Source organism: Bacillus sp. ISL-78, from assembly GCF_018613455.1.
Taxonomy (GTDB): domain Bacteria; phylum Bacillota; class Bacilli; order Bacillales; family DSM-1321; genus Peribacillus; species Peribacillus frigoritolerans.
In genome coordinates this window covers 173015-230685 of sequence record NZ_JAGGQC010000003.1, presented here as the reverse complement: position 1 = coordinate 230685, position 57671 = coordinate 173015, and the positions used below count along the sequence as shown (strand labels likewise).

Annotated in this window: 59 protein-coding genes, 1 tRNA gene and 2 pseudogenes (1 of these 62 cut by a window edge); 38 read left to right on the top strand and 24 right to left on the bottom strand. The window is 39.9% G+C overall.

The genetic code is table 11. From position 1 onward, the window contains the following. Positions 1-113: 113 nt before the first annotated feature. Positions 114-1100 carry a tryptophan--tRNA ligase gene (trpS, locus tag J7I96_RS03585; RefSeq protein WP_214769207.1) on the bottom strand — a complete coding sequence of 329 codons (987 nt, stop codon included), beginning with the start codon at positions 1098-1100 and terminating at the stop codon, positions 114-116. A 566-nt stretch (positions 1101-1666) separates the two neighbouring features. On the opposite strand from trpS, the gene J7I96_RS03580 reads away from it, so the two are divergent. After that, on the top strand, positions 1667-2812 hold the full coding sequence (locus J7I96_RS03580) for a putative glycoside hydrolase (protein WP_251025156.1): 1146 nt from the start codon (positions 1667-1669) through the stop codon (positions 2810-2812). Positions 2813-2863: 51 nt separating this feature from the next. Here J7I96_RS03580 and J7I96_RS03575 read toward each other — a convergent pair whose 3' ends face one another. After that, the gene (locus J7I96_RS03575) at positions 2864-3052 is read right to left on the bottom strand and encodes a hypothetical protein (RefSeq protein WP_034314508.1); all 189 of its coding nucleotides are present in this window, start codon (positions 3050-3052) and stop codon (positions 2864-2866) included. Positions 3053-3148: 96 nt separating this feature from the next. Here J7I96_RS03575 and J7I96_RS03570 point away from each other — a divergent pair, with 96 nt between their 5' ends. The 6 genes from J7I96_RS03570 (at position 3149) to pepF (ending at position 10975) form a co-directional block, all read left to right on the top strand. Beyond that, positions 3149-3730, top strand: coding sequence for a GNAT family N-acetyltransferase (locus J7I96_RS03570; protein WP_063577057.1), 582 nt, complete (start codon positions 3149-3151; stop codon positions 3728-3730). A 797-nt stretch (positions 3731-4527) separates the two neighbouring features. After that, positions 4528-4923 (top strand): transcriptional regulator SpxA, encoded by a 396-nt coding sequence (spxA, locus tag J7I96_RS03565; protein WP_034314502.1) that lies wholly within the window; start codon positions 4528-4530, stop codon positions 4921-4923. 493 nt (positions 4924-5416) lie between these two features. Continuing rightward, positions 5417-6085 (top strand): adaptor protein MecA, encoded by a 669-nt coding sequence (gene mecA / locus J7I96_RS03560; RefSeq protein ID WP_214925590.1) that lies wholly within the window; start codon positions 5417-5419, stop codon positions 6083-6085. Positions 6086-6175: 90 nt separating this feature from the next. After that, positions 6176-7684, top strand: a complete 1509-nt coding sequence (gene cls / locus J7I96_RS03555; RefSeq protein WP_311315250.1) for a cardiolipin synthase — start codon at positions 6176-6178, stop codon at positions 7682-7684. Positions 7685-7781: 97 nt separating this feature from the next. Next, complete coding sequence (locus tag J7I96_RS03550) at positions 7782-8990, top strand: competence protein CoiA (RefSeq protein ID WP_214769199.1); 1209 nt, start codon at positions 7782-7784, stop codon at positions 8988-8990. Positions 8991-9157: 167 nt separating this feature from the next. After that, complete coding sequence (pepF, locus tag J7I96_RS03545; RefSeq protein ID WP_214769197.1) at positions 9158-10975, top strand: oligoendopeptidase F; 1818 nt, start codon at positions 9158-9160, stop codon at positions 10973-10975. Positions 10976-11902: 927 nt separating this feature from the next. Here the strand turns inward: pepF and J7I96_RS03540 are convergent. The 4 genes from J7I96_RS03540 to J7I96_RS03525 all read right to left on the bottom strand — a co-directional run bounded on the left by J7I96_RS03540 (position 11903) and on the right by J7I96_RS03525 (position 14699). Then, a complete protein-coding gene (locus J7I96_RS03540; protein WP_214769183.1) occupies positions 11903-12796 on the bottom strand; it encodes a ClpXP adapter SpxH family protein in 894 nt (297 codons plus the stop codon). Then, complete coding sequence (locus J7I96_RS03535; protein WP_053534150.1) at positions 12793-13197, bottom strand: globin domain-containing protein; 405 nt, start codon at positions 13195-13197, stop codon at positions 12793-12795. Before J7I96_RS03535 ends, J7I96_RS03540 begins: the two co-directional genes overlap by 4 nt. A 232-nt stretch (positions 13198-13429) precedes the next feature. After that, positions 13430-14098 (bottom strand): lytic transglycosylase domain-containing protein, encoded by a 669-nt coding sequence (locus tag J7I96_RS03530; protein WP_311380706.1) that lies wholly within the window; start codon positions 14096-14098, stop codon positions 13430-13432. 22 nt (positions 14099-14120) lie between these two features. Beyond that, positions 14121-14699 carry a CYTH domain-containing protein gene (locus tag J7I96_RS03525; RefSeq protein WP_214769180.1) on the bottom strand — a complete coding sequence of 193 codons (579 nt, stop codon included), beginning with the start codon at positions 14697-14699 and terminating at the stop codon, positions 14121-14123. A gap of 319 nt (positions 14700-15018) precedes the next feature. Between J7I96_RS03525 and yjbM the strand changes: the two genes are divergently transcribed. Genes yjbM through J7I96_RS03510 form a run of 3 tightly spaced genes read left to right on the top strand, consistent with a single transcriptional unit; the run spans position 15019 to position 17415 of the window. Further along, positions 15019-15639 carry a GTP diphosphokinase gene (gene yjbM, locus J7I96_RS03520; protein WP_095390113.1) on the top strand — a complete coding sequence of 207 codons (621 nt, stop codon included), beginning with the start codon at positions 15019-15021 and terminating at the stop codon, positions 15637-15639. Between the two features lie 49 nt (positions 15640-15688). After that, entirely contained in the window at positions 15689-16483 is a 795-nt protein-coding gene (locus tag J7I96_RS03515) for an NAD kinase (protein ID WP_053534153.1), read from the top strand. Positions 16484-16500: 17 nt separating this feature from the next. Continuing rightward, entirely contained in the window at positions 16501-17415 is a 915-nt protein-coding gene (locus J7I96_RS03510; protein WP_214769177.1) for an RluA family pseudouridine synthase, read from the top strand. 91 nt (positions 17416-17506) lie between these two features. Here the strand turns inward: J7I96_RS03510 and prpE are convergent, their stop codons facing one another. Further along, positions 17507-18250 carry a bis(5'-nucleosyl)-tetraphosphatase PrpE gene (gene prpE / locus J7I96_RS03505; RefSeq protein ID WP_214769174.1) on the bottom strand — a complete coding sequence of 248 codons (744 nt, stop codon included), beginning with the start codon at positions 18248-18250 and terminating at the stop codon, positions 17507-17509. A gap of 122 nt (positions 18251-18372) precedes the next feature. Between prpE and mgtE the strand changes: the two genes are divergently transcribed. After that, positions 18373-19749, top strand: coding sequence for a magnesium transporter (gene mgtE / locus J7I96_RS03500; RefSeq protein ID WP_214770132.1), 1377 nt, complete (start codon positions 18373-18375; stop codon positions 19747-19749). Positions 19750-19882: 133 nt separating this feature from the next. Further along, positions 19883-20656: an enoyl-ACP reductase FabI gene (gene fabI, locus J7I96_RS03495; protein ID WP_214769171.1), complete on the top strand. Its 774-nt coding sequence runs from the start codon at positions 19883-19885 to the stop codon at positions 20654-20656. A 35-nt stretch (positions 20657-20691) separates the two neighbouring features. Here fabI and J7I96_RS03490 read toward each other — a convergent pair whose 3' ends face one another. The 3 genes and pseudogenes from J7I96_RS03490 to J7I96_RS03480 form a co-directional block, all read right to left on the bottom strand. Next, complete coding sequence (locus J7I96_RS03490) at positions 20692-21876, bottom strand: Ger(x)C family spore germination protein (protein ID WP_214769168.1); 1185 nt, start codon at positions 21874-21876, stop codon at positions 20692-20694. Beyond that, positions 21873-23395, bottom strand: a pseudogene (locus tag J7I96_RS03485) (spore germination protein). Before J7I96_RS03485 ends, J7I96_RS03490 begins: the two are co-directional and overlap by 4 nt. Next, positions 23352-24488: a GerAB/ArcD/ProY family transporter gene (locus J7I96_RS03480; RefSeq protein ID WP_214769164.1), complete on the bottom strand. Its 1137-nt coding sequence runs from the start codon at positions 24486-24488 to the stop codon at positions 23352-23354. The pseudogene J7I96_RS03485 and the gene J7I96_RS03480 overlap by 44 nt, the downstream one beginning before the upstream one ends. Positions 24489-24709: 221 nt before the next feature. Between J7I96_RS03480 and J7I96_RS03475 the strand changes: the two genes are divergently transcribed. From J7I96_RS03475 to spoVIF, 9 genes are all read left to right on the top strand, one after another. Then, on the top strand, positions 24710-25024 hold the full coding sequence (locus tag J7I96_RS03475; RefSeq protein ID WP_214769161.1) for a hypothetical protein: 315 nt from the start codon (positions 24710-24712) through the stop codon (positions 25022-25024). Between the two features lie 11 nt (positions 25025-25035). Next, positions 25036-25608 carry a spore coat CotO family protein gene (locus J7I96_RS03470; protein ID WP_214769158.1) on the top strand — a complete coding sequence of 191 codons (573 nt, stop codon included), beginning with the start codon at positions 25036-25038 and terminating at the stop codon, positions 25606-25608. Positions 25609-25622: 14 nt separating this feature from the next. Then, positions 25623-25988 (top strand): DUF1360 domain-containing protein, encoded by a 366-nt coding sequence (locus tag J7I96_RS03465; protein WP_034314467.1) that lies wholly within the window; start codon positions 25623-25625, stop codon positions 25986-25988. A 293-nt stretch (positions 25989-26281) separates the two neighbouring features. After that, positions 26282-26779: a YhcN/YlaJ family sporulation lipoprotein gene (locus tag J7I96_RS03460; protein WP_057278901.1), complete on the top strand. Its 498-nt coding sequence runs from the start codon at positions 26282-26284 to the stop codon at positions 26777-26779. Between the two features lie 16 nt (positions 26780-26795). Then, a complete protein-coding gene (gene spoVAC, locus J7I96_RS03455) occupies positions 26796-27266 on the top strand; it encodes a stage V sporulation protein AC (RefSeq protein WP_214769155.1) in 471 nt (156 codons plus the stop codon). A gap of 3 nt (positions 27267-27269) precedes the next feature. Next, complete coding sequence (gene spoVAD / locus J7I96_RS03450; protein ID WP_214925593.1) at positions 27270-28295, top strand: stage V sporulation protein AD; 1026 nt, start codon at positions 27270-27272, stop codon at positions 28293-28295. A gap of 16 nt (positions 28296-28311) precedes the next feature. Beyond that, positions 28312-28668 (top strand): stage V sporulation protein AE, encoded by a 357-nt coding sequence (gene spoVAE / locus J7I96_RS03445; RefSeq protein ID WP_063577046.1) that lies wholly within the window; start codon positions 28312-28314, stop codon positions 28666-28668. 103 nt (positions 28669-28771) lie between these two features. Beyond that, entirely contained in the window at positions 28772-28921 is a 150-nt protein-coding gene (locus J7I96_RS03440) for a YjcZ family sporulation protein (protein WP_082609450.1), read from the top strand. A gap of 112 nt (positions 28922-29033) precedes the next feature. Further along, positions 29034-29288, top strand: a complete 255-nt coding sequence (gene spoVIF, locus J7I96_RS03435; protein WP_034314458.1) for a sporulation-specific transcription regulator SpoVIF — start codon at positions 29034-29036, stop codon at positions 29286-29288. A 120-nt stretch (positions 29289-29408) separates the two neighbouring features. On the opposite strand, the gene J7I96_RS03430 is transcribed toward spoVIF, so the two are convergent. After that, positions 29409-31682, bottom strand: coding sequence for an ATP-dependent helicase (locus tag J7I96_RS03430; RefSeq protein ID WP_214925596.1), 2274 nt, complete (start codon positions 31680-31682; stop codon positions 29409-29411). A 151-nt stretch (positions 31683-31833) separates the two neighbouring features. Here J7I96_RS03430 and J7I96_RS03425 point away from each other — a divergent pair, with 151 nt between their 5' ends. After that, complete coding sequence (locus J7I96_RS03425; RefSeq protein WP_214925599.1) at positions 31834-32115, top strand: hypothetical protein; 282 nt, start codon at positions 31834-31836, stop codon at positions 32113-32115. 54 nt (positions 32116-32169) lie between these two features. Here J7I96_RS03425 and J7I96_RS03420 read toward each other — a convergent pair whose 3' ends face one another. From J7I96_RS03420 to J7I96_RS03400, 5 genes are all read right to left on the bottom strand, one after another. Next, entirely contained in the window at positions 32170-32658 is a 489-nt protein-coding gene (locus tag J7I96_RS03420) for a spore coat protein (protein ID WP_063577043.1), read from the bottom strand. A 233-nt stretch (positions 32659-32891) separates the two neighbouring features. Then, a complete protein-coding gene (locus J7I96_RS03415; protein ID WP_048686585.1) occupies positions 32892-33155 on the bottom strand; it encodes a hypothetical protein in 264 nt (87 codons plus the stop codon). 159 nt (positions 33156-33314) lie between these two features. Beyond that, positions 33315-33776: a GNAT family N-acetyltransferase gene (locus tag J7I96_RS03410; protein WP_251029085.1), complete on the bottom strand. Its 462-nt coding sequence runs from the start codon at positions 33774-33776 to the stop codon at positions 33315-33317. Beyond that, positions 33748-34263, bottom strand: a complete 516-nt coding sequence (locus tag J7I96_RS03405) for a YjcG family protein (protein ID WP_048686587.1) — start codon at positions 34261-34263, stop codon at positions 33748-33750. Before J7I96_RS03405 ends, J7I96_RS03410 begins: the two co-directional genes overlap by 29 nt. A gap of 89 nt (positions 34264-34352) precedes the next feature. Then, positions 34353-35075 carry an alpha/beta hydrolase gene (locus J7I96_RS03400; RefSeq protein WP_214769146.1) on the bottom strand — a complete coding sequence of 241 codons (723 nt, stop codon included), beginning with the start codon at positions 35073-35075 and terminating at the stop codon, positions 34353-34355. A gap of 190 nt (positions 35076-35265) precedes the next feature. Between J7I96_RS03400 and J7I96_RS03395 the strand changes: the two genes are divergently transcribed. Beyond that, positions 35266-35823, top strand: coding sequence for a phosphatidylglycerophosphatase A family protein (locus J7I96_RS03395; protein ID WP_034314446.1), 558 nt, complete (start codon positions 35266-35268; stop codon positions 35821-35823). A 17-nt stretch (positions 35824-35840) separates the two neighbouring features. Here J7I96_RS03395 and J7I96_RS03390 read toward each other — a convergent pair whose 3' ends face one another. Beyond that, a complete protein-coding gene (locus tag J7I96_RS03390) occupies positions 35841-36062 on the bottom strand; it encodes a hypothetical protein (protein WP_034314444.1) in 222 nt (73 codons plus the stop codon). A gap of 592 nt (positions 36063-36654) precedes the next feature. Here J7I96_RS03390 and J7I96_RS03385 point away from each other — a divergent pair. The 4 genes from J7I96_RS03385 to J7I96_RS03370 all read left to right on the top strand — a co-directional run bounded on the left by J7I96_RS03385 (position 36655) and on the right by J7I96_RS03370 (position 39344). Continuing rightward, positions 36655-37038, top strand: a complete 384-nt coding sequence (locus tag J7I96_RS03385) for a hypothetical protein (RefSeq protein WP_214925600.1) — start codon at positions 36655-36657, stop codon at positions 37036-37038. Next, on the top strand, positions 37035-37667 hold the full coding sequence (locus J7I96_RS03380; RefSeq protein ID WP_214925602.1) for a hypothetical protein: 633 nt from the start codon (positions 37035-37037) through the stop codon (positions 37665-37667). The genes J7I96_RS03385 and J7I96_RS03380 overlap by 4 nt, the downstream gene beginning before the upstream one ends. A gap of 273 nt (positions 37668-37940) precedes the next feature. After that, positions 37941-38012: transfer RNA gene (locus J7I96_RS03375), tRNA-Val, on the top strand. A gap of 504 nt (positions 38013-38516) precedes the next feature. Then, positions 38517-39344, top strand: coding sequence for a hypothetical protein (locus J7I96_RS03370; protein ID WP_214925605.1), 828 nt, complete (start codon positions 38517-38519; stop codon positions 39342-39344). 122 nt (positions 39345-39466) lie between these two features. Here J7I96_RS03370 and J7I96_RS28330 read toward each other — a convergent pair whose 3' ends face one another. Together J7I96_RS28330 and J7I96_RS03365 are read right to left on the bottom strand one after the other, a co-directional pair. After that, positions 39467-39598 carry a hypothetical protein gene (locus J7I96_RS28330; RefSeq protein WP_285292090.1) on the bottom strand — a complete coding sequence of 44 codons (132 nt, stop codon included), beginning with the start codon at positions 39596-39598 and terminating at the stop codon, positions 39467-39469. Positions 39599-39906: 308 nt separating this feature from the next. Continuing rightward, positions 39907-41043, bottom strand: a complete 1137-nt coding sequence (locus J7I96_RS03365; protein WP_214926437.1) for a site-2 protease family protein — start codon at positions 41041-41043, stop codon at positions 39907-39909. An 824-nt stretch (positions 41044-41867) separates the two neighbouring features. On the opposite strand from J7I96_RS03365, the gene truA reads away from it, so the two are divergent. Both truA and J7I96_RS03355 read left to right on the top strand, forming a co-directional pair. Beyond that, positions 41868-42605, top strand: coding sequence for a tRNA pseudouridine(38-40) synthase TruA (truA, locus tag J7I96_RS03360; protein WP_214926448.1), 738 nt, complete (start codon positions 41868-41870; stop codon positions 42603-42605). Positions 42606-42715: 110 nt separating this feature from the next. Continuing rightward, positions 42716-43240, top strand: a complete 525-nt coding sequence (locus J7I96_RS03355) for a type 1 glutamine amidotransferase domain-containing protein (protein ID WP_214926450.1) — start codon at positions 42716-42718, stop codon at positions 43238-43240. A 106-nt stretch (positions 43241-43346) separates the two neighbouring features. Here J7I96_RS03355 and J7I96_RS03350 read toward each other — a convergent pair whose 3' ends face one another. Then, positions 43347-44027 (bottom strand): DUF421 domain-containing protein, encoded by a 681-nt coding sequence (locus J7I96_RS03350; RefSeq protein WP_214769115.1) that lies wholly within the window; start codon positions 44025-44027, stop codon positions 43347-43349. Between the two features lie 346 nt (positions 44028-44373). Here J7I96_RS03350 and J7I96_RS03345 point away from each other — a divergent pair, with 346 nt between their 5' ends. From J7I96_RS03345 to J7I96_RS03330, 4 genes are all read left to right on the top strand, one after another. Further along, entirely contained in the window at positions 44374-46476 is a 2103-nt protein-coding gene (locus J7I96_RS03345) for a YhgE/Pip domain-containing protein (RefSeq protein ID WP_214922851.1), read from the top strand. A 287-nt stretch (positions 46477-46763) separates the two neighbouring features. Then, positions 46764-47606, top strand: a complete 843-nt coding sequence (locus J7I96_RS03340) for an ABC transporter ATP-binding protein (protein ID WP_214769109.1) — start codon at positions 46764-46766, stop codon at positions 47604-47606. Next, positions 47539-48291 (top strand): ABC transporter permease, encoded by a 753-nt coding sequence (locus J7I96_RS03335; protein WP_214922852.1) that lies wholly within the window; start codon positions 47539-47541, stop codon positions 48289-48291. The genes J7I96_RS03340 and J7I96_RS03335 overlap by 68 nt, the downstream gene beginning before the upstream one ends. Positions 48292-48332: 41 nt before the next feature. Further along, positions 48333-49349: an aliphatic sulfonate ABC transporter substrate-binding protein gene (locus J7I96_RS03330; protein ID WP_214769103.1), complete on the top strand. Its 1017-nt coding sequence runs from the start codon at positions 48333-48335 to the stop codon at positions 49347-49349. A gap of 125 nt (positions 49350-49474) precedes the next feature. Here J7I96_RS03330 and J7I96_RS03325 read toward each other — a convergent pair whose 3' ends face one another. Next, positions 49475-50413, bottom strand: a complete 939-nt coding sequence (locus tag J7I96_RS03325; protein ID WP_214922853.1) for a DHH family phosphoesterase — start codon at positions 50411-50413, stop codon at positions 49475-49477. A 454-nt stretch (positions 50414-50867) separates the two neighbouring features. Here J7I96_RS03325 and J7I96_RS03320 point away from each other — a divergent pair, with 454 nt between their 5' ends. Genes J7I96_RS03320 through J7I96_RS03310 form a run of 3 tightly spaced genes read left to right on the top strand, consistent with a single transcriptional unit; the run spans position 50868 to position 53615 of the window. Beyond that, positions 50868-52055 carry a CaiB/BaiF CoA transferase family protein gene (locus tag J7I96_RS03320; RefSeq protein WP_214922854.1) on the top strand — a complete coding sequence of 396 codons (1188 nt, stop codon included), beginning with the start codon at positions 50868-50870 and terminating at the stop codon, positions 52053-52055. A 14-nt stretch (positions 52056-52069) separates the two neighbouring features. Then, on the top strand, positions 52070-53275 hold the full coding sequence (locus J7I96_RS03315; RefSeq protein WP_054400504.1) for an acyl-CoA dehydrogenase family protein: 1206 nt from the start codon (positions 52070-52072) through the stop codon (positions 53273-53275). Positions 53276-53303: 28 nt separating this feature from the next. Beyond that, on the top strand, positions 53304-53615 hold the full coding sequence (locus tag J7I96_RS03310; protein WP_214769084.1) for a DUF3870 domain-containing protein: 312 nt from the start codon (positions 53304-53306) through the stop codon (positions 53613-53615). A gap of 257 nt (positions 53616-53872) precedes the next feature. On the opposite strand, the gene J7I96_RS03305 is transcribed toward J7I96_RS03310, so the two are convergent. Continuing rightward, positions 53873-54295, bottom strand: a complete 423-nt coding sequence (locus J7I96_RS03305) for a hypothetical protein (protein ID WP_214922855.1) — start codon at positions 54293-54295, stop codon at positions 53873-53875. A gap of 22 nt (positions 54296-54317) precedes the next feature. Further along, positions 54318-54371 (bottom strand): annotated as a pseudogene (locus J7I96_RS28735) (hypothetical protein); the annotation flags it as partial. A 154-nt stretch (positions 54372-54525) separates the two neighbouring features. Here J7I96_RS28735 and J7I96_RS03300 point away from each other — a divergent pair. Beyond that, on the top strand, positions 54526-55617 hold the full coding sequence (locus tag J7I96_RS03300) for a CotH kinase family protein (RefSeq protein WP_214769080.1): 1092 nt from the start codon (positions 54526-54528) through the stop codon (positions 55615-55617). A gap of 132 nt (positions 55618-55749) precedes the next feature. Then, positions 55750-56721, top strand: a complete 972-nt coding sequence (locus J7I96_RS03295; RefSeq protein ID WP_214769067.1) for a TRM11 family SAM-dependent methyltransferase — start codon at positions 55750-55752, stop codon at positions 56719-56721. 152 nt (positions 56722-56873) lie between these two features. On the opposite strand, the gene J7I96_RS03290 is transcribed toward J7I96_RS03295, so the two are convergent. Beyond that, positions 56874-57671, bottom strand: the 3' portion of a protein-coding gene (locus J7I96_RS03290) for a M14 family metallopeptidase (protein ID WP_311315175.1). The gene runs 399 nt beyond the window's last position; 798 of the gene's 1197 nt are visible here — the last part of the coding sequence; its start codon lies beyond the right edge, outside the window; it ends in the stop codon at positions 56874-56876.

Genomic DNA, 57671 nt, shown 5'->3' with positions numbered 1-57671 from the left:
GATAAGGAATCACGAGAGGTCAACTTCTCCAAACAAACAAAAGGTTTCGGAATGATATCATTCCGAAACCTTTTGTTTACACACTGAGACAATCCGTTGAGAATCGTCTTCTTTTATCTCTTTCTGCCAAGTCCCATGCCATTATACATTTTTCTGATCATTTTATTGGCTTCAATATTCGCCTTTTCTGCACCGCGGTCCAGAATTTCATCCAATTCAGGTGAATCGATCAATGCATTATAGCGTTCTTGGATTGGTAGGATTTCTCCAAGAACCACCTCAGCCAAATCACTTTTAAAGTCACCATAGCCTTTGCCCTCATACATCTCTTCAATTTCTGAATAGGATTTTCCACTGAAAATGGAGTATATGGACATCAGGTTGGAAACACCTGCTTTGTTTTCCTTATCGTAACGGACAATTCCTTCCGAATCGGTAACTGCGCTCTTGATGTTTTTTTCGATTTGCTTCGGATCATCCAATAAGGCAATCGTCGCCTTTTTATTAGGATCGGATTTGCTCATTTTCTTGGTTGGTTCCTGAAGGGACATGATACGGGCCCCTTCTGTAGGGAGGCTGATTTCCGGGATTTTAAATATGTCATTATGCTTTCTATTGAATCGTTCAGCCAAATCGCGTGTCAATTCAAGATGCTGTCTTTGGTCTTCCCCGACAGGGACCACATCTGTACTATAAAGGAGAATATCGGCAGCCATTAACGGCGGGTAAGTGAGCAGTGCTGCGGATACCCCTTCTTTGCCAGCGGATTTGTCCTTGAATTGTGTCATTCTCTCAAGTTCCCCAATATAGGATATACTCTGTAAAATCCAGCCTGCCTGTGCATGCGCTGGTACTTCTGATTGGATGAAGATGGTATTCTTTTCAGGATCCAGGCCAATGGCCAGATATAAAGCGGCCAATGTTTTAATGTTTTTCCTTAACTTGATGCGGTCTTGTGGAACTGTAATTGCATGTTGGTCAACAATACAAAAGAAACATTCATATTCATTTTGTAAGTTAACGAATTGTTTCATGGCTCCGATGTAATTTCCTAAAGTAACGGAACCGGATGGCTGAATGCCGGAGAAAATCCTTTTCAACTGCTAGTCACTCCTCTAAATACGTTTATTGATAAATGGATATTCGCTCTTCATTATTGTAAGGATAAATAGAAAATGAATCCACATTCTTTGAAAGAAATGTGCATGTTCCTGTGGGGAAACGCTCATTTGAATCTTGTGGAGGGCCGTTTTGTCCTGTATCGATGCCATTTTGAGAATACGAAATGTCCACTATACTGTATTTTAGCATTTATTCATATTAAATGTATAATCGAAACGGAAATCAAGCCAATAGAAAGGATTTTCGGTTTCTTTTTTTTGACATGGAAGAAATGAAGTCTTCAAGGAAAATCAAACCGTTTCACATATATCACAATGAGCAGGCCATTTTAGGGAAGGATACTCACAAGGGAGTACAGGATTGTGAACGTATTCTTAAGCTGAACTTTGTAAAGCTTTTTAAAAAATTATTTATCATATATAGGAGTAAAGTTAATCGTTTGTGGTATTAAAGAAAGGGGTTTATTATATTTGTTGAATATTGATGACTGATGGCGAATGAGGTGGAGAAAATGAAACCAATGTGTAAATGGTTGATGACAGGTATGTGCATATTCCTGATTCAACAGCCAGTTCATGCGCAAGGCATGAACGAAACCAGGCAGGTAGCATTAGAAAATAAAGAATTGCCTGCGAACGTACCGCGTTTTGTTTTTGATTCGGGGTTGAAATTCGACTATCCGGATGCTGTACGCGGAATATATGTGACAGGGCCTGCAGCGGGTGGCAATAAATTGAATGAACTTATTAAATATGTAGATGAAACCGATTTGAATGCGATGGTCATTGACATTAAGGATGACAAGGGGAACGTAACGTATAAAACGGAAGATCCTGACTCTCCATATGCTGGGATTGGTAAAGACTACATAAAAAACCCAAGGGCAATGCTGAAAAAATTTGAAGATAAACAGATTTATCCGATTGCAAGGGTTGTCGTCTTTAAAGACTCCCTTTTGGCCAAAGAGAAACCTGAATTGTCTTTTTTAGATGGTGAAAAGGTATGGAAGAATGGTCGAGGGGAAGCCTTCGTTAACCCATTCTTAAAAGAGGTGTGGGATTATAATGTCGGTATTGCCATTGAAGCGGCAAAGATGGGTTTTAAAGAAATTCAATTTGACTATGTCCGTTTTCCCGAAGGATTCGAAAATAAAGAAGACGATTTGAAATATGATGTGGGTGAATATGATGAAGCGAAAATGAGTCATACAGCCAAAAGGGTTCAGGCAGTGACGGATTTCGTAAGTTATGCGAGGAAGCAACTGAAGCCATACGATGTCGAAGTGTCAGTGGATATTTTTGGATATGCGGCTACATTGCCTGAAGCTCCTGGAATTGGGCAAAACTTCACAAAAATCTCTGAGAATGTTGATGTAATTTCCTCGATGATCTATCCGAGTCACTGGACATCTTATTTCGGTATCGAAAAGCCTGATTTGGAGCCCTATAATCTCGTTAAGGAATATGCGAAATTGGAGAATGGGAAGCTGAAGGAATTAAAAACACCACCTACTTCAAGACCTTGGCTGCAAGATTTTACTGCCTCATATTTAGGCGATGGAAATTACCAAAGGTATGGTAAGGAAGAAGTGGAAGCCCAAATAAAAGCATTGAATGATAATGGCATTGATGAATACTTATTGTGGAATGCAGCAAATCGATATACCAAGGGAGTAGACTATACCCCATGAAAAAAAGGATGACCAGGGAAGTTCCTTCCGGTCATCCAAATTCTCTCTGAATTACCGCTTTTTATTCCCGCCAACTTGACTCCACCCTGACTGAATTCGTTTCGATTGATCGAAAATATGAGAGTGACGTTTCCCGCCAAACCATTTTTCGCCGATGCCATTCGTTACAACGCCATTCACAGCCGTAATGCCAATAACGCAAGCGGCTACTAAAAAAAAGTCCAAAAAGTAGCTGATCATCAAAACCCTCCTAATATTTTCAAGCTATTCAAGTTCCATTGTAGAGGATAAGAAAAAATCTGGAAAGTATAAACTAGCAAATGAGGAGATTAAATTATGAATTGGTATGAAAAGCTAAACCAGTATTTCCCTATTGAAGAAATGAAGTCAAAAGAACACATAGAAGTTCTTTTAGAAGATAAGCAGGAAATATATAAAAAGGATGAAGGTCCCGACCATGTTTTATTATATGTGGAAGGGGACGAGTTTATATTCGTTGATTACCTTTTTGTATCAAAGAAATCAAGGGGACAGGGACTTGGAAGGAAATTAATTCAAAAGTTGCAAAAAAAGCAGAAAACGATCTTGCTGGAAGTAGAACCAGTACAGGAAAATGATGATGATACATTTAAAAGGCTGAAATTTTATAAAAGGGAAGGATTCAAGCACGCCTCTTCGATTTCCTACAGCAGAAAATCGCTTGCCACCAAGGAGAATACTCCTATGGAAATCTTATATTGGCCGGCAAATCCATCTGTTGATGAAGAAGATGTATTTGATTTCATGAAAGAGATTTATTCTGAAATCCATACTTACAAAGATGATGATCTTTATGGGAAATCTTATCAAGATGTAGATGATGTACTTAGCTTAAATGCTGGTCAGGAAGCAGATATTTTTAAAGAGATGGAAGTTTGAGTTAAAAGGGCCGGTTGTTAACCGGCCCTTTTTAGTTTGTCGAAATCATGTTTTTTAAAAGGATAATTTGGTTAATATTCAATAAAGTCATTTTGGATGTAAGTTCCAATATATTGAGAAAATTTCCATACTCCTGCAAAAATGCTTGCTAGCCGAGACCCCACAGACTCTTGCTTTGAGGAGGCTTGGCAGACAGGTCGGAGGAAAGGGAGCGGATTTCTGGCATCAACTGGATCGTTTTTGAGATTGTAGATTAACTGTCTTTTCTTATTGTGCATATTCTGCAGGGAAATGAATATCTATAACTTCTTGGATGGTAGATTACTCCCTTATTGCGGACTCTTTCGAATCACCTTTTTCACTTTTGGAAATATATGTGCTAAAAGAATGGTTTTTCTTGTAAAAGGAGGAATTTGCTTTTTATTAAAGAAAATATATTAACAGGATCTTGTTTATTAACAGGGATTGGGGGTAAATAAAAGTAACGAGATAATTAAATAATCATGAGGGCCGAATTGAGAGTTAAATGAGAATGGCAGGTATGTTTTTTCAATTAGAAAATGTGGTCTTAATGTATTACATAAAAAAATGAAATAGCTATAGTACAGCCTGAACAGGAAGTTTTAAAGGATTTTTTCAAATATCAAAAAGGGTATTCATTTTAAAAAAATTAGTGTATAATAAGGAACATGAAATACTTATTTAAAATTATTTCAAATTAGAGTGGTACTTATGAATACAATAGTAGATTTCCCCTCATAGATCACCGATTCTATATTTAGGGAGTGTGAGTAAGCATGGTAACATTATATACATCACCTAGTTGTACTTCATGCAGAAAAGCAAAAGCATGGTTAGAGGAACATGAGATTGGATATAAAGAAAGAAACATTTTCTCAGAACCGTTAACGATTGATGAGATTAAAGAAATTCTTCGAATGACAGAAGATGGAACCGATGAAATCATTTCAACACGGTCAAAAACTTTCCAAAAGTTAAACGTAAATTTAGAGAGCCTGCCTCTTCAAGAATTATATAAATTGATCAAGGAGAATCCTGGACTGTTGAGACGTCCAATTATCCTTGACGAGAAACGGCTTCAAGTTGGTTATAATGAAGATGAGATAAGACGATTTTTACCACGTAAAGTTCGTACATTCCAATTACGGGAAGCACAACGTATGGTCAACTAATAAGGTCTTTCAAGCTCTGCCAGGAAATGTGCAGGGCTTTTTCTTTATACATATCCGATTTTCCGCTGATTTTTTTATTAAATGACGGGAAACATAACAGGATTCATAGACGACAGCGGTCGTTTCTTAGCTGCAACAGGTCCCTTAACCGGTCATCATTTAAAGGGAAAATAAGAATGCAGCTCATACATGCCATGTATATAATATGACATTGACGGCAGTAAGAGTAAAATTTATTAAAGCATTATGATAGTTGCATGCGGATGTATTTTTTTATAGAATGAATGGAATATTAGGCAAACAATTGTTTTTTAGATAAGTAATGTTTTTTATTTCCCTTCTTCAAGGTTTTGTCATAAAATGATGTAAAATAGTCTGTTTTAATGGCTATCATGATTTACAGTATTCACTTACGGGTAAAGAGCTTTTAAGAGCAATTTTCGCTTGGGGGTTATTATCCCTTCAAAATGAGAAAGGAAGGGAGAGGGGAATCATGGAAATCGAACGCATTAATGACGATACAGTAAAATTTTATATTTCCTATATAGATATTGAGGAAAGAGGCTTTGATCGCGAAGAAATTTGGTACAGCCGCGAGCGAAGTGAGGAACTTTTTTGGGAAATGATGGATGAAGTGCATCAGGAAGAAGAATTCATGATTGAAGGACCTTTATGGATTCAAGTTCAAGCCCTTGAAAAAGGCTTGGAAGTTTTGGTCACAAAAGCCCAGCTTGCCAAAGATGGTCAGAAACTCGAGCTGCCTCTTTCAGATGATAAGATAAGGGATTTGAATGTATCAGACAAGATGGATACGCTTCTTGATCAACATTTTCATGGTAAAGATGAAGAAAGCGGTATGACATTCGAAGATGGTATGATTGAATTCATCACGACTTTCGAGGATTTTGAAGATGTCATATCATTGAGCAAACGTCATGGCTTGGATGATTGGACGACTAAACTTTATGTTTATCAGAATAAATATTATCTTTATATCGAATTTTCCGAAGCGGAGATTGATGAGGAAGAAATCGATAATGTTCTAAGTCTTTTATTGGAATATAGCCAGGAGTCGCCTATAACGGTGCATATGCTTGAAGAGTACGGAAAGATAGTTATCGAAAATGATGTATTCACAACGGTCGATAAATATTTCGCATAGACTGTTGAGGCCGATTTCAGTAGAAATCGGCCTTTTCGTCTAAGGGGGTTATTTTAGTGTTCCTGTGTTTGTTAATTGGAGGGAGTCTAGGTGAAGAATATAGTTGGCATCGGTCTGCTTATTCTCATGTTGGTCAGTACTTGGCATTTTCTGTTAAATGGCGTTGATGGCGGGCTGATTTTTTATTCTAGTCTTATTTTGACCCTTTTCTTGGTGATAATTGGATTCAATATTTTCCTCGAAAATCGAGATCCCATCCAGACCATAACATGGCTTGTTATTTTTTGCGCTTTCCCATTCTTCGGTTTCATTTTTTACTTTTTGTTTGGCCGTAATTTTCGGAAAGATAGGATATTTCGCAAGAAGTACTTTTTGGATAAACAGAATTTCGTGAAAATGAGCGGCGAAGCGGGATATAATGAACGAATTATGGAAATGGGCGAGCACCCTCAGCAGTTAATCACTCTTGCAAATAGGCTGGGGAATAGCCCTGTATCATTTACGACCGAAACGAGGGTTTTACGAAATGGTGAGGAGACATTCTCCAATATCATCGAAGAATTAAAAAAAGCAAGACATCATATTCATTTAGAATATTATATTGTTAGGGATGACCGTATTGGCGGATTGCTAAAAGACATCTTGATACAAAAAGTAAAAGAAGGGGTAAAGGTCCGTTTTCTCTATGATGCGGTTGGTTCCTGGAAGTTAGCTCGATCCTATATCGATGAATTGAAGAATGCAGGAGCCGAAATGGTGGCCTTTGGTCCGCTGCATCTCCCTTTATTAAATAATAAATTCAACTTTCGCAACCATCGTAAAATAATTGTGATAGATGGCTCTGTCGGTTTCATCGGCGGCCTCAATATAGGGGATGAATATTTGGGACAAGGCCAGAAATTCGGTTCTTGGCGGGATACGCATCTCATCATAAAGGGGGAAGCGGTCAGGACGTTACAGCTCATATTTCTGCAGGATTGGTATTATAGCACCAACAATAGTTTTTTAAGCGATGAATACCTCATGACCGGAATGCCGACCCATCAAGGACATGGCGGAGTTCAATTGATTGGCGGCGGGCCGGATAGTGAATGGACGATCATTAAAAGCATTTTTTTTAAGATGATCACTTCAGCAGAAAAGTCCGTCTGGATTGCCTCCCCGTATTTTGTTCCTGATGACAATATCTTACAAGCATTGAAGGTGGCTGCTTTAAGTGGTTTGGATGTCAGGCTTCTCGTCCCGAAGAACCCCGATAAACGTATCGTATTTCATGCTTCGAGAACTTATTTTCCCGAATTGCTTGCTTCTGGAGTTCGTATATTTCAATATAATGAAGGCTTCATGCATAGTAAAATCATCATTGTGGATGACCAACTGGCATCAATTGGGACAACCAATATCGATATGAGAAGCTTTCACCTTAATTTCGAAGTCAATGCATTTCTTTACCGGACGGAAAGTGCTCAGCAGCTGGTGAATGATTACATGGAAGATATAAAAGTATCCAAGGAAGTGGAGATTGATGAGTTTTCCAAACGGAATTTCGGTTTGAAATTATTGGAGTCCACTTGCCGATTGCTTTCACCCCTTCTTTAGATTGTAACTCTCTTTTATGCCGATCAGGCATTTTTTTTTGCACATTAAAAGGAATCCTAAGCGAATGAGGCGAATGTAGTGAATGAGGAGGAGATGTATGCTAACTGCGATAAATAAAGATGGGACTTGGATTACCCTCCCTGAAAAGATACCGGCAAACGAGATTGATGAATGGAGAAAATTGGCGGATTATTATTGTCCATGCTGCAAGATGGAATTGACCATCAAAGCGGGAAGCGTAAGGGTTCCGCATTTCGCCCATAAAAATAGTTCTTCATGCCGTGCTTCTTCAGAACCGGAATCCGCCTATCATATAATGGGAAAAAGAAGATTGTTTCAGTGGTTTTTATCACATGGTTATCAAGTGGATCTAGAAGCCTACCTTCCCGAAATTAAGAAAAGGGCTGATATTTTAGTGCGGATCGGAGGTAATCGCTATGCGATAGAATTTCAATGCTCAGTTATCCCCGAGGTGGAATTCATGGAAAGGTCGAGAGCCTATCAAAGCATAGGCATCAAGCCAATCTGGATCCTCGCTGCAAAAAGCATAAAAAGGAAAAGCTTTTATGAATTCAGTATATCCCGCTTCCAATGGCTCTTCGTCACCGGCAGCTTCCATCATCCGTTTCTTTGGATGTATTGCCCGGAAACTGATCATTTATCAGTATTGAAGAACCTCACTCCTTTTACCCCCAGAACCGTCTTTGCCGAATTGACAACAGCTACTCTAAAGCTCCTTCCCCCTAATCGGGCAGTGCCCCAAAACTGCTTTCATTTCCCTTTTCTGCCTGTATGGAGATATAAACGTAATGGCTGGTCCCTCCACCGAGTTAAAACAGCACGCAGATGCGATCCTTTTTTCGAAGCGCTATATTTACATCATATTTCACCTGCGACACTTCCAATTGAAGTGGGTGTTCCCGTCAGAGGGATGCTGTTGATCGAAACTGCCTCGATCGAATGGCAGGCATGGTTATACATGGATGTGTTTCAAGAGAAAACAACAGGGGAAAAGATTTATATGGCTGATATTATCCGCATTTTTAGAAAGCGTTCAAAAAAAGGGGAAATAAAGTTCAGACCGTTGCCATTGCTTCATGGAAAAACCATCGAGTATCCTATAGATCAATATATCATGCTTTTGGAACAATTGGGTTATCTATCAAGGCTGGAAGAAGGGGTTTTTAAAGTTGAAAAGGAATTTATCATTCCTTTCACCAGTGATCAAGCTCAAATTTTGGAAAAAGATTTCTATGATAAGCATAAATTGATGATGGAAAAGGGGAATATCCAGTATAATCAGTGATAACATCTCAATTTATCTTGAATTCAGATGAAATGGCAGGATTATTTTTGTGAATGGAGAAATAGTAATAAGAACTGGGAATTAAACAGAATGAAGCATTGCAGTGTTCAATCCGGTTTAATGAGTTAGCCCGAGGGCAAGTTTCTATAGAATGGGGAGGAATTTTTATGGCACAGGAAACAAAAACGAATACATTACCTTCAAGAAGTGAAATAGCTCCTGAAGATACGTGGAGACTGGAAGATATCTTCGCAACCGAGGAAGATTGGGAAGCTGCCTTCAAAGCGGTAAAGGAAGACCTCAAGAAAGCGGAGGCACATAAAGGGACGTTGGGGGAAAGTGCAGAAAAGTTATTTGCGGCACTCCAACTTCAAGATGAGGTTTTCGAGAAGCTAGGGAAAGTTTATTCTTATTCACATATGCGCAATGATCAAGATACTACCAATCCATTTTATCAAGGGATGGAGGATCGGGCAAAAGCTTTATACGCACAGGCAGCGGCTGCGTTTTCATATATGGTTCCTGAACTATTGAGTATTGACGAAAGTAAAGTGGAAGGATTTTTGGAAGAAAAAGAAGAATTGAAATTATATAAACATTCTTTAGAGGAAATTAATCTTCAGAGACCCCATATCCTATCAGCAGAGCAGGAAGAACTATTGGCGCAGGCATCAGAGGTACTCGATGCATCGGGCAATACTTTCGGTATGCTTAACAATGCCGATCTGAAATTCCCGACCATCAAGGATGAAGAGGGAAATGAAGTGGAAATTACTCACGGAAGGTATATCAGATTTCTTGAAAGTGAAGATCGCCGTGTACGTGAGGAGGCATTTAAAGGGGTATATAGCAAGTACGGGGAGTTCCGTAATACATTTGCTTCAACCCTGTCAGGTGAGGTGAAAAACCACAACTTCAATGCCACGGTTCGAAAATATGATTCAGCACGCCACGCGGCGTTAAGTAATAATAACATTCCGGAGACCGTATACGATAATCTCGTTAAAACGGTCAACGACAACTTGCCATTACTGCACCGTTATCTTGATTTACGTAAAAAAGTACTGGAATTAGATGAACTTCATATGTATGATCTATTCACTCCTCTTGTTAAAGAAGTGAAGATGGAAGTGACATATGACGAGGCCAAAGATTATGTCCTTAAAGGTCTTGCTCCGCTAGGGGAGGACTATTTGAACGTTTTGAAAGAGGGATTTGAAAACCGTTGGGTCGATGTGCACGAGAACAAAGGGAAACGAAGCGGTGCCTATTCTTCGGGTACATACGGGACGAACCCTTATATTCTAATGAACTGGCAAAATAACGTCAACAACTTATTCACGCTCGTTCATGAGTTTGGGCATTCGGTCCATAGCTACTATACACGTAAACATCAGCCATATCCATACGGGAATTATTCGATATTTGTAGCGGAAGTTGCATCGACTTGTAATGAAAACCTGTTGAATGATTATTTACTGAATTCAATCGAAGATGAAAAGAAACGCATCTATTTACTGAACCATTACCTGGAGGGTTTCCGTGGCACATTGTTCCGCCAAACGATGTTTGCAGAGTTTGAACATACAATTCATTTAAAAGCTCAAAATGGGGAAGCGTTGACGGCAGATATGCTTACTAAGGAATATTATGAGCTGAACAAGAAATACTTTGGCGAGAACGTGACCATTGATGAAGAAATCGGTTTGGAATGGGCTCGTATTCCACACTTCTACTATAATTATTATGTTTATCAATATGCAACCGGAATCAGTGCAGCAACTGCATTGAGCAAGCAAATCCTTGAAGAAGGAGAGCCTGCTGTCAAAAGGTATCTGGAGTTCTTGAAATCAGGAAGTTCCGATTATCCGATTGAAGTACTCAAAAAGGCCGGCGTCGATATGACAAAAGCCGAGCCTGTACAAGAAGCCATGAATGTATTCGAAGAAAAATTAAATGAGTTGGAAGAACTTTTGAATAAATAGGATGTGGAAAGGACCCGAACTCTTCGGGTCCTTTTCATCTTTATCTGGATGTCCGTCACAATCCTTTAAAACGATTTCTCTGATTTAAGCTATGAAGAATTATGAACAAAACAAAAAATAAAATAGGGGAGGTAAAATACAGAGGAATGAGGTCCATGATACCGAGTAGCTGGACAAATAGCGACCCTATCAAGAGTATGAGTAGAATAAAGCCTTTCAATTTGGTCACCTCCAACCTGGCAGCAGTAAAAACTCATCTGCTCATTATTAGATAGTATGTTTTAGAATAAGCAGTATTCTAAGAATATGACAATAATGTGAAGTTGCGCACAAAGTTCTTGCAAATAAGGTGTGTAATCTGCTATAGTACAGATATAGAAGTTATCACATCCCAAACATATACCCCTTTGTTTGTTCGTCGTGAAATTTCTCCCATCCCCTTAATCGTATAAATAGGTGAAAACCCCGGCAAATTTCGCGATTTGCTGGGGTTTTTCATTTTTATGAAATATAATGGTACCGGTAATAATAAAAGTTGAACGTAAGCTGAATTAATAAAAAGAAATGTTTAGATATTTATTGTGACACGATTCACAAACAAACGCATTCCCATACTATATCAGATATCAAAACACGTATGGCCTAAAAATTAAGACCGTCTCTTATTTAGCTATATATACCAGAAGGGATAATAAAAGAAGGGAAATTATATTGTGAACAAATTGTGAAAAGTTACACATACAGTTGAAACATAAATGGGTTATCTGTTATATTATATATTGTGAAGTGAATCACAAACAAACTTATACCCCTTTGTTTGATCGTGAAAATTTCTCCCATCCCCTTATTTCTTATAATAAAAAACCATGCAATCTTTTGATTTGCATGGTTTTTCCTTTTTAATATATAACAAAGAAGCAGTCAAATTCATGACTGCTTCTTTGTGTATCTCCAAAACGTTCCGTATTTAGCAGGAATTTTCTCTGCCAACTGTTTTAAAACAAGCTTTTTCATTTCCAACTCGACTGTATTCTTACTCATATTATAAACCGTTTCAATCTCCTTTGTGGCCACTAGTTTGAAACAGCTTAGAAATTCTTCGAGAGAGGGAGGGGTTGCGGGGGCTGGAAGACCATTCAGCATATCTTCTAAAATTTGAACATATACCTCGTAAGAATAGACACCTGAAACCTTAATTCCCTCTTCTTCAATATTTTGATTGAAAAAGACAAGGGAAGGTATTTCAGTCACTTCCATTTCGCCTGTGATTTTCATATCACATTGAAAGCCTTTGGCTGCACTGGAAGAATTGATGTCATAAAGGAATTCCTCCACATCTAATCCAACTATTTTTGCACATTCGGTCAAGACTTCGATATTGGATATATCCTTTTTACCTATGAATACATATTCTTGAAGCTGCCTTAAAAAGCGAATGGCCAATTTACGGCCCTGCAATTCTGCTGCCTTTATTGCGATGGAAGCTGTATATGGAGAAGAGATTGGGTTTTCAGACCAAAGGCTCCCGTCACAGGACATTCCCGAGCGGCTGGCTGTCTTTTCCCAAACTTGAGCAATGTTTTCAAAATTTTTATTTTTCCCCATATTAAGAGAATCGATTTTACCGCTTAAAACATGGCGTAAACTGAACAATTGGCCATATTCTATCTGTAATTTCCTAATAATTGGTTCTAAGCCCCAGCATTCGGGACAAAGCGGATCAACAAAAACATAAATTTCAATTGGCTTTTTTCCTATATCATAGCAATGCTGCGTCTTGATCCAATCGGAAATATTGAAAACTGGTTTTTGTGCGCTCAACTGTCTTCTCCTTTCCCGTCAGTTCCGGATGTATTGATCATATGCTGTGCCGTCAAATAGAGGCGGTGATAGAAAAACTCTCTAATCTCACCTTCAAGGCCAACTTCGTCCATGGCTTGATACATGCATGAGAGCCATGCTTTCGCACGTTCTGGTGTAATTTCAAAAGGTATATGTCGAGCCCGCAACATAGGATGGCCATGCTCTTCGGTATATAAAGAGGGACCGCCTAAATATTGAGTCATAAATTGTTTTTGCTTACGGACTGTTTCAGTTAAATCGTCAGGGAATATTGGCTGCAGATCCGGGTGTTGACTAACGTTGGAGTAAAACACATCAATTAATTTGTGTAATTGCCCTTCTCCAATTAATTCATATGGTGTAGGGTTCCCTTGCATCATGTTGATTACTCCTTTTAAAGAAAGATGGTTGATATTTATTCATATTTTATCAATGACGTACTGATATAACAAATATATAGCTTAAAGAAAATTTTACATCTGTAGTATGACACATGGAAATGATTGAAGATGACAGCATTTGAGGAGCTTTACCATTTGTTCAGAGTAGTGGAATAAGCATATTTAGACATGAAAAAACTGACCCGTCATAAATAAACAGGGTCAGTTTGCTTTAGCTTGAAAATGTGCCATAAACTTTTTGGACATAGTTCTGAGTTTCTTTAAAAGGAGGGATCCCGTTATATTTATCGACATTCCCTGGCCCAGCATTATAAGCAGCAAGGGCAACCTGAATGTCTCCGTCATAACGTGCCATCATTTGACTTAAATATTTACTCCCGCCCATGATGTTTTGTTCTGGATCGGTTGCATCATCCACCCCAAGGCTTTTTGCAGTTGCTGGCATTAACTGCATAAGGCCGGTTGCGCCCGCATAACTGGTGGCTTCAGGGTTGAAGTTCGATTCTTGTTTAATGACAGACTTAATCAGTTTTTCCGGGAGATTATATAAACTGGCCGCCTGGCTGATGATATGATCATAGTTTGTTGCGGTTTCGCTGCTCTGTTTGTTAGCATGGCCAGCGGAAATCGGGTTGATGCTCATGGGTGTCAGGCCGGTGGGTTGTAGAAAGGACTTCTTCGCTTCCATTTCCACATTGGATAATAAGGAACCCAATGTCTGCGAAGTGCCTACTAGAGCATCACCAGAAACCAATGCCGAGAGCATGTCCTGGAAAACGGATCGAGATGAATTTGTATTTTTTATGTTGCCGTTCGTGAATTGCTGGATTGCCTGCAATTCCATAAACGTTTTGAAATCTTGGATTTTCAAACTCTCCACCTCCGAATGGATTCAAATAGGATTATTCCTGGAATTTGGCACGATAAAACCTCTTAACCTTATTTTCGGTTTCCCTTACCGGAATTTGAAGGGTTTCAAGGAGGGTCAGGAAGTTTTTTTTCCCGGCTTTTGCATCCGTCACTTCATATTCAAGTTCAAAGTCTTCCTGATTTAAATACGAACTATGGTCTAAAACGAGTAGACCCTCTTTGAAAGGAAATTCAAAACGGTCTGTCTGTAGTGTCCCAAAGCAGGTAAAGTCTTTTGGATCAATTCCGCACTCGAGGATAAGATGTCGGATCTCGCCATCAGGGAATATGTTATGTTCCAGGAAGCCATATGCGGTTTCTTCAGGAATATCTTGATTCGTTTCCAATAATCCTTCTGTAGCGGGCTGTTTTAAAGTCAGCTCGTATCGCCCATTTTTCTCCCTGATCCTAAGTGCAGAGTCTTGCTGTTTCAAAGAGAATCCAAATGTATCGAAGTAATGGTTTTTCTGTGTTTTAAAGTTCGATGCCTCGACATGAAAGTATTCGATCAGTTGATGAAATTCTTTTTCGCTTAAGAGGTTTTTAAATTCAATTTCAATATGCTGGTTCATGTGTCCCATCCTTTCTCGCTGATTCTTAGGTTAATCATATAAGAACCATTCCAGCTGTCAAATTGAATTCAATAATTTTTTGCTATTGTACTTGAATATTTAGGAATCAATTGCAGGATATGATAAAATATAAACGTTGAGCACGAGAATTGGTCAATCGTATATATAGAAATTTAATACATATTTTTTGCTAGAGAAAGATTTAATAGGATCCAGTGGTGAATTGGCATAAAGTCATTTGGCTGCTGGGTTTAGGAGAGCGTTCTGCCCATACCAGAGTTGAACAGGCGCTTTTTAGATAGATATAGGTGGTGTGGCAATGGAGAGTTGGGACGATTTCTTGGCGCCTTATACTCAGGCTGTCGAAGAATTGAAGGTTAAGCTAAAGGGTTTAAGGAAACAGTTTGAGAGAGAGAATATTCACTCACCGATCGAATTTGTAACAGGCAGGGTAAAGCCGATTGTCAGCATATTGGATAAGGCGAGCCTAAAGGACATTCCCGTTGATAAATTGGGAACTGAGATCCAGGATATTGCAGGGCTTCGCATGATGTGCCAGTTCGTGGATGATATCGAACAGGTGGTTGAACTTTTACGAGGTCGAAATGACTTCGAGATAGTCGAGGAGAGGAATTATATTTCCCATAAAAAAGCTAGCGGCTATCGTTCTTATCATGTTGTAATCCGCTATCCGGTCCAGACGATCCATGGTGAAAAGAATATCCTTGCCGAAATTCAAATCCGGACTCTTGCGATGAATTTTTGGGCGACGATTGAACATTCTTTAAATTATAAATATAAAGGCATTTTCCCGGAAGATATTCAACTGCGACTCAAACGTGCAGCTGAAGCGGCCTTCCTGCTTGATGCAGAGATGTCGCAAATCCGTACGGAAATCCAGGAAGCACAGCGTCTTTTTTCCCGGAAGAAAGATTCTTGAACAAATAAATGGGTAAACGAGAAGAAATCTAAATTGAAGGTGGGATTACATGAAATTTGCGATTACGTCAAAAGGAGATGCGAAATCGAATACTTTAATGCAAAGGATGCGAACGTATCTTCAGGACTTTCATTTGGAATATGACGAAGATCAGCCGGATATTGTCATTTCTGTCGGTGGTGATGGCACTTTATTATATGCTTTTCACCGTTATAAGAATCGATTGGATAAAACCGCCTTTGTTGGAGTACATACGGGACATCTTGGGTTTTATGCAGATTGGACCCCTGATGAAATCGAAAAATTGGTGATAGCATTAGCGAAAACCCCATTTCAAATAGTGGAATATCCACTGCTCGAAACGATTGTCCGTTATCAGCATGGAGGACGGGAAGCCAGATTTTTGGCTTTGAATGAATCGACAGTCAAAAGTGTTGAAGGGACGCTCGTAATGGACGTTGAAATACGCGGCCAGCATTTCGAGACGTTCCGTGGAGATGGTTTATGCATTGCGACGCCGTCTGGAAGCACGGCGTATAATAAGGCGCTTGGCGGGGCCATCGTCCATCCATCAATCGATGCCATCCAGATTACCGAATTGGCATCCATTAATAACCGGGTGTTTAGAACGGTAGGATCTCCACTTCTGCTGCCGGCACACCATACATGTATGTTCAGGCCGGTCAATGCGGTCAATTTTCAAATTACGGTCGACCATTTGTCCTTGCTTCAGGAGAATGTAAAGTCGATACAGTGCCGGGTGGCAGATGAAAAGATCCGATTTGCCAGATTCCGCCCTTTTCCTTTCTGGAAAAGAGTGCATGATTCATTTATTGCTAATTAAGGAGATAGACTCACCTCATGTCAAATCAAAACTTTTCTTTGACCTGGTCGGTTTCTGAAGAGGATTCTGGCTCTTTATTGCGAGAGTTTCTCAGCAAATGCGATATTTCAAAACGAGCATTAACGGATATTAAGTTTAAAGGTGGATATATCCGGTTGAACGGCGAAGAAGTAACCGTAAGGGAACGGATTGAAACAGGTGACACCGTCACCGTCATATTCCCGCCGGAGCAGGCAAGTGAAGGCCTTTTACCGGAACCCATCCCCCTGGATGTCAGGTATGAAGATGAGTTTGTATTGGTGGTGGCCAAGCCCCCTTTCATGAATACCATTCCTTCCCGCGAGCATCCCAACGGCAGTCTGGCGAATGGCTTGGCGGGTTATTATAGGAAGACGGGAGTCCAGGCAACGATCCATATAGTTACACGTCTTGACCGGGACACATCAGGTCTGGTTTTAATTGCCAAGCACCGGCATATCCATCACCTATTAAGTGAACAGCAAAAATCAGGACAGGTTAAACGAAGATACCAAGCCATAGCTGAGGGGATCGTTGAAGGACCTGTAGGAGAGATAGTGGCGCCAATCGGACGAAAATCGACCAGCATCATCGAACGGGAAGTTAGGGAGGATGGCCGGCATGCCTGTACACTATTTAAGGTATTGGCACACACAGAGTCCCATACATTCCTTGATTTGGAACTCCAAACAGGGCGTACACATCAAATCAGGGTCCATATGGCCCATATTGGTCACCCGCTGGCTGGTGATGATTTATATGGAGGGAACAGGAGAGGTATCCCTCGCCAAGCCCTTCATTGTTTTGAGCTGAAATTTTTACATCCTTTCACAAAGAAGATGATGTTGTTTCAAGAAGGGTTGCCAGAAGATATGTCCCGTTTGCTCGATGGAAGTAAAGGATGGGATTCCTGATTTTATAATGGGGCACAATAAAACGAACGATTCAAGATTTTGAAAAAATCATGGACGCAAAAAAACTCACCAAGATGGCGAGTTTTTTTGGTTAATCAAAAGATGTCCTGAATTTTTCCGCTATATATGGCATGGTTGAAGGCACCTCTTGAAGATCCATTTCGGGATAACGGACAGCCGTCAGTTTTCCACCGAAGACGCAGCCTGTATCAATATTGTATGTATGATTGACTTGTCTAGCTTCAGGGACAGGTGTGTGGCCATAGACGATCCAAGATTCCCCTTTATATGATTTGGCCCAGTCTTTCCTGACCGGAGACCCATCCGGATGTTTGGAGCCATTTATATCACCATAGAGGACAAAGGTTTTTACTTTACTGCTATATTGACCAATATAGTCACTGCGAATTCCTGCATGGGCAATGATCAATCGCCCTTCATCAATGAGTTGATAAAGTGGGGAACGTTCATACAGATCCATGAATTTTTTTCGGATTTTCTTCTGCTCCCGACTGTTCAGTGATTCATATTCAGCTACAGTAGTCTCTAAACCGTGTGATATTTGCACTTTATTGCCTGAAAAATAACGATACAATTTATTGCAGTGGTTACCTGGGGCATACCTGGCTATATTTTGGTTAATGACTAATTCATGGACAACCTCGATTACTTGAAGGGAATTGGGGCCGCGATCGGTTAAATCCCCTACAAAGCCGAGAATCCGTCCAGAGGGATGTACAGGAACCCCAGTCTCCCATGTATAGCCCATTTTTTCGGTCAGATGCCTGAATTCAGCGAAACATCCATGAATGTCCCCTATGATATCGATGTTCATTTGACACATCCTTTGTTTGTTTTGTATATGTTTATGGTATTAGTATAGTATTATTTAAAAAAATAAAATATAAACGAGGAAATGAAAAAATATGTTTTAGGAGGTGTATGATTATGGAGGAGATGAAGGACCGGGAGAGGGAGCGGGAGAGTAGTCAAGTGAATAACGAGTATTTGCTTGAAGCGCTTAAAACGGAAAATCTAGAACAGTTTCGTACGGAGTTCCTTGAAATGCATCCTTATGATCAGGCTCAATTTTATACAAGCTTGTCAGATGAATTCAGATCCGTCATTTACACATATTTGTCACCGGAAGAAATGGCGGACCTTTTTGAGAATATAGAAATAGATGAAGAGGATTACGAAAGCCTGTTGGCTGAAATGAATCCTTCTTACGCGGCCGATATGCTTTCCCATATGTATGCAGATGATGCTGCTGACGTCCTGAATGAAATCAATGATGAACAGGCCGTCAGCTATTTGACCATCATGGATGATGAAGCGGCAAGCGAAATCCAGGAACTTCTGAATTATGAGGAATCTACGGCAGGAAGTATCATGACGACAGAGTTCATTGCCATTGAAGCAAATGAAACGGCTCGATCAGCCATGCAGATCTTAAAAAAAGAAGCCCCGGATGCGGAAACGATATATTATGTGTTCGTTACCGATCAGGATAAGAAGCTGCTTGGTGTTTTATCGCTCAGGACTTTGATCATAGCAGATGAAGATGCTTTAATTGGTGATTTAATGGATGACAGGGTAGTTTCCGTACCTGTATCTGAAGATCAGGAAGAGGTGGCACGAAAAATAAGGGACTATAACTTCCTTGCCGTGCCGGTCGTCGATTTCCAGAACCATCTGTTAGGGATTATTACGGTTGATGATATCATTGATGTCATGGATGAAGAGGCATCCGATGATTATTCTAAACTCGCCGGTATATCTGATCTGGATCATGTTGATAAGAGTCCATTTTCAGCTGCAAAAAAACGGCTGCCATGGTTGGTCATCCTCTTGTTCTTAGGCTTGCTGACTGCGAGTTTGATCGGGCGATTCGAGGAGACACTAAGCCAAAAAGCGATTCTGGCTGTATTTATTCCATTGATTGGCGGCATGGCTGGGAATACGGGAACACAAGCATTGGCAGTAGCGGTCAGAGGAATCGCAACAGGTGAATTAGAACAGGAAAGCAAGTGGAAACTAGTCCTTCGAGAGGCTGGAACTGGCCTTATCATTGGTCTGACATGTGGAATTGCCATCATTTTCATCGTATATTTTTGGCAAAATGATTTAATGCTGGGATTATTGGTCGGTATTTCGATTTTCATAACTCTAATCGTTGCTACACTTGCCGGTTCAATCGTCCCGCTTCTCATGCATAAAATGAAAATCGATCCAGCAGTAGCTTCAGGTCCTTTCATTACAACTATAAATGACCTTATCAGTATTCTTATTTATTTCGGATTAGCAACATTATTAATGGGCTATTTACTTTAAGTCAAAGAAGGCCCTCTTGGAGGGCCATTCCCAGAGGACTTTAGAAAACGGTGTTTTTATCAAAGGAAATTTGATATACTGTCATTAGTAGCAGGTACTAATAACTTGTATTAAAAATAGGAGGTCACATACGATGACTTTTTCATTAGAGGGAAAAACGTTTGTCATAATGGGTGTTGCGAATAAAAGAAGTATTGCATGGGGAGTTGCCCGTTCCTTACATAAAGCAGGTGCAAAGATGGTTTTCACTTACGGAAAAGACCGTACGGAAAAAAGCGTTAGGGAACTATCTTCCACATTGGAAGGGGAGCCCTCCATCATTTTACAATGTGATGTAACGAAGGATGAAAGCATTGAAAAATGTTTTGCGACGATTAAGGAAGAAACAGGTATCATTCATGGAGTGGTACACAGTGTCGCGTTCGCTAACAAGGAAGAACTTGACGGTGAGTTCGTCAACACGAGCCGTGAAGGGTTCTTGCTTGCCCATAATATTAGTTCATTTTCTTTAACGGCTGTAGCTAAAGCGGCGAAGGAAATCATGCCGGAAGGTGGCAGCATCGTCACAATGACTTATCTTGGCGGTGAACGGGTCATGCCTAATTATAATGTAATGGGAGTGGCCAAGGCCTCACTTGAAGCCAATGTCCGTTACCTGTCAAGTGACCTTGGCAAAGATAACATTCGAGTTAATGCTATTTCAGCGGGACCTATCCGTACCCTATCCGCAAAAGGTGTTCGCGACTTCAATACCATTTTAAAGAAGATTGAAGAAGAAGCACCGCTTCGTCGCACAACAACTCCAGAAGAAGTAGGGGATACGGCAGTATTTTTATTAAGTGACATGTCCCGCGGGATCACCGGGGAAAATATCCATGTGGATTCTGGTTACCATATAATCGGATGACAGTAAAAGAAGGGGGCCGATATCGGTCCCCTTCGTTATTGATTTTCCATTCCTTTGTCTTTCTGTCCTTCAAAGATAGGAGATAATTTTTGTTTACCAGTATCTTGAAGTTCTACCTCGACTCGAATTGATCTGAGCGTATCATCTTCCAAGGGGATCATTCCTTCATTCTCGATTCTTTTCCAAGTATCATTTTCATTCCGATAGATTATTTTAGAGAGCTTGAAGAGATCGATATCCCTTTTTTGCGTATATTGATATGTCTTTTTTATTTCTTTCCTGATTGAGCGTTTTATTTCTGATTCATATTGTTTACGCGTTATATCATTTTTCATCAATTCCACACTTGCCCTTATTTTCAAGTCCACATCAAATCTGACTTTGCTGTTTTTCCCGATGATAGGAGTGATTTCTGTCCTTTTATCGTAAAGGACGACAGATGTATCCTTTTTTGTTCCGGGGAAAAGGGTAATGCTATCACGAACGAAATCTTTATTGACTAAACGCCCTCCGTTCATGACATTATTCGGCAGATATTCTTTTATTTTATTATCGGAAATGATAGTAACACTTTCCATTAATAATGACTTTTTCTTTTTATCCTGACCGGTCCATTGCTCTGTTAATTTTAATTCTGGTATGGATACCTGATAAGCAGGTTCATCCAGTTGAATGATAATTTCTCTTAGATTAATGGGCGGGATGAAAGAACTTTGATGATAGTTATCATCCGGATCACTCAACTTTGAAAATGCCATGGAGATATTTTCAATGGGAGAAATGAGCATGGCGTCTTTTATTGAATCTTTAGTCATGAAAAAGAATATCCGATAACGTGTTTCACGGTAACGGTCCAAAAAATCAACCGTATTTTTTAGCCCGCCCACATTAAGCGCTTTTTCAGAAAAAATCACAAATGAGAGGTGTCCCCAATAAATACGCCGATCGGAAGTATGATATAAATTGAATAATGCTTCCTCCAACGTGTTTCCAGTAGCTGTTCCAACATCAGCTGCGTTAAGTGAACTAGGGTCACCGCCCGATTCCGATTTGGCTAACCCTTTCATATTAATTATTTGAAGGTGAACAAGGACCTTTCCGTTTTTATAATCGATACCTAAACCATTTGCATACACAAGGCGTTCAGGTTCATTGGAATCCCAACAGCCAGCTAGAACGAAAACACTTAATAAAAGAGTGAAAGCGCATTTCATTTTCATTTATGTCCTTCCTCACCTTTCTTCGTAGGATCTTTTGAAGAAAAGATGGATGGTCGTCTTTTATCAGATGAGGGAGGAATGCGAAAAAGTGTTTTGACTATGTTGGACATACTCAAATTAGCGGAAACTTCCATATAAGGAACTCCTAATATCCGGATATTACTTACATATGCACATAAAAATAGAGCTAGTAGCATAAATGCGAAAAGTCCCAAAAATGAAGCGGATATAATGGCCACGAGTCTTATTAAGCTGATGACGCCAATGATCGATTGATTGACGAGAGTGAAAGTGGCAACAGCCGAGCCGGCAATGACAACAAGCATGGCCGGACTGGTTAAACCGGACCGGATGGCGGCATCCCCTATGATCAAGGCTCCCAATACACTTAAAGTAGATCCAATCGAAGTGGGGAGACGCATCCCTGCTTCTTTGAAGATTTCAAAGACGATCACCATGGTAATTGCCTCCAGTGCGGTTGGAAGTGGCAGGCCCCTTCTGGACTCCACTACCGTTGCCAGCAATATCAGCGGTAACTGGTCTTGATGAAAGGTTGTTAATGCGACCCAAAAACCAGGAATAAAGCCGCAATGAAAATACCGAATAATCGAAGGGCCCTTTCAAATGAAGCATAAATGGACGTATATTCATTATCTTCGGATGTTTTTAAGACAATGAAGAGGTTGATTGGTGTAATCATTGTGTAGGCAACACCATCAATTAAAATTAAGAGCCTTCCTTTTAACAGGCATTGTACGGCAAAATCCGGCTTTCCCGAATAGTCATGCCTAGGGAAAAGTATCGAAGGCTTTTCTTCAATCAATTCCATAAATTGATTACCGCCATATATCCCATCCACATCGATCGCTTCTATTTTTCGAGATATTTCCTGTACCATATCGGGATTGGAAATGTCCTCCATATACAAAACTGCGACTTTAGTCAAAGTTCGCTTGCCCACCTCGAAATATTTAACACTCAAGGAGTTTGTTCGCATTCGCTTACGGATTAAAGCGACGTTAATGGATAAATCTTCTATGAAATTATCTCTAGGGCCTTTAATCGTGACTTCGGCAGATGTTTCCTCAGGGTTGCGTTGGGGACGCTTAGAAATATTAGCGGATAATAAATATTCGAATCCCTCAATGAGAAGGATTAACTTCCCAGAGTAGATGTCTGCAAATAATTCTTCTTTTGTGTTAACTTCGGCGAGTTGAGGAAGGTAAAGGGAGTCCTTTAACTCCTCAATGGTCAATTTCCCTTTTGGGTACCTTTGAAAAAATAATGTTAATCTTTCAAAAACAAGATTATTTAACAGTTCGGTATCGATAAGTCCTTCACATCCTATTAATGTGACTTTAAGTGGAAACTCATTGCGATATAGACTGCTTTGAAAAAAAACATCTCCTGAATTTTGGAAAATCTTTCTTAAATCGGATTCTTCTTTTATTTCAAGCTTTTCTATGTAATCCTTTTTACTTTTCGGCTTGGACAGTTGCTTTTTGGTTTTCTTGAACATCGGATGGGGGCCTCCTTTTTCTACGATTGCTGGAGAAAACAAAAATACTTAAAAGGATGGAAACCGCTAAAAAGAACCAGAACGTAATCGGCATGACAAATGCTCCGATAATGTGATATAAAATTACGTCACTGAAGCTGTAAGTATTGGCGACGATAAGTAAAATTGAATAGGCAAGTAGCAAAATCGTTTTGCTTCGCTTTTTTTTTATGGATAGCACTTCCAGTGATAAGAATAAGAAAAACGATACTCTTATGAAGGCTCCGGTTAACCATTGGTAAATCGAGAGGAAATCAAGATGCTCAATGAATCTGCCTAAAGTCACCAGTCCCCATTGTTCAAAAGCCGGATACTTTTGTCTGGAAGCCTCCAGGGGACCGAACTCCGTAATGGAACCAATTAGGGGTCCAAGGATTAGCCAGGTGAGGATAATGGCATTTAATGTAAACACCTTGAATTTTAATTGGCCATGGACTTTCTGCTGCATGAATAGAATGACAATCAACTCAATGAGCCCGGACAAAGGATAAATCATCCCGGAAACAACAGGGGACCAACCATTTTCCATAATGGGCTTTAATAGTGAAAAATCCTTAAATTGAATATTTGCGAACGCCACAAATATTCCAAAAACGATAACCGCAGTCAGTACGAATGTGTTCGTGATAACAATCGTTTGAATGTTAGTGGAAGCAAGGAAAAAACATAATCCCGTAAAAAGGATTATTTCGAAAATTGGTGGGGTTATAGGTAAGTAGGATACCTTTGTCCACATAATCATCTCTTTCAAGGACACTGCAGCTAATGAAGCGAAAAAGATACTCGTGGCAATGGATAAAACTTTGCCTGATGCCTTTCCTATGTTCGTTTCCACCCATACAAATATGTTGGTCTGACCGGTAGCTTTGTGAATGTAAAACAAAAGTAAACACCAAATCAATATCAATCCTAGAGCAAGCAGTACGGAAATCCACCCATCCCGTTTTGCACTTGGCAGTAAATGAGGAAGGATCGTGACATGATTTTTTAAACCGACAGCCGTGATCACGATTAAAGATAGTTGTAAAGTTGAAATTTTTCCGCTTTTTTTCATCTTCGGAGCTCCTCCTTTAACAGCCATTATTTATTAGTTTTCTCCATAAATGTCCAACATATCCAAGCTTGGTTGATGTCCTTTTTTGAAGGAGTGTCACATCACCAGCATAAAGAAGGGTGAGTTTCATATAAATGATACATAGAGCGGATATTCATTGTTTGCGAGAATCGGCATAAAGCTGCTTTCAACCCTATTCGAGAAAAAGAAGGAGGGGTATCATGGACGTGGAAAAAGTTGGTGTGCCTTGTGCTGATGGAAAACAAACTATACAAAATAAGCTGAAGAGACATATCAATTTACATGGAAAAAATATCAGCACTTCATATACCGCCGAGGAATTGGTGGAGCTATTGTCCCGACTTCCAGCCTTTGCACCTAAGCCTGTTTGTAAGTTCATCATCAATGACCGTACACTATTCGGGAAATTGGAACAAAAAAAAGAATCCAGTTTGTTCATAAGGCATAAATTCGGGAAAAAAGTTGTCCAATACCAATTGGAACAGCTGCAGTCCGTGGATATTCTGAAATATTAAGGAGGGTTTTCATGTCAGGGAAAAATGGCGATAAGGAATCCAAACCACTTATATATGTCGATCAAGCAAAAATATCAGATCTGCGTGGAAATATGCAAAGTGATTTTCGAACGAAAAAGGCTAAACCACAAGACAGCGCTGAGCCGGAACTTCAGGAAGAAGGCGAGCATAAAGAAGAAAAAATCGAACAGGTCAAACGCGAATTTGGTGTTTATGATGCCATGATGGAAATTGAAAAAGAGATTACGGGATTAAGGAAAATCACGGAAGAATATGTCCCTGAGCAAGCTCCGGTTGAAAAAATGGAGCATCCTGAACAAGTAGAACAGGAAAATGAAAAGCCAGTTAAGAGAAAAAGGAAAAAGGTGGAGAAGAAAGAATCATCCCGTGACATCATTTCCCGCCTATCCAATCATCAAGGTTTTCCAAAACCATTATGTGAGGCTGTAATTAACGGAGAAAAGCTTCGGTTTCATGTGTTGGGCATGAGAGGGGAATCAGTGAAAATTAAAAGAGGGAACCATATCCGTTTCGTGGGTCTGCCAGATATCATCGATGCCAAAATAATTGAAGAATCCAAGTGAAGGAGCAATATTAAATGTTTCCCCCACAAAGTGAATTTACCTTATTTATCATATTAGGCTTGGCTTCCTTCAGGCTGACACGCTTGATCGTTTTCGATAAAATCATGGAGCCGCTGCGCAGCCCCTTTTTTAAAGAGATAGAGGAAAAAAATGAAGAAGGAATTGTGGAAATATTTTTAATGCCCAAAGAAAAGGGTCTGCTGGGGTGGATTGGTCAATTGCTAAGTTGTTTTTGGTGTGTGGGTGTCTGGGTCAGCCTTTTTCTGGTTTTCCTTTATATCCAACATTGGTTTATAGGTGACGTACTGATATTAATCCTTGCCGTTGCAGCAGTAGGAGCGATAATTGAGGTTATAATCAGCAAAATTATGGACATTTGATTGGAAACAACTTGTCTTATCATTCATATATTATGATATAGATCTTAAAGGAGGAGTCATGAATTGAATCAAAAACAGAATAATCCATGGGCATATGCAAAACCGATAAAAAAAGATCAGCCAATCAAAATCAAGAAAGATTGTGGCTGTAATAATAACAATAAAAATAAAGGCTATTGAGTGAAAAAACCTTTCCATTTTGGAAGGGTTTTTTTATTTCCTAATCCTACCATTCATAAAAAAACCGTTAAACAAGAAAATAACAATAGAACGATAAATTAGGATGTGATTCTATGTTCAGACAAGGAAGATATTTTAAGGGAAGCTGGCTGATTTTTATAGTTGTTTTATGTGTGCTTACGGCGTGCAGCAATCAGAATGATGGAAAAACGGAGAATTTCGCGATGATTAAACGTACGAATCCTGAACCGATGGATATCATTAATGGAATGGATGAGAAGGATGAAAAGGGACTGATCTCAAAGGTAAAGGAAACAGTTGCTAATGAAGACACAATCTATGACGTGATCGTCGTGAAAAACGGGAAAAAGATTATCGTCGCTTATAAAGTTAAGCACTTACAACGTTTTCATATGAAGAAAATTGAAAAGACTGTGACTGAAAATCTGGAAGAAAAGTTTCCAGAGAATGATTTTATTGTTTCAAGCGATTATAAAATCTTTTTGGAATCAGTAAGGTTGAACGAGTTACTCAAGGAAAAGGATGTTCCCGAGAAAAAGGCAAGGAAGAAGTTCAAGGAAATTGAAGAACTTCAAAAAGAATTAATTTAGAAGAGAGGTTCAACACATGAGCGGCAAGGATAAAACGACCCCAATACAGGATGCGTATCAAGAGCTTCAAGGGAAGCATGAAATTAAAAGACCAATAGTGAAGAATTGTTTGAAAGCCTTTTTAGTAGGTGGCATTTTCTGTATAGTGGGACAAGCCATTTCCTATTTCTATATTTATTTTTTCAACTTTACGGAGCAGACAGCTGGAGGTCCGACAACGGCTACCATGGTGTTTCTGGCCCTTTTGATGACCGGTTTCGGATTTTACGACCGCATTGGCCAGTTTGCTGGGGCAGGGAGTGCCGTCCCTGTCACTGGGTTCGGCAATGCAGTCATTTCTGCAGCAATCGAACATCGGACGGAAGGTTTTGTACTTGGAGTTGGATCCAATATGTTTAAATTGGCCGGATCGGTTATTTTATTCGGAGTATTCTCAGCCTTTGTCGTGGCGTTAATAAAAACGATTTACCTAATGATTGGGGGCTAAGCGGTGTTAAAGGGAAAACAAACATGGATGTTCACCAATAAACCGGTCATCTTGGAAACAGGGGTAACAGGAGGGCCATTTGAAGCTAATGGAGAAATCGCGGGTGATTTCGATATTCTATACGACGATTTATGGATGGAGCAGGATTCATATGAGAAGGCTCATCGCCATTTGATGGAGAAAGCGGTAGAGCTTGCTTTGGAGAAAGGGGAGATTGACAAGGAGCAGGTACAGTTTTTCTTGGCTGGTGATTTAATCAATCAGGTTACACCGACAAGCTTTGCGGCCAGAACCAATGGAATTCCATATTTCGGCTTGTTTGGAGCCTGTTCCACATCGATGGAAGGGCTTGCTCTAGCTGCTTTCATCACTAATTATGGCGGGGCTAACTATGTGTTGACAGGTGCATCGAGCCACAATGCAGCTGTTGAAAAACAATTTCGCTATCCCACTGAATATGGCGGGCAAAAGCCACCTACAGCTCAATGGACGATAACAGGAGCAGGGGTGGCGCTGGTTGCTCCTAATGGAAGCAAGCAAGGGGAATATCCACAGCTTGTCTCGGCCACTATTGGTAAGGTCGTTGACATGGGATTGAAAGATCCTTTCAACATGGGGGGAGCAATGGCCCCGGCCGCAGTCGATACGATACTTGCTCATTTCAAAGATACTGGTTTGACCCCGGATGATTATGATTTCATCATTACTGGGGATTTAGGTCAAATTGGGAGGGAGACAGCCCATGACTTATTGAAACAAAAGGGCTGTAATATTAATCAGGAAAAATTCAAGGATTGCGGATTGATGATTTTTAAAAAGGACCAGCCTGTTTTGGCTGGCGGGAGCGGTGCGGGATGTTCGGCAGTCGTTTTATACGGTCATATATTAAATGAAATGATTTCCGGTAAATATAAAAAAATCCTGCTTGTCGCAACAGGAGCGTTATTGTCGCCGCTTTCCGTCCAGCAAAAAGATACGATTCCGTGCATCGCCCATGCAGTGTCCATTGAGTATGGGATGAATTCATGAAAAAGGAGGGATTTCGATGTTAGCAATGTTTTTTTGGGCCTTTGTCATCGGTGGCTTGATTTGTGTAGTAGGCCAGCTACTTTTCGATGTTGCTAAGCTGACCCCAGCACATACGTTAAGCTTATTCGTTGTAATAGGAGCCGTTCTTGGCGGATTTGATTTATATGAGCCGCTGGTTGACTTTGCCGGTGCAGGAGCAACCATACCGATCGTTTCGTTTGGGAACTCGCTGGTGAACGGGGCGATGATGGAATCGGAAAAACATGGGCTCGTTGGCGTACTGACAGGCATGTTTGAAATTACGAGTTCCGGTATCTCGGCAGCAATCGTTTTTGGATTCATCGGAGCATTGGTTTTCAGGCCAAAAGGATAAAATTAGTGAAATAGGCAGCCTTGGAATGGGACATGGCCTATACATATTTGTCCAGACCTACATATGTTATCAGTAAGCTTTAGCGAGAGCGAGGTGATATTGTATGTTTGGTTTTGGTGGCTACGGTTGTTGTGGCGGCGGCGGTTATGGATACGGCGGCGGATATGGCGGAGGATACGGCGGCGGTTCTACTTTCGCGATAATTGTCGTATTGTTCATCCTATTGATCATTGTAGGGGCTTCTTTCTGCTAGGCGTAAAAGGAATAGGCAGAAGAAGCCTATTCCTTTTATTTTTTTTGTATGGGCCTAGCACTTTTTTCTGATAATGCCATAGGATAGGTACAGAAAAGGGAGGGGCTTAAGTATGGATAATAACTTTTTTAAAAACATAGAAGGTAAAACCGGCGTAAATATGAAAGATGTATTAGAATTGGCAAACTCGCTGCAAGGAGCCAACTTCAAAGATGAAACAACGGTTAGAAACGTCATTAAGCGTGTTTCAAAAATAGCGAATAAACCGGTCAATAAGGAAACGGAAGATAAAATCGTCCATTCCATCGTAGCTGAAGGGAATAAACTTGATTTCGGGACGATATCCAATATGATAAATAAAAAATGAAAAAGGGCCTGCTATCATGCAGGCCTTCAGACTGCAGACAAACTTGAAAAAAAGCGAGTTTGCCTGCAGTTTTGTAAACTAAAAAAGTCCATTTGCAAGATTTATAGTATCGGATTTTGGTCAAAGCTTCAGAAAACGTGATGGATGGGCAGTCCGTCCGCGTCTAGTTTGCAGGATGGAAAGGTAAAGATCCTTTTTAGCCCTGGTTGCCGCTACATAGAGCAAGCGTCTTTCCTCTTCAAGAGGGGATAGTTCCCCTTTTCGGTAAGATTCAAGTGCGAAATCATGAGGAATGCTGCCATCGACAGCAGCAAGGACATATACGGTTTGATATTCAAGCCCTTTGGAACGATGTATGGTGGTAAGCTGTATGGCGTCCTTAAAGTGTTTCGATAACTGTTTAATCTCTTGGACCATAGCAGTCATATGATCGACATGTTCAATGAAAGCGGCGACGGTTGGAAAACGATTTGCCGCCACTTTTAAGTCACGGATGTCATCGGATCCTTTTTCCAGGTTCGCATCATTACCGCGTTTTTTTACATATTCCTGGTATCCTAAGTCTTTCTCGATGATCTCTAACGCTACCTGTGGCGACATAATTTTTAAAGACCGAATCTGTCCAGGAATCGTCTTTAATTTTCGTTCTTGAAAAGCATGTCCAGTCTTAACAAAAGCAAATGCATCGATGAAGTCACAATCCTGCAATATTGTCATTGCTTTTAACTCTTGTAATATACTTTGCTTTAAGAATAGGGAGGAAAGGACTTCAGATGCTGCCTTGCTGTCATGCGGGAACAAACTCAAGCGCATAAAGGCAAGCATGCCGCGAATGACCTTGCGCTGATAGAACGAATCCGCATCCTTTTCAATGACGAATGGCAGATTGGAAGCGGCAAGCCGTTCAAAAATGGCCCTGGACATCGTGTGTGTCCTGTACAATACTGCAAAGTCCCCAGGGTTTGCCCCCTTGGATATTTTCTCTTGGATATCGGATACGATCATCGTCGCTTCCAATTCTTCATCATAAGGATAAAATAAAACAGGTGGATTTCCTGAATCATGCTGTGCCCTCATCTTTTTCTCCATCCGGTTCTGGTTCCGCTTGATCAAGCGGTTAGCTGTAGCGACAATTTCATGGGAAGAGCGGTAATTCTCCGTCAGCTTCAACACTTGGGATCGAGGGAAGTCATGATTGAAATTCAAAATATACTTCGGATCGCTTCCACGGAATGAATAGATGGATTGGTCATCATCTCCAACCGCACATACATTTTTTGATTCAGCAGAAAGGAGTTTTATCAATTCATATTGAACTTTATTAATATCCTGAAACTCATCGACCAAGAAATAGTTAAACCTTTGCTGATATTTCTTTAAAAATTCCGGATTATTTTTTAAAAATACATAACAGCCTACAAGCATATCATCAAAATCATACTTCCCTGTTTGCTGTTTATAGTCTTCATATTTCTTATATAAAAATAAACACGATTTCTCCCAATCGTCCTTAGGGTGAATATCTTCTGGAAAGGCCAAAGAGTTTTTCCAAAGCCCGATTTGTTGAAGGGCCTGATCATATGCAAATTCCTTATCATCAAGTTCCAATTCCCTGCCAGCCTGTTTCAATACCTTTTCTTTTTCCCACTCCCACTTCAATAGGAAATCGCGCTGCCATTTGGCCGGTTCGTGGAAAATCAGGATTTTATAAAAGATGCTATGAAAGGTCCCGCTAACGATTTGAGAAACAAGGGAGGGAGTCATATTGGGATAGCCGAGCAGACGCTTCTGCATTTCCTTTGCGGATTTCGCCGTAAATGTTACAAGCATGATACTTTTGGGATCAATCTTTTTCACTGTGAGCATATAGGCAGTGCGTACCGTCAATACGCGGGTTTTCCCGCTGCCTGCTCCTGATAGGACAAGGATGGGTCCATCGATCGTCATTACCGCTTTGAGTTGCTCTGCATCCAGAACAACCCCTGAAGAGGATAATTCTTGAAAGTATGGTTCCTCTGATTGTGCCATGTCATATGGTTTATCTGAAAATTTCGGATTGCCGGTTATGGGGCGGCTTTTAAGGAAAGGTTCGGTAATGGTTTTCGTTTCAGTAATGGTTCGTGATGTTGGAATCCTAAATCCATTCTGTTCCATATATTCTAAGGGCTTATCTTCATTTATGGATTCTGAAATTGGCATTTCACAGGGTCCCTGTGATGGGTCGCTATGATAAAAATAAGGTGTCTCATGGATTCCAATAAATAATTTCACTGGTTTATGACAAATGATACAAGAAAGCTGATCACGTTTTCCTTTTTCAAAAAGTGTCTGCAGCTCACCAGCTGAAACGGTATGTAAATGTACGATTTCATTGCCAGATTTTGCTTGATTCATATAAATGGATACCTCTAATCTATTAAAAATATCGGCAATACTCATCATACCAGAAGATTAGGAAAAAAGAATGTGGAAATCATGTTTAAATGTTGTTCTAGCATGGTAATTAAATGACAACATAACTATTTCAATATAAGGAGGGGTTACTATGGGATATATAGCACCTGTCACACAATTTGATTATATTCAATATGCCAACCGGACGGTCGAAGCTGCAGGGAAAGTTAGAATTGTTAAAGGAGCGGCACCCATTCAACCCATCCGTTTTGATCAGGTGTTGGAAAGGGAAAGCCTTGAAGGATTACAACAACTTCTTCGGGTAAGTGCATATGGAGCAGGCACATATCAACATGAAATGGGCAGGAGCGTCAGGAAAGATATAACGGCTGGAACGACAGGAAAAGGCAGGTTCATCAACGAAATTGTCTAGTTCCTCCAGAAAGACAAAAGAGGACACGTGAAGTGTCCTTTTTGTGCTGACTTATTAAAGAATGTCTATTTCTACGATTAGGGCTAACAATAGTTGCAATAAAAGTTGGATGTTTAGAGCGATTTGTGCATCAGTTGTTGTAATGTCGATATCACGGCTGTTTTCAACAATTGTTTTTTGGCGCGTGATTTGTTTAACATTGGAAGATTGGATTAATTGTTGAGTGATCTTATCAGCATTATCAGCATCTGCAACGGAAATGCTTACGATAACCGCAATTGCAGCTTGTAGAGCAGCTTGTAGTGAGAGGGCCGCTTTAACATCCGTTGAAGTGATATTTACATTACAAGAATCTTTAATGTAAATAAGTTCTTCAGAAAGCTGAACTTGATTATTATCCTGTCTTGCATCTTGGTCAATCTTTGTGTCATCGTCGTTACAGAATCCTGAAAGGGGATGTCTGGAAGCGGAATCTAGAGCCGACCATGACCTTTCAGAGTCATCATGTGTGTTACAATTGCTACGATATACATTTTGGTTCATGTTGTTTTTTCCTCCTTAGGTTTTATTCCCTATTAAAATATGCTTTGATGGTTAATCGGGTTGGACGAATAAATCAGTTCATTCGTCTATTTTTTAAATACTTAGAGAAAGTATTAGTGTGTGGGGGATGAATAATAAAGAAGCTGGAGCTTTAGGAATGAAATGTAAGTGCTGCTATGTCTCGGTTTACTTATTTCTCGCCAGCAAGTAAGGTGATTAGGTGATATGGTGCGTCATTTATCTTTGGAATCCGTGAATTTGTTGTGAATGGAATTGGTAACTGGATTAACATCATGTTCCGTGATGTTCTTTTCTTGGTTTATGATTTTTAGTGATTGCTCTTGTAAATAACGAACGGTTTCTTTAAGGTTGTTTCTCTCTTTTTCAGTTAGATCGACCTTTTCCTTTTTGAAACCATGCTTTCTCAAAGTCCTCGAAACCAGGAGTTCCATCAGTCTTTTTTGAGACTCATCCAGGTTAAAATCATTGTTACCCATAAAATTTTCCCTCCTTCTTGCTTTCTATATATAGACTATGTATTTTTGATGAGATTGCCATTGAACGGAAATGGTTTTTTTCATAAAATGATAATTTAAGTCCATGAACGAACAAAAAAAGCTGTCCAATCAGAAGACTGATAGGACAGCTTTTTTATATCATAAAATGGTTTTCTTCATCGTTTTATGAGGAATGCCAGCATCCATGAATTCGTCGGAAACGATCTCATACCCTAATTTTGAATAAAAAGGAATGGCATGCACTTGGGAATCAAGCTTCAATTGTGGCACTTCCTGCTGGATTGCGTATTCCTCAATAGCATTCATGATCATGGCGCCGGCACCATTCTTACGGCCCGATGACAGTACACAAATGCGCTGTACTTTACCGATGTTGTCAATGACCCTGAAGCGGCCGGCACCGATTGGCTGATGCTGCTCATCATATAAAATGAAATGTGTGGACTCTTTTTCATATTCATCGATCTCTTCTTCAAGAGGGACGTTTTGTTCTTGGACAAACACTTTTCTTCGAATCATATATGCGTTTTCAAGCTCTTGGCTGTTCTCTGCGATTTTTACAAACACGAAATCATTCAGCTCCCAATCTAAATGTTTCATAAACGGTCCATGCCCCGTCTTCAAGTTGATACAGCAAGTGAACTCGTTTCACTTCTTCTTCATGGCTGATGTCAAGCATGCTTAATTGACCTAAAACATCAGAATGCTCATTATCGGATAAATCTTGAGCGATCGTAATATGCGGGACAAATGCATGTTCACTTTCACTTTTTATGAAATCCTCATTGTTAAGTGCATCATGCAGCTCTTGAAGCCCTTCGGATAATTCTACTTTGAAATAAATCGTATTGCTTACGGGTTGGAAAGACTTCGTTTTGGTTACGCTCATCGTAAAAGGCCTGCACTTTTGAGCAATGACTTTTAATTGTTCCGCGATTGTTGAAATTTCCATATCCGTCGCTTCAAACGTTGGTTTAAGCGTTAGATGCGGTGGAATGAAAGCATATTTCGTATCATACCGTTTGCGATAGGAGTTAGCTAAATCTTGAAGCTTTTTTGAAGGGAAAATTGCAACACCATATTTCATAAATAAAACCTCCTGATATTTTTTATTGTTGTATTATAGTTGGACATGTTCATTTCTTGAAACCATCCCAAACAGATGACTTCGAGTAATTAGAACATTTCCAATAGTGCTCGTTTCAAATCTGCCTGCCAGTATTTCCAGGTATGATTACCTTCAAATTCTTCATAGAAGCAAGGAAATCCTTTTTGGTTTATTAATTTATGCAATTCCCTATTTGGTTCAATGAAGTTTGCCTTATTGCCATCCGTCGTCGGTACATCCGTTTCACCAGTCCCGATTACATGGTAAAGTTCGAGGAGATGCGGATCCTCAAAATTACGTACAGCATCCATTACTGCTTCATTGGCAAGCGGGGACTGCATGATGCATTTCCCGAATGTATGCGGATACTGCAAAGCGGCCAATAAAGAAACTGTACCGCCAAGAGAGTCACCAATCAAAGTTCGACCATGTCCCATTTGATAGGTTGGGAATTCATCATCTAAAAACGGAACTAGTTCATGGGCAAGAAAACGTATGTATGCAATGTGCTGTTCCCCGTCGGGATGATATTTGCGCCAGCGGTCAAAGCGGTCTTTATAAGGAATGCCGACAATGATGATATTCTCGATCTCATCGTTCCCTAACAGTTCATCTGCTACCCGACCGATTCGGCCCATTTGAAAATAATCACGGCCATCCTGAGCAATCACAAGCGAATATTTATACAATGGCGAATAATTAGCAGGCAAGTAGACAAGCAATTCCAATTCTTCTGCTAAAGCTTCGCTTTTAAACATGTACTCTTTAATTGTGCCTTTGCGTAAACTCATTCTCCCGCACCTCAATGATAATTAATAATGAAAAACAACTTACTTGATTATTTTAGCATAGCCTTGCAACTTTTTCCCGCGACAAGAATTTGGAATATAAAATTTTCGTTATATTTTCTAAAAATTTAAATTATAAGGTGCTATAATACAAGGATATAGAAAAATAATACAAAAAAAGGTGGCGAATAAAATGGCAGATGTACACGTGCACAGCAGGGAAGTAACAAAGGCGGCTAAACGAACATTATTGGAGCGAGGTGTCAGTGTGGAGGCAATTGCAAAAATCGTATATGAATTGCAGTTCCCGTACAAAGCTGATCTTAAGCTGGAGGAATGCATCCACAGCGTTGAGCGTGTCCTGTTGAAAAGGGAAATTCAACATGCCATTTTAGTCGGTGTGGAGCTGGATAAACTGGCAGAGCAAAAAAAGCTATCAGAACCCCTGCAATCGATTGTTGAATCAGATGAAGGGCTATTCGGAGTGGATGAAACGATTGCCTTTGGTGCAGTACTCGGTTACGGAAGCATTGCTGTAACGACCTTTGGCCATTTGGATAAAAATAAAATAGGCGTCATACACGAACTTGATAAGAAGCAAGAAGGAATCGTGCATACCTTCCTGGATGATATCGTTGCAAGCATTGCCGCGAGTGCCGCCTCAAGGTTAGCACATCGTCTGAGAGATGAAGAAGAATCGTTAACTGAACAGGAAAAGGACATCCAGGAAGAAGAAGAGTTAATAGGTTGAACCTTGAAAAGCAATCTTCAGCCAGACCTGTAAAACCTGGCCTTAATGAGGCGGGCAGAAAGGATGTTGGCTACTTTAAATGTCCGTTTTGTCTGCCTTAGAAAACAGAATGCGTGAATATGCCCTGGATAAATTTCAAGCACCTGGATTTTCCGTTGCGTAATCTTACCTTGTTCGGAGAGATAAATTATTTCTAATGGAGCATTTTCTTCCATATGTTTACGAAGTATATATTTCATTCCCAGTCACTCCTTTGCTGACTTGCTTGCTAACATTATATGCGAACAAACGTTTTATATGCAAGTGGAAAGGGAACGTTAGTTCTGTTTTATTGTGGGGAAAATGGAATAAGATGAAATTATAACTTTTTTAATATAATATGTAGACTTTTAACAACAATTTATGTACTCAATTTCTGACCTTTCTTCTAACAGGTCTCTTTGAATCGCAGTAGCTAGGCTCTTCATCAATCAAAACCGAATGCAATTATACCTCACCTCATTTTCAGATTGAGAAAAAAGAATCTGTTTCCCCGATTATATCCACAAAAATCCCTTCCTTATTGTTAACGACCAACCTTCTTAATAAGATATATAATCCAGTAGATTTTTGCTGTTTGAGTTAGATTTATTTTCAAATTTGTAACATATGTACAAACATCTTTTCTTTTAATGAATAAAATAACCCGAAAATAAAAAAAGAAAAAGGTGATTATAATTAAAAATCATTATTCCATTTCACATTGTAATTCCTTTATAGACACCACATATCTTAATAAGAAATGTGCGCAAATGAAACCGGATGATTGTCATAGCTGCCATAAGAAACACAATGACTGTATTTGTCACCAAAAGAAACCGGATGATTGTCATAGCTGCCATAAGAAACACAATGTCTGTATTTGCCACCAAAAGAAACCGGATGATTGTCATAGCTGCCATAAGAAACACAATGACTGTATTTGTCATCAAAAGAAACCGGATGATTGTCATAGCTGCCATAAGAAACACAATGACTGTATTTGCCACCAAAAGAAACCGGATGATTGTCACTGCTGTCATAAAAAACACAGTGACTGTATTTGTCATCAAAAGAAACCGGATGATTGTCACTGCTGTCATAAGAAACACAATGACTGTATTTGTCATCAAAAGAAACCGGATGATTGTCACTGTTGTCATAAAAAACACAGTGACTGTATTTGTAAGCAAATGAAAGATGATGACTGTCATTTGTGCCATAAGAAACCTAATGACTGTCACTGTGACAATAAGAAACCTAAACTAGTAAGAGCATCTGCATTCAGGGCTAATAAGAATACACCACAACTTTACGAACCAGCGTTAACTCCCTCTGTAAAAGTTTTATTCCAAACTGAACAGTTTGATTTAGCGGATGAATATAATCCGCACATATCAACATTTATTCCAGCTAAGGATGGAATTTATGAGATAACAGCAAAAGTTTCGTTTTGTCCGTCAAAAAGTAAAAGCAATGATTCCTCAAAAAACAAAAAAGATAATTGCAAATGTGATTATTGCAGTAAAAATAGTTGCAACTGTGATTATTGCAGAAAACATCATCCTTCAAAAGACAAAAAAAGGAATTCTTCAAAAGAAGGAAATGTCGCATCCATTTCCATTAACGTGAACGGAGATAATTTAGATATTGTTAATGACTTCTTGGAGAAATCAAGACCTATTGGACTATTGGTTACTACAATCCTTCAGTTACAAGCAGGAGATCGGGTACAAGTATTATTTAGCGCAGATGCAAACGGAGAAATTTTAGCAGAAGCATCTTTAACTAACTTTCAGGCTGCTAGATTCCCTTCTCCAATATAAAGGTCTTTTTTGCTATAATCTTAGTTGAGCACCTGGATATCAAATTTGTTAATAAAAGTTGAGTAAACGTATGATTAGGAGCCTTGGATTCTATTCTGAGAAATTTTTGGGGTCAGATCCAACTTTCAGGGATTAACACTTTACGGAAAAAAACTTTTTTAGCAAAACTACTTGTTTTATTTTGAATACCACTATATAATAAATCTTGTTCAGAAAAGAAGTCAGCAACTAAGTAAGTTGTAAACCAAGCTCTATAGAGCTTGATTTACATACGACTTGTTAGCTCAGTGGGAGAGCACTTCCTTGACAGGGAAGGGGTCGTGGGTTCGAATCCCTCACAGGTCATCAACTAACAAAGGCTCAAATCCTTTATCTAACAAGGATTTGGGTCTTTTTTTGTTTTTGAAAAATATAGTTCATTTTGTATTATTTACTCAAGTGGTGGCGGATAGAGAAGGAGTACAACGTAGTACAGACAATTATTTGGGATAATTAATATTTCAAGGAACTTTGAGTAAAGCCTTTTGTTATATGCTAACGATGGAGGTTAAAAATAAGACCATCATCGATTCGGTGTTTCGGCTGTTTTACGAAGAGATAGTCCCTTCAACATGCATTCATTAAATGCAATCCATTTGGCTTCCTTTTTTGATCGATTCAGTGAACTTGTTAAATCAGTCTATGTCTATTCGTGTTTGATATAATCAGCTGCACCAAGTGAAATTATTTGTTGATGAAATCAGCCGAATTGGGGTCGACGATACTTAAGATGGTTTAATATTGTAATAATTTAACACACAAGTTAATCTTAAATTACCTAATAAGGCACAATATTAAAGGAGAAAAATAGTGAGTTATCTCGGAAAGTATTTGAAAATGCCACCAACAATTGAAAAGCTCCATAAATTAGAGAAGGGTATTGAAAAAGAAGGCTACTCCTTAAGTGAATTATCCCTTTATTTAGAATTTGACTTCTCCCCTTATGAAAATACTCCTTATGATGTCATTACATTTGCTAGTACAGGAGTTAATGGAATACATTTCGGATTACTAACTGACTTCGGAACAGTATCTGATTTAGAGAATGCTTTTGTTGTATGTATTAGTCCAATGGATTTTGATTCACATATAAAGATTGTAGCAAGGAATATAAGGGAGTTTCTTAACTTGGTTTGTACAATGAAAGATGCCTTAACTATTTCTAACTTTAATATCCTGGAAGAAGAGGGTCAGTATATTCGTTTGCTTAAAGAACTAAAACAAGTAGAACCTGAAGATGAGGAATTTGAAGAGAAGGCAAACTATGTAGTGGAAAAGATAATAGCCACATTCGATAGCGAACGAATAGAAGATGTCTATCATTATGTGGAAAGAAAAGTAAGGACAGAAAGAGAGCAACAAACCATTTTACCTACTCTTGATGGGTTAGGCATAATACCTGTAGAAAGCGTTACGAGCAACCATATCCTATACAAACTTGAAAAAGATATGAAGATTAACTTGGAAAAAGTGAAATCTTTTTTTAATTCGGCAACTACAGAAAGTAAACTAGCTTTCATCAGAGATGCTCAATTTACATACTTAATTTCAGATGAGATAGAGTTAAAAGAATTGGTCATTAATGAAATGATGAAATTAGGTTTACAGGATGAAGTCGATAGATTATACGTGTTTTAGGTACTTTTTTTGCCTAATTAACACCAGAATCATAAATTATTAGAAGGTTACTTGCAGGGGTATTTACTTAATTATAAATAATCCAAACGAGGTCTTTTTTGGAACATTAATTAAGGGGGGATTCACCAAGTCGTAAATGAAATGAAGTCAATGGAAGCCTCAATTTTATGAACCAAATGGTTCGCCGGCACCAGTTGATCTAAAGTAATCATTTCAAGTTGATCTCGCTGAATAGAATCATGTTTAGAAAGCATCCTCATCACCTCAAGTTTTAATACTTCTATTTTAAAACAAAAATGACTCCAGGCAAAAGGTTCTATCTAAAAGGTAAGACAAAGTTGATTGGAGCGGGTGTTCGAGACTCCTGCGGGAAATGCGCGTCTAGGGGAGACCCCGCAGGCGAAAGCCGAGGAGGCTCCCCGACCGCCCGCGGAAAGCGAGTGCCCTACGTTCCAATCAACGTCCAAATTGTACAAGCCATAAAAATAGACAAACTCGATTTTCATCGAGTTTGTCTACAGTCTGAGGGGACCTCATAAATGAGGTCCCCTTTCATAATGTATTACGGTAATAAAGTTTTATATTGTTCCATTAAATCACCTGCATATAAGCTTGTTATCATTAAGAAAATGGCAAGCCCGATGTATAATGAGAACCAGATGACTTTTGTTTTGAGACTCGATGAGTAATAGGATTTCTCTTTATCCCTAATTTCAGTTTGTTCTTGCACTTCTTTAAAGAAGGTTGCTGCTATTCGTTCATATGTGCCTATATTTTCAAAGTCGGTCGGTCCGTTCTGATATTCATTCGAATTAGCAGCATCCATTAAGGACCTATAAATATTTAATTTTACCTCGGTCAGCTGTTTTTCTTTTAGCTTATTATCATCAAATAACGGGATATGCCAACTCCTCATGTTGTTAAACTTTTCATGTAGTTGGCTAAATTCCATATTCCAAATATTAACCAGGCGGATTTTTTCTTCATCTGTTGTAGCTGCATATTGTTCTAGTTGCCTTAATCCAAATTGATTCAAATCAATGATGATGTCTCTTTGATTTCTGGTTGTTTCGCTGCGGAATTCTTTCCACCACTTAGAAATACCCAATAATAAGAAAAGAATTAAAAATGGATTTGGATGGAGAAACAAATATACAACCATTCCGATAATCCCCAATACCCAAAGCTTTGTGGAGATGACTCCCACTATACGTCCTCCATCAAGAGGATGCACAGGCATTAGATTAAATAGGGTAATCATGGCTCCAAGTGTAGTAACTAAAAGCCAAAATGGATTTTCCGTCATCATAAATAGGGGGATGGCTGGTAGAAATGCTAATGTGCCTAATAATGGACCTCCGAAGGCAAGATAAGCTTCTTGCCTAGCATTCTTTGGTTCTTCCTTAAGAGCAATTAACGCACCGACAAAAGGGATGAAAATGGCATTGGATGTTTTGATGCCTTTTCTCTTTGCAGCAAGTAAATGTCCCATTTCATGGATATAAATTAGATAGACTAGGGCTACGGCAAATTTCCACCCGTAAACCAAGGCATATGCTCCTAATGAAACGAAAATAGAAATCAGGGAACCTACTTTCGCTATTTTCAATAGCGCAAACAACCATTTCATTTTCCCTAGGAAAAATAACCCGATTGCCCCCAAACCCACCCATCCTTTATTCGATTTAGAATCTTTCAAAATGTACCTCCTAGAATCAATGGGAAAACAGATGACCAGTGACACTATGTCTATCTGAGCTTCTTCTGGATTTATCATCTTGCTAATATCTTTATTATATCGTATTTCTTCTGTTCCTTTTAGGAATAATTTTCTGGAGCTTAAGTTAGAGAGCACCTATCGCAGAAATACTAGATGGAAGTAATGAACATGATTTTGGATAAGAAGCTGTTGATGATTCAGAAGACTACGGAAATTTGTCCCAGCAAAAGAACTGATGAAGATAGGTAAAGACCACTACATCTTTAACTAAAAAGTGTCTGCGACCAGCATCAAATAAATGAAGTGAATGAAATATGGTCTTAAACGGTACAGTCACCAGCAATATATGATCTGATTGGGGGCGGATTGCAAAGAATCGGAAAGTATCAGAGGATAATTTTATTGTGAAAAAGGATGATAATCCCTTAGGTGTCAGTATATCCGGAATAATAAAGAACTAGAGGAAAACAATAAGATAGTTTTAACTGGGAAGGGGTCGAGGGTTCGAAAAACTGCATGTGAAGGTGAATCGTTCGTTGCATGACGCTAGCCACTTTGGTACACTATGCAGAAGTGCATTTCAGCTAGGATTGACTATCGAATGATAGATATGATGCTGTCACCTTTACATAATTCAAGGTCTTTGTAAGCGATGGGGTGCTCCCGAACGAAATATGGTACAAAACCTTAACGATATAAAAGTTTTTCTAAGAAGACCATCTGTTCCCTCATACAGCAGGAGTTGTATGGGGGCTTGTATTTTATCAAGAATTTTTCTGTTTAGATGAAATAAGGAGGAAGCAATGAACAATTATAAATTGACCATTCAATATGATGGCGGGCGCTATAAAGGCTGGCAGCGACTTGGTAATAGTGATGATACGATCCAAGGGAAAATAGAAAATGTATTAACGGAAATGGCAGGGGAAAAAATCGAGATCATCGGATGCAGCAGAACGGATGCCGGTGTACATGCCTTTGCTCAAATCGCCAATTTTAAGATCGGTGAAAATCTGACTGAAGTTGAAGTCATGAGTTATTTGAATAGATATTTACCAAGAGATATCAGCATTGTCGATGTTACGCTAGTTCCTGAACGTTTTCATGCCCGTTATAATGCTAAGGATAAAACGTATTTGTATAAGATCTGGAACGAGCCATATACAAATCCTTTCATGCGAAAATACAGTATGCATGTAGAGAAAAAGCTGGATATCACAAGAATGAAAAAGGGTTGTCAATATTTTATAGGTGAACATGATTTCACTTCTTTTTCAAATGCAAAATCCAAGAAAAAATCCATGGTACGTGAAATATATGCCATTGATATAGAAGAAAATGCCGGTTTCATCGAAATTACAGTGCGAGGCAATGGATTTCTTTATAATATGGTTAGAAAGATTGTCGGGACGTTGATAGAAGTTGGGTTGGGTGAAATAGATTCTCAAAATATACCAAGTATTTTAGAGTCAAAAGAAAGAATCCAAACGGGCCGTATGGCGGAGGCAGCTGGGTTATACTTGGTAAAGGTTGATTTTTAGACCGGAAATTGATGCATGTGTTCATGCATGAAAAGTGTACAGGCAGTAGAAAAAGGGAAGTAATAGGGAAGAATGGTAAAGCAAAAAGTACTAAATAAGGAGGGATTTTCATGAGATTAGCCGGAAAGAAAATAATCAGTCTTGTGCACCATGATTTTGAAGATTTAGAACTCTGGTATCCGATTTTACGTTTAAAAGAAGAAGGGGCGATTGTTCATCTCGCCGGAGAAAAGGCGAATGAAACATACATTGGAAAATATGGTGTACCTGCCATATCTGATTATGAGTATGGCAGCATCGAAGCTGAAGAATATGATGCCATTCTTGTACCGGGCGGTTGGGCACCTGACAAAATTCGCCGGTTCCCTGAAGTGTTATCGCTCCTCCAAAGCATGGAAGAAAATAAAAAACCCATCGGGCAAATTTGTCACGCTGGTTGGGTGTTGATATCCGCGAAAATTTTACAGGGGAAGAATGTAACGAGTACACCTGGCATTAAAGATGATATGGAAAACGCGGGGGCAACTTGGATAGATGAGCCCGTCGTCGTAGATGGAAACCTTGTATCGAGCAGGCGTCCGCCGGATCTGCCGGATTATTTAAGGGAATTGATAAACGTGATTGAAAAGGGTTAAATTCATAGTACGGTGAAAAAGTGGTTTTTCCTTCTGGAAAAACCACTTTTTTTATCCGTACCCGATTTTATTTTAATAGTGATTATGATAAAGATCATTCCCTTGATTAATCCTTGATCAAATCAATATACAAATTTCCTTTTGTCCCTACGACAGCATACGAGATATCAAAAACAACAAGGTTCCTTTTTTTGAGTTCAGCCATCAACCATTCTTCATTGTAGGTGTGTTTGGTTAGGTTATCATATAAGATTTTTCCGTCATAGACCAGTTCAATCGGTACAGAACCTTCTGGGGGCAGTATTGGTAAATCCTGCTTGGAGGCATTTTGGTATTGTTCTTTTTTTAATACAGAGAGTGAACCATTGATCTCTAAAATGGCACATTCAACTTCATCTATGTTGAAAATATCTTTTCCCCGCAAAGCCTGTTTAAGAGAATCCAGTGAATACCCCATCCTTTCCATTGACTCTTCGAGAATTCTTCCTTTTTGAATTAAAGTAGCAGGTTCTCCAGCAATCCATTTCCCGAAACGCGGATTTCGAACCGCTAGAAGATTGAGCATGAAAACGACGGTACCCATAATAATGATGGAAATGATGAAATACAGGAATTTAATTTTAATATTGAATGCTAGATTTCCTGCGATTGTCCCCATCGTAATGGAAGCGATATAAAGGTGATAGGTCTTCTGGGCAATTGTCTGTTTACCGAGAAGTTGGACAAATACCCATAATAAAATAAAAGAGGTAAAGGTTCGAAAGATGATTTCAACAGATTCCGACATGAAGATTTCTCCCTTACAAAACTCCCGACAGTTCGTTTGTGATAGTATGTTCTTACACCTTGCCATTTATTCTGTATAGGAAACAGACAAGAAACCGTCTTTGATTTGGGAACCCCTCTTACATGAATTGATGGATTTAATCGATTGGTGCGATACATAAAAAAATGAATTATGAAACAATTTTCCATAAACCAGGCATTCATATAAGTGTATATCAGGAAGCAAGCCTCTCATTACTTGCTTCTTTTTTAATTGGTTTGATGAATCCATGGATATGTTTACTTAGTATCGATTAAGAAATTTCTTCGAATAATAGTATCAAAATACATTTGTACGGGGGTATGTTTTGAGAAATATTCAGGAAATTTTCATTGACGATTTAAAAAGCATTTATAAAAATTTCTTTGTTTGTATCGTAGTCGTCTTTCTCATGTTCATTCCTTCCATTTATGCGTGGTTTAATATTGTCGCATCATGGGACCCATATGCAAATACGGAAGGAATTCTTGTCGGTGTTGCCAATAATGATAAAGGAGCGGAGTTAAATGGCGAAGCCGTGAACATAGGAAAGGAAGTCCTGGAGGGGTTAAAGGAGAATAAGGATCTGGGCTGGAGGTTCACTTCAGAAAAAAAGGCGATAGCAAAGGTGGAAAAGGGCGATTTTTATGCATCCATCATCATTCCGGAGAACTTTTCCGAACATATTGCGACAATCATGACCGATGACCCTAAGAAGGCGGAGATTGATTACTATGTTAATGAAAAAATCAATTCCATTGCTCCTAAAATTACGGCAGCGGGTGCCAACAGCATTGTGGACGATGTGAGCAAAACCTTTATCAAATCAGCCAGTGGGAGTATCCTTGCAATCTTTAATGAACTGGGAATCACCTTGCAAAACGAGTTGCCGACGATTCAAAAAATGAAGAATATGGTTTATTTATTAGAGAGTGAACTGCCTGAGCTTGAACAAAATATCAAAACCGTCCAAACACATGTTAAAAAGGCCGAAGATATCATTAAAAAGGTCAATGAAGGTTTGGATTCAATAGAAGGAATAACGTCGCAGAAGGACAAATTGGTATCGGACGTTTCTAGTTATGTAGATTCGACAAGGCAGGCATTCGAAGAGATCAATCCCCTCTTGAAAAATGATATCGCGAACATAAGGAGCGATAATGAATCCATTTTAGTGCTGGCGAACCGGTTAACGGGTCAGGGGTTGCCTGGCAATGAGTCTGATCAGCTAGTGGAACAAGGTGTAACGAGGATAAATAAAGAGCTGTACCTTTTGGACAGTATGTATAATTTATTGGTGAGAGTCAATCAATTTAATGAGAAAAACGTGCTTCAGCCAGAAATACAGCTGGTTGATGAACTAAGGGATAATGCTTCGAACCAACTTCAAGCGCTGAATGACCGAGCATACGGAAATCTTATCGAACTTGGCAGGAACAATGATCAAGTCTTGGCAAGCTTCCGGGAGAGCTATTCAAAGGAAACGGGACCAAAATTCAATGAAATCTGGAATGAAACAGAAGCAATATTGAATAATGTCCAGCTTACGATGGAGGAGGGAACCAAGGTTCTTCCTGAGGTGAGGACGCTGTTAAATGAGACCAATCGAACATTGGAAACACGTACTGAGGATATTGATAAGTTACAGAATAAGTTTCCGGAAATCGAAACGAAAATAAAGGCTCTGGCTTCTAAAATGAGGGAAATTGATAAGTCTTATAATATGGAAGAAGTGATCGATTTCCTAAGGAATGATATTGAACAAGAAAGTGAATTTTTTTCAGAACCAGTTCTGCTCAATAAACACAGTCTCTTTCCGATTCCGAACTATGGATCCGCCATGTCTCCTTTCTTTACGGCACTTTCCCTTTGGGTCGGCGGTACAATATTGATTTCCATGCTTAGCGTGGGTGTTTCTCAAAAGGTCTACAGCCCGTATCAAGTTTATATCGGGCGGTATCTAATATTTTTCATCATTGGGGTGATGCAGGCCCTTAGTGTTTCCGTTGGGAATATCGTCCTTATCGGTGTTTATGTAGCGGATAAATTTGAGTACATCCTGTTTTCCGTTCTGATAAGTACGGTATTTACACTCATTGTCTATACCTTCGTTTCCGTTCTTGGAAATGTTGGAAAAGGGATAAGCGTCGTTTTGATGGTCCTTCAAATATCAAGTTCGGGCGGCACCTTCCCCATTCAAGTCACCCCGCCCTTTTTTCAGCATATTAATCCTTTCTTGCCATTCACCTATGCTGTGGGTTTGCTTCGTGAATCTGTTGGGGGAATAACCTGGAGTGTAGCTGGCAAGGACATTTTTATCTTGATTCTCTTTTTACTATTCACGTTCATCTTAGGTGTCATTTTGAAAAAGCCTCTGCATGCAAGGACACAAAAGATGAAGGATAAATTGTATGGAAGCAGGATTTTTTAAGGTAATTGAAAGAGTGCCGGTGACCGCGGTTAACTGAAGTTGAAAATTATGGATATATTAAGCCTGAACCCTTAAAAGGGCTCAGGTTTTTTTATTTGCTGAATGGTATTTGTGCATATGTATTTTTATGTAGGGTTGGAATATTTATCAATACTTTGACATTTGAATAGAAAGATACCGATAAATTAGAATTTTTGCATTTTTATAGTTGACAAAAACCATTGGATTAATCATTATTAAGAAATAATGTTTAGTAAATCGATGCGATATAAAAGTGGGGTGACTTTATGTATTTAACAATAGATGGCATTGAAAAAAGTTTTAGGAATGAAAAGAAAGAAAGCATAAAGGTGCTCGATAAGATAAACATAGAGGTCGAGAAAGGAAGCTTCGTTTCGATCGTCGGACCTTCAGGATGTGGTAAATCCACGCTCCTTTATCTGATTGCCGGCCTCGATAAGGCAGATACAGGTGAAATACGTGTAGCTGGGAAAAAAGTGGTGAAGCCAGGTCCCGAACGGGTTGTCGTGTTTCAGGAGGCGGGTTTATTTCCTTGGCTGACAGTACTTGAAAATGTTACATACGGATTGAAGTTAAAGAAAATGCCCAAAGAAGAGGCAAAAGAAAAGGCATTGGACACTTTAAAGATGGTTCACCTCAGCCGATATGTTGACTCCTATCCTCATCAACTCTCAGGAGGAATGAAACAGAGGGTTGCCATTGCAAGAGCGTTGGTTATGGAACCGGATATCCTGTTGATGGATGAGCCATTCTCCGCACTTGATGAGCAAACGAGGATGGTTTTGCATAAAGAGCTGCTCGAAATCTGGAGAAAAACTAAAGTGACGATCTTTTTCGTTACCCATAATATTCGCGAGGCTGTTCAGCTTTCCGAAAAAATTATCGTCTTTGCAACCCGTCCCGGGAAAATCAAAGAGACGATTTCCGTTCCTTCCATGAAAGATGGAGTTATGCCGGATAGTGTAACTTTGCATACAGAACAAAGGGTTCTATCGATTTTGCAGGAGGAAATTGAAAAAGTGCTGAAGGAGGAAATGGGGAATGATTACAGCTTTAAGACGAATCATATTCATCGCGATGATAGCGGGGATATGGGAAGTCATATCTAGACTTTCCAGTCTTCCGGACTTCATGTTCCCGAGCCTGACTCAGGTTTTGGAAACTCTGTTTAAGGGACTGATGAGCGGACAAATAACCGAAGCCATCGGAAAAAGCCTTGGCCGTATCCTGATCGGCTTTATGATTGCGATTATAGTAGGTCTGATATTAGGATATTTCATTTGGCGCTTTAAATTGGTCGAAGACACTTTAGGATTCGTCGTGACGGCATTACAGTCCATCCCGAGTATCGTGTGGTTCCCTTTAGCGATCATTTGGTTTGGATTGAATGATTTTTCGATCCTCTTCATCGTCACCATCGGCGCAACTTGGACGATGACGGTTAATGCAACAAGTGGCTTCCGGAATGTACCACAGTTGTATCAGCGGGTTGCCAAAACATATGGATCGACCGGGTTTCATTTTCTTCGCACGGTGATTTTACCAGCATCCGTCCCGCAAATAATATCCGGTCTCCGAATTGCATGGGCCTTTTCCTGGCGTGCATTGATGGCAGGTGAATTACTTGGCGGGGGAGGCGGTCTTGGCCAAATGCTGGAAATGGGCAGATCACTGGGACAAATGGATTTGGTCATCTCCGTGATGATCATCATCGCAATCATCGGAACAATCGTGGATAATGTCGTCTTCTCCCGTCTTGAACGCAATGTTCAACTGAAATGGGGAGTGAAGTAACGGTAGTTTAATAAAATACTAGTTAAAAAGGAGAGAAAAATATGCTGAAAAAATCATTCTTTGCCCTTATTCTGTCTGTATTGTTAATCGGAATAGTAAGCGGATGCACTCAATCCAGCAGTAATGATGAAGAAGGGGAAGGGGCCAGTGGGAAATCCGTGAAAATTGGTTATTTTCCTAACCTAACCCACAGTGCAACGATCATAGCACTTGAAAAAGGCTTTTTCGAAGAAGAGTTCGGTAAAGATGTCAAGATTGAAACCAAAACAGTGGCCAATGGCGGATTATTCATGGAAGCAATGGCTACAAACGCCATTGATGTCGGAACGGTCGGGCCTGGTCCATTGCTTAACTTTTACGTGAAAAACCCTGAATACCACCTGATCTCCGGGGCTGTTAATGGAGGTGCCGTACTTGTAGCTAGCGAAGGCAGCAAGGTAACGGATTTAAAAGATTTGGACGGTAAAAAGGTAGCGATTCCCGTCATTGGAAGCACACAGGATGTCATGCTTAGGAAGGCCCTTCAAGATGTAGATTTAAAACCGACTACAAATGGGGGCACAGTTGAACTGTATGCGGCAGCACCTGCTGACACAACCGCCCTTTTTGTTCAAAAATCAGTCGATGCAGCAGCGACCCAGGAACCATGGGGGTATGTATTGGAAAATCAGGCAAAAGGAAAGCTGGTGCTTGACTGGGAACAATTTGCATGGGGAAAAGATTCACCTAACACGGTAGTGGCTGCAAGCCAGAAGTTCTTGGATAAAAAGGGGCTCGCTGCTTCCTATTTGAAAGCGCATGAAAAAGCGGTGAAATTTATTCAAGACAACCCTGAAGAGAGCCAAGAATTGGTTATTAAGCATTTGAAGGAACTGACTGGAAAAGAATTAAGCAAAGAAGAAGTGGCTTCAGCATTTTCACGCCTTGAAGTGACAACTGAAGTTAATGAGCAAGTCATTCAAGAAATGGCCGACATAAGCAAAGAAGCGGGTTATATCCCTAGCAGTGATATAAAAGGCATGATCGATTTATCAATTCTTGAAGAAGCGTCCAAATGAATGGAAACAAGCAAGCGCCTCAGCCATCCTGGCTTTGGCGCTTTTTTTAAAAGGCCTGATTTATCCATTTTAATTAAGCGGGGAAATAATCCCCCATATAAACTCCTCAGGTCATGAACTCCCTGTTATGGACAGACTTGATCCAATGCTTGGATAACATGATCAACCTCCTCCCAGGAATGAATGGTAGCGCCTGAAGCCAGTGAATGTCCTCCACCATTGAATTGACGTGCTACTGATGCGATGGGAATATTCCGTGAACGTATCCTGACACGGATTTCAGAAGGATATTCGATGAAGAAAGCCCAGATTTTATTGTCCCTGACACTTGATAGCGTATTGACTAAATTCGAAGCTTCGAGGCGATCCACACCATACATATTTAAAAGCTCGTCCGTAATAATGAAGTAAGCTACCCCTTTATCCGTTACCTTGAAGCTCATGAGTATGTCTTTTTGAAGTCGGGAAGCGTTTTTCGCCTTAACATTAAGGCTGTTATGGATTCTTTCTGGCTGAATATTATAGGTTCTTAAGTGCGAAACCATTTTTAATGTCCTGGGAGTGGTATTCCCATTCGTGAACTTCCCTGTATCACTAAGTATTCCTGCATAAAAAGATTTAGCCGCTTCTTTATCCATGATGAAGCCTTCTGGAAATTCCAAGAATAAATCAACAAGCATTTCACTTGCAGAGCTATAAGAAGGGTCGACCCAAGAAATGTCACCGAATTGTTCGTATTCGGGGTGGTGGTCAATTTTGATCAGCATGTCTCCATGAACATATCGGGAATCACTGATCCGTGAAATGTTGGCAGTATCACAAACAATCACTAAGGCATCTTTGTATTTGTTATCGGAAATGACATCCATATCACCTATGAATAGAAGCTTATCCATTTCCTCGCCTACCGCATAGACTTCTTTAGAAGGGAATGAGTCCTTCAATAGCTTCTTTAAACCGAGTTGTGATCCCAATGCATCCGGGTCCGGATTTACATGACGATGAATGATGATTCTGTGGTATTTCTTGATCGCTTCGATTATTTCCATTTTTTTATTGTCCATAGCGCCATCCCCTTTTTAACATTTCCTTGTCTGCCGTGCGACAATTGATAATATGTAAAATTCATATATTGACAGTTATACCTATTCAATCATCACATGCCAAACGAGTAAAGGCAATTCCGATTACTTTGGATGGTGGGGAGTCCTGGAAGTATACGGGAATTATGCTAAAGAGTATATCGCAGATGTAATAAAACACACAAACAAAATTATTGCAAAATTCAAAAAATGGAACTATACTTAATTTACCAAACCGATGACAACAAGTTACCTTGTTGCATGGCCGGCTTGACATAAAAAACTGGAATCCATAAAAATTGACTTGGTTCACTTGATCTTCCTTTGCAGGAAGACAGTTCGTGGATAAGGGTCAGTGAAACATTCAATGTAATGACATTGTTGGTTTTACTGGCTCTTTTTTGTGTATCCACGACAGTTTGAAAGGGGTGATGATATGAATGGAGCTTTGGAGGGAGTCAGGATTATCGATGTATCCCGTGTTTTGGCGGGGCCGTTTTGTTCAATGATTCTCGGCGATTTGGGTGCCGATGTCATTAAAATCGAGCATCATGAGTCAGGTGATGAAACGAGAGGCTGGGGGCCGCCATTCGCCCAAGGAGAAAGCGCTTACTATTTATGTGCGAATCGAAATAAGCAAAGCATGACCTTGAATTTAAAATCTGAGGAAGGAAAAGAGATTTTCCGGAAGTTGGTGGCTTCAGGGGATATAGTGATTCAAAATTTCAAGACAGGCACATTGGGAAAACTGGGGTTGGGTTATGAGGATTTAAAGGAAATCAACCCCAAACTGATCATGGCCTCGATTACAGGATTTGGTTTAACCGGTCCTTATAAAGATTTGCCAGGCTACGATTATATCATTCAAGCGATGAGTGGTTTGATGAGCATCACCGGAGAGAAAAATGGGAGTCCCGTGAAGGTCGGAGTGGCCATAGCTGACATATTGACTGGCTTGTATACATGCATTGGCATTTTATCCGCTTTACATCATAGGGATAAATTGGGGGAAGGACAGGAGATTGATATTTCATTGATGGATTGTCAGGTTTCTTCATTGGTGAATGTCGCCAGCAACTATTTATTCAGTGGCTTGACCCCTGAAAGAATGGGGAACCAACATCCCAATATCGTCCCATACCAGACGTTCGGGACAATCGATGGCGAGCTTGTCGTGGCTGTAGGAAATGATGATCAGTTCAGGAGATTTTCAACCGTTATAGGCAGACCTGATTTAGCGGAACAGGAACAGTTTAAACATAATGAAAAACGTTTGCAAAACAAGGAAGAATTAATACCGATAATAGAGGATTCGTTGAGAGCTAAGACAAAGAAGGAGTGGAAAAGGCTGTTTGATGATGCAGGGATACCGAATGGTCCGATTAATGATATAGCAGAGATGTTCGAGGACCCGCAAATCATCGCAAGAGGCATGTTGGTGAGCATGGAACATCCCACAATCGAAGATCTTAAAGTGACGGGATCTCCCCTGAACCTTTCAAAAACACCGGTTACCATGAGAAAGCATCCGCCTCTCTATGGCGAGCATACCGATTCCATTTTGGCTGAAATAGGATATAGTCCAGAACAAATAAGCAAATTCAAGGAAAATAAAATTATTTAGGAGGAATTTTAATGATGAATTTCGAATTAACAGAAGAGCAGCAAAGTGTGAAGAAAGTGGTAAGGAAATTTGTGGATAAGGAAATTATTCCATATATACAAGAGTGGGATAGGCAAGGTCAATTCCAGCCGCATATTTTAAAAAGGTTAGCTGAATTGCAGTTGATGGGCGTGTGTATACCCGAAGAGTATGGCGGGGTCGGAATGGATTATAATACCCTGGCCATCGTTTGTGAAGAGCTGGAGCGAGGCGATACGGCTTACCGAACTGCAGTTTCTGTACATACAGGGTTGAATAGCATGACCCTGCTGCAATGGGGGACGGAAGAACAAAAACAGAAATATTTAGTGCCCCAGGCTAAAGGAATCAAGATTGGTGCTTTTGGGCTGACTGAACCGAATGCAGGGTCTGATGTAGCGGCAATGAAATCAACGGCAAAACGTGTTGGGGACCATTATATCTTAAACGGGTCAAAAACATGGATTTCGCTCTGTGATTATGCAGATCATTTCCTCATTTTCGCCAAGACGGATCATGATGCCGGTTCAAGGGGAATCACTGCCTTTATCGTGGAACGGACTTTCGAGGGAGTGGAGTCGAAAGCCATTAAAGGGAAATTAGGAATTCGTGCCGGGAATACAGGCGAGATCTTTTTAACGGATGTAAAAGTTCCGGTGGAGAATAGGCTTGGTGAAGAAGGTGAGGGCTTTAAAATTTCCATGTCGGCATTGGACAGCGGCCGGTTTACAGTGGCAGCAGGTGCTGTAGGGTTAATAGAAGCAAGCCTGGAAGCAAGCTTGAAGTATTGCCATGAACGAAGCACATTCGGAAAAGAGATTGGCAGGCATCAGCTCGTTCAACAGATGATTGCCAAGATGACAGCGAATTTAGAGATTTCCAGATTGCTGGTCTTTAAAGCGGGCACCTTGAAAAATCAAGGAAAAAGGAATACGAAGGAAACATCACTTGCCAAGTGGATATCATGTAATGCTGCTAATGAAGCGGCCAATGATGCCGTTCAAATTCATGGTGCCTATGGCTACTCGGATGAATATCCAGTGGAACGTTTTCTGCGGAATTCAAAAGCTCCGGTCATTTACGAAGGAACCCGTGAGATTCATACTGTAATGCAGGGTGAATACGCACTTGGCTATAGACAAGATAAAGAGCTTCGCAAGCAATTGCCTGCATGGCCCTTCGAGCAAGTTTCCGTACATTAACTATAGATAGAGGAGATCAAATCAGATGATGAACACCTACTTTATTGCAGGGCATGCAAAACTTCCTCAAGGGATGGCAGCGAGAAATATATATGATTCGATCACGATCACGGTGGAGCTTGACTTTAAATATGGAGTAATAGTCGAGGCTTCCTGTACGCTTGCTACAGAGCATGGCAGGGAATTCATCCGTCAACTGCTGCGCGGTTATTGCCTGAAAGATGGTATTGAAGAATTGATTGATCGTGTACGAATTCATTATCGTGGGAAGGCTGGTCAAGCCATTCAAGCAGGGCTGAAGGATGTGTATGCACAGTTCGAATTGGTCTCCGTTAAATAAGTGAAACCGAAAAGGGTCCTACCGTATGTAAGAGGGTAGGATCCTTTTTTAAAGTTTCAGATACATGAAATAAAATCCACTGTCATTATAAATGGCAGTGTTGTTAATTGTTTAAGGAACGGGACATTGAATGGATATAACGATCGTGATAATTTAAAAACACAAAACTCGCCCCTATAGGACGAGTTTGTGTTTTTTTATAGATATTGGACTTTAAAGTAAAGCTTAATATCCAATAAAAAAATATTAGTTGTACATTAAAACGGAACCATGAAACTAGAAGCACCTATTCCGTTTATTGCAAAAGTTATTGCAGCAAAGCCAACTGCAGTGGTTGGAAGAACATCGGTTTCTGTTGGAGCGCCTTTGTCTGCTGCATATGGAACACCGGTTTCTGCTGGTGCGCCTTTGTGTGCTGCAAGTGGACCTCCTCCTGCTGGTGCGCCTTTGTGTGCTGCAAGTGGACCTCCTCCTGCTCGTGCGCCTTTGTGTGCTGCAAGTGGATCTCCTCCTGCTCGTGCGCCTTTGTGTGCTGCATGTAGATCTCCGTTTCCAGCAAGAGCGCCTTTGCGTGCCGGAAGTGGACCGCTTCCTGCTCGTGCAACGTTTAGTGCTTCTGCGGGAAGTTCGCCTGTTATTGTTGTTTTTCCGTGAAGAACGGCCTTTTGAACATGGGTCATTATGCATGAAATCGCTTAACCCGAAGGAATTAGCTCTATCCACCGCATTTTGTATATCACGATTGATGTCAGACATATTTATATATCCCCCTTTCTATACGTTAAACTATGCGCTTGTACGAAATATGCCAGAGATATTAGCACATTTTTATTAAATATTTGTTTTTGGTGACACCCCTCGCTTTTTTTCCATAATTTAATAGGAAAGTGAAAGGGAAGGGTTAGGTTATATGAATGCTGACAAGAAGCTGCCTGTGTATCAGCTTTTTATTCCACCAGTTAATTTAATGGAGCTTCGCAGAGATATATGGTGCAATGATCCTTTACCTGCAAAGTTAACGATCAACAAAAAAAAACTTGATATTGATATTGTTTACCGTGGCTCACATATCCGAAGTTTTCGGAAAAAATCCTATAATGTAGTCTTTTATAAACCTAATACTTTTAAGCATGCTAAGGAAGTTCATTTAAATGCCGAATATAAAGATATATCTTTACTAAGAAATAAATTATCTTTAGATTTTTTTGCGGATATAGGCACCTTGTCACCGAACTCCCAGTTCGTTTTCCTGAATATGAACGGAAAGGACGAAGGGATATACCTCGAATTGGAATCGGTGGATGAATATTATTTGAAGAAAAGGGGGCTCCCCAAGGGGTCCATTTTCTATGCAGTGGATGGTGATGCCAATTTCTCATTGATGAGCGATTTGGATAAAGGAATCAAAAAATCATTGGAGATGGGCTATCAAAAAAAATGCGGGACAGAAAAGGAGGAATTATATTTACAAGAGCTGATCCTCCAAATCAATACAATTTCAAGAGTGGATTTTGAAAAGGAAATCGTAAAATATGTCGATGTGGAAAAGTACCTGCGCTGGCTGGCCGGTGTCATATTCACGCAAAACTATGATGGGTTCGTTCATAACTATGCTTTGTATCGAAATGGGGATACCGGTCTATTTGAAATGATTCCATGGGATTATGATGCGACATGGGGCAGGGATGTTAACGGGAAAGTGATGGAAGAGGATTATGTGGGAATCGGGGGGTTCAATACATTGACTGCTAGAATCCTTGATGTAAAGGGATTTCGTGTCAGGTACCAAGAACTTCTTAAGGAGATTTTGAACAGTCATTATAACGTGGCCTATATGAAACCTATCATTCAGGAAATGCATGATCAAATAAGACCTTATGTATCAAAAGATCCATATATCAAGGGGAATAAGGAGCAATTTGATGATGAGCCCGAATACATCCTGAAATTCATTGAGGCCCGTGCGAAGTATATAAATAGCCGGCTGTATAAATTGGATTAATGATGATGGAACAATGAAAAATATAGTGGCAGGAATGCTGAATAAAAAGCATTCCTGCTTTTTTCTGCACGATTCCATTTGCTTTTCTATACTATTACGGCTATGTTTGATAGAAAGATATAATCTAAAGTAATGAAGGATGGGAATGGATTGACTAATCATAGCCGCAAACCGGCCTATATATATACCTTTACATGCACCCCTGACGAACGCTCATTATCTAAAATGGAGATGCGCTCGTTCTTTGGCTTTGAGACTTCAGGGGATATTTTGAAAAGTGACGTAGCAATTGAACCGAGCAGGAGCCCATTTATAAAAGGGCGGGTCGATATCATGTTTGAAGGGGAAAGCATATCCGAAATCGTTGAGCAAGTTAAGGAAATTCATTTGCCCGATTCGACGTTCAAAGTTTTATTCGTTAAAATTAATGATTTGAATAATGAAGCAAAAATAGATTATGATGGACAGCGTGAAATTGAACGGGAGATTGGCTGGCACATTCAGGGAAATGCCGATGTACGTAATCCAGATCAGGTCTTTGGAATCGTGACGCTTGGCGGTCGTTGGTATTTTGGGAAGTATGTCAAACCTGAAGCGGTTTGGTTAAAACATATGAAAAAGCCCCGTGAATATTCAACTGCGCTTAGCACGAGAGTGGCGAGGGCCATTGCCAACATTGCCGTTCCACATCCGGCTGGGGTGAAGGCAATTGACCCATGCTGCGGAATTGGAACGGTATTGGTGGAAGCCCTTTCGATGGGAATCAATATTGATGGCCGGGATATCAATCCGCTTGTTACCGACGGTTCAAGGGAGAACATTGCCTATTTCGGACTCGAAGGTGATGTAACTACAGGTCCGATTTCGGAGGTCACCAGTAAATATGATGTAGCGATTATCGATATGCCTTATAATCTATATACACATGCGACGCCGGAGGATCAGCTATCAATCCTTAAACACGCAAGGAGCTTTGCTGATAAGGTCGTCGTCGTAACGATCGATACGATGGATCATATGATTGAAGAAGCTGGATTTGAGATTGCCGATCGCTGTGTGGCCAGGAAAGGCATTTTTTCCAGAGAGATTGTCGTGTGCGTGTAGGATTCATTAACAAGGAAAGGCTGAAACCTTTATTTGATATGGACTTACCCCTGTCATATGGACAACTAAAAAAGGCTGTGCTGCCAACTGACCCCGATAATTATTCGGTGCCAGTTGGCGGACAGCCCCCTTTAATTAAGTTTGAAAATTGACTACATTCCAGGTGTAGATGAACTTTCAGGAATTTTTTCATAGTCGGATGGATTAAGATTATGGACAGATCCATCTGTTACACCATTGATAATGCCCATTAGCCCCGTTTCAACCGTTTTTACGAGCTGGCCTTTTTCTTTTTGCCCAAAGTTTTGTGTTTGACCACTAACCTCAAATAGAACCGTCCCGCTTCCATTTAAAGCAAACGTCCCTAAAGCAGTTCCTGGCAGGTCAATGGATTGATCGTATAATGAAATATTTGTAAAAACTGAATTCCCTTTTGCTTGCAGTGCATTATAAGCAGTAAGTGTCAACTGACGGGAGAAATCATATTTAAAATTATCTGCATACTCTGCATATTTAGCACCTTCTGGAGTGCTTGGGTTAGGAACGAACTTTCCTGATATTGACATAGTTGCACGCTCATCAGTTCCTTCGATATATGGGAACCCCTGGTGATGAAGATCGATAAAAACATCCACTTTCCCGTATTTCGATTTTAACCCTTTATATGTGTCACGTACCGTTTGCGCTTCGGGGGTAATAAACCAGCCCGGCTTTTCAGATGCTCCCGGGAAGTCTTGAGGCTTTGGTACATAATTTAGGTCAGGATTGAAGTCACGGTTAACATCAAATCCTGGTTTGCTAGCATAGTCGTCTCCTGATCTGGGAGTAGTGTAATAGTTCCAAGTAGGTTTTGCATTAGAAAGTTGGGGGAATTTACCTACAACTTCAGACCATGTCATCTCATTTCCACGACGATCAAGCTCTGAGCCGTCTACGTTCATCATTGGAAT

What these genes read in the sequence shown, in the direction of transcription:
- J7I96_RS03580 (WP_251025156.1), top strand. Translation starts at nt 1,667, where the DNA reads ATGTGCATATTCCTGATTCAACAGCCAGTTCATGCGCAAGGCATGAAC.
- J7I96_RS03575 (WP_034314508.1), bottom strand. Translation starts at nt 3,052, where the DNA reads ATGATCAGCTACTTTTTGGACTTTTTTTTAGTAGCCGCTTGCGTTATT.
- J7I96_RS03570 (WP_063577057.1), top strand. Translation starts at nt 3,149, where the DNA reads ATGAATTGGTATGAAAAGCTAAACCAGTATTTCCCTATTGAAGAAATG.
- spxA (WP_034314502.1), top strand. Translation starts at nt 4,528, where the DNA reads ATGGTAACATTATATACATCACCTAGTTGTACTTCATGCAGAAAAGCA.
- mecA (WP_214925590.1), top strand. Translation starts at nt 5,417, where the DNA reads ATGGAAATCGAACGCATTAATGACGATACAGTAAAATTTTATATTTCC.
- J7I96_RS03550 (WP_214769199.1), top strand. Translation starts at nt 7,782, where the DNA reads ATGCTAACTGCGATAAATAAAGATGGGACTTGGATTACCCTCCCTGAA.
- pepF (WP_214769197.1), top strand. Translation starts at nt 9,158, where the DNA reads ATGGCACAGGAAACAAAAACGAATACATTACCTTCAAGAAGTGAAATA.
- J7I96_RS03535 (WP_053534150.1), bottom strand. Translation starts at nt 13,197, where the DNA reads ATGATGCAAGGGAACCCTACACCATATGAATTAATTGGAGAAGGGCAA.
- J7I96_RS03525 (WP_214769180.1), bottom strand. Translation starts at nt 14,699, where the DNA reads ATGAACCAGCATATTGAAATTGAATTTAAAAACCTCTTAAGCGAAAAA.
- yjbM (WP_095390113.1), top strand. Translation starts at nt 15,019, where the DNA reads ATGGAGAGTTGGGACGATTTCTTGGCGCCTTATACTCAGGCTGTCGAA.
- J7I96_RS03515 (WP_053534153.1), top strand. Translation starts at nt 15,689, where the DNA reads ATGAAATTTGCGATTACGTCAAAAGGAGATGCGAAATCGAATACTTTA.
- J7I96_RS03510 (WP_214769177.1), top strand. Translation starts at nt 16,501, where the DNA reads ATGTCAAATCAAAACTTTTCTTTGACCTGGTCGGTTTCTGAAGAGGAT.
- prpE (WP_214769174.1), bottom strand. Translation starts at nt 18,250, where the DNA reads ATGAACATCGATATCATAGGGGACATTCATGGATGTTTCGCTGAATTC.
- mgtE (WP_214770132.1), top strand. Translation starts at nt 18,373, where the DNA reads ATGAAGGACCGGGAGAGGGAGCGGGAGAGTAGTCAAGTGAATAACGAG.
- fabI (WP_214769171.1), top strand. Translation starts at nt 19,883, where the DNA reads ATGACTTTTTCATTAGAGGGAAAAACGTTTGTCATAATGGGTGTTGCG.
- J7I96_RS03490 (WP_214769168.1), bottom strand. Translation starts at nt 21,876, where the DNA reads ATGAAAATGAAATGCGCTTTCACTCTTTTATTAAGTGTTTTCGTTCTA.
- J7I96_RS03480 (WP_214769164.1), bottom strand. Translation starts at nt 24,488, where the DNA reads ATGAAAAAAAGCGGAAAAATTTCAACTTTACAACTATCTTTAATCGTG.
- J7I96_RS03475 (WP_214769161.1), top strand. Translation starts at nt 24,710, where the DNA reads ATGGACGTGGAAAAAGTTGGTGTGCCTTGTGCTGATGGAAAACAAACT.
- J7I96_RS03470 (WP_214769158.1), top strand. Translation starts at nt 25,036, where the DNA reads ATGTCAGGGAAAAATGGCGATAAGGAATCCAAACCACTTATATATGTC.
- J7I96_RS03465 (WP_034314467.1), top strand. Translation starts at nt 25,623, where the DNA reads ATGTTTCCCCCACAAAGTGAATTTACCTTATTTATCATATTAGGCTTG.
- J7I96_RS03460 (WP_057278901.1), top strand. Translation starts at nt 26,282, where the DNA reads ATGTTCAGACAAGGAAGATATTTTAAGGGAAGCTGGCTGATTTTTATA.
- spoVAC (WP_214769155.1), top strand. Translation starts at nt 26,796, where the DNA reads ATGAGCGGCAAGGATAAAACGACCCCAATACAGGATGCGTATCAAGAG.
- spoVAE (WP_063577046.1), top strand. Translation starts at nt 28,312, where the DNA reads ATGTTAGCAATGTTTTTTTGGGCCTTTGTCATCGGTGGCTTGATTTGT.
- J7I96_RS03440 (WP_082609450.1), top strand. Translation starts at nt 28,772, where the DNA reads ATGTTTGGTTTTGGTGGCTACGGTTGTTGTGGCGGCGGCGGTTATGGA.
- spoVIF (WP_034314458.1), top strand. Translation starts at nt 29,034, where the DNA reads ATGGATAATAACTTTTTTAAAAACATAGAAGGTAAAACCGGCGTAAAT.
- J7I96_RS03430 (WP_214925596.1), bottom strand. Translation starts at nt 31,682, where the DNA reads ATGAATCAAGCAAAATCTGGCAATGAAATCGTACATTTACATACCGTT.
- J7I96_RS03425 (WP_214925599.1), top strand. Translation starts at nt 31,834, where the DNA reads ATGGGATATATAGCACCTGTCACACAATTTGATTATATTCAATATGCC.
- J7I96_RS03420 (WP_063577043.1), bottom strand. Translation starts at nt 32,658, where the DNA reads ATGAACCAAAATGTATATCGTAGCAATTGTAACACACATGATGACTCT.
- J7I96_RS03415 (WP_048686585.1), bottom strand. Translation starts at nt 33,155, where the DNA reads ATGGGTAACAATGATTTTAACCTGGATGAGTCTCAAAAAAGACTGATG.
- J7I96_RS03410 (WP_251029085.1), bottom strand. Translation starts at nt 33,776, where the DNA reads ATGAAACATTTAGATTGGGAGCTGAATGATTTCGTGTTTGTAAAAATC.
- J7I96_RS03405 (WP_048686587.1), bottom strand. Translation starts at nt 34,263, where the DNA reads ATGAAATATGGTGTTGCAATTTTCCCTTCAAAAAAGCTTCAAGATTTA.
- J7I96_RS03400 (WP_214769146.1), bottom strand. Translation starts at nt 35,075, where the DNA reads ATGAGTTTACGCAAAGGCACAATTAAAGAGTACATGTTTAAAAGCGAA.
- J7I96_RS03395 (WP_034314446.1), top strand. Translation starts at nt 35,266, where the DNA reads ATGGCAGATGTACACGTGCACAGCAGGGAAGTAACAAAGGCGGCTAAA.
- J7I96_RS03390 (WP_034314444.1), bottom strand. Translation starts at nt 36,062, where the DNA reads ATGAAATATATACTTCGTAAACATATGGAAGAAAATGCTCCATTAGAA.
- J7I96_RS03385 (WP_214925600.1), top strand. Translation starts at nt 36,655, where the DNA reads ATGACTGTATTTGTCACCAAAAGAAACCGGATGATTGTCATAGCTGCC.
- J7I96_RS03380 (WP_214925602.1), top strand. Translation starts at nt 37,035, where the DNA reads ATGAAAGATGATGACTGTCATTTGTGCCATAAGAAACCTAATGACTGT.
- J7I96_RS28330 (WP_285292090.1), bottom strand. Translation starts at nt 39,598, where the DNA reads ATGCTTTCTAAACATGATTCTATTCAGCGAGATCAACTTGAAATGATT.
- truA (WP_214926448.1), top strand. Translation starts at nt 41,868, where the DNA reads ATGAACAATTATAAATTGACCATTCAATATGATGGCGGGCGCTATAAA.
- J7I96_RS03355 (WP_214926450.1), top strand. Translation starts at nt 42,716, where the DNA reads ATGAGATTAGCCGGAAAGAAAATAATCAGTCTTGTGCACCATGATTTT.
- J7I96_RS03350 (WP_214769115.1), bottom strand. Translation starts at nt 44,027, where the DNA reads ATGTCGGAATCTGTTGAAATCATCTTTCGAACCTTTACCTCTTTTATT.
- J7I96_RS03340 (WP_214769109.1), top strand. Translation starts at nt 46,764, where the DNA reads ATGTATTTAACAATAGATGGCATTGAAAAAAGTTTTAGGAATGAAAAG.
- J7I96_RS03335 (WP_214922852.1), top strand. Translation starts at nt 47,539, where the DNA reads ATGATTACAGCTTTAAGACGAATCATATTCATCGCGATGATAGCGGGG.
- J7I96_RS03330 (WP_214769103.1), top strand. Translation starts at nt 48,333, where the DNA reads ATGCTGAAAAAATCATTCTTTGCCCTTATTCTGTCTGTATTGTTAATC.
- J7I96_RS03325 (WP_214922853.1), bottom strand. Translation starts at nt 50,413, where the DNA reads ATGGACAATAAAAAAATGGAAATAATCGAAGCGATCAAGAAATACCAC.
- J7I96_RS03320 (WP_214922854.1), top strand. Translation starts at nt 50,868, where the DNA reads ATGAATGGAGCTTTGGAGGGAGTCAGGATTATCGATGTATCCCGTGTT.
- J7I96_RS03315 (WP_054400504.1), top strand. Translation starts at nt 52,070, where the DNA reads ATGAATTTCGAATTAACAGAAGAGCAGCAAAGTGTGAAGAAAGTGGTA.
- J7I96_RS03310 (WP_214769084.1), top strand. Translation starts at nt 53,304, where the DNA reads ATGAACACCTACTTTATTGCAGGGCATGCAAAACTTCCTCAAGGGATG.
- J7I96_RS03305 (WP_214922855.1), bottom strand. Translation starts at nt 54,295, where the DNA reads ATGACCCATGTTCAAAAGGCCGTTCTTCACGGAAAAACAACAATAACA.
- J7I96_RS03300 (WP_214769080.1), top strand. Translation starts at nt 54,526, where the DNA reads ATGAATGCTGACAAGAAGCTGCCTGTGTATCAGCTTTTTATTCCACCA.
- J7I96_RS03295 (WP_214769067.1), top strand. Translation starts at nt 55,750, where the DNA reads ATGAAGGATGGGAATGGATTGACTAATCATAGCCGCAAACCGGCCTAT.